Raw genomic sequence first — 56,554 nt, 5'->3', positions numbered from 1 at the left:
CCGTCGAGATGCCCCAGCCAGTCGATCGCCCGCTGGGTCGGGCCGGGGTCGTGGGAGCCGGGGGCCGCCACCGAGACGCCGAGTCCTTCGATCTTCGGGGCCTGGGACTCCCAGAAGTTCAGCTGGAGATCGCGCTCGTGCTGCAGTGCCGTGTGGAACATGCACTGCGTGGACATGACCCGGCCGGAGCGGATCTCGTCCGCCGTCCGGTTGGACATGAGGGTGACCTCGTACCCGTGCGACTGGAGTCCGAGGGCGAGCTGGAGTCCGGACTGACCGGCTCCGACGACGAGTATCTTCCGCATGCGGGTGGTGTCTCCTACGGGGATCGGGGACTACTCGGGGGTGACGTCCAGTGCGTGGCCCACCAGGGACAACAGGGTCTCGATGACCGAGATCCGGCGGCGCGCGTCCATGATCATGACAGGTATGTGTGCGGGAACGGTGAGGGCCTCGCGCACGTCCTCCGCCGCGAACAGCTCGCTGCCGTCGAAGTGGTTGACCGCGACGACGTACGGCAGCCCGGAACTCTCGAAGTAGTCCAGGACCGGGAAGCAGTCCTTCAGCCGCCGGGTGTCGGCCAGGACGACGGCACCGATCGCGCCCCGCACGATGTCGTCCCACATGAACCAGAACCGCTGCTGGCCCGGCGTGCCGAACAGGTACAGCACCAGGTCGTCGTCGAGCGTGATGCGGCCGAAGTCCATGGCCACGGTCGTGGTCAGCTTGCCCGGCGTCGAGGTGAGGTCGTCGGTGTCCTCGCTCGCCTCGGTCATCAGCGCCTCGGTCTGCAGGGGCGTGATCTCCGAGACGGCGGTGACCAGCGTGGTCTTGCCGACACCGAAGCCGCCGGCCACGACTATCTTCGTGGCGATCGGGGCGCGGGTGCGGTCCGTCTGCCAGGACTTCAGATCCTCATCGGTGGCTGCCCCGATATCAGTGACTGCACCGGTGTTCTCAGAGACGACGGAGTCCACTCAGCACCCTTTCGAGCAGAGCGCGGTCCGGACGTCCGGTGCCGTGACCGGTGCCGGTGCCGTACACACGGATCTTTCCCTGGTCCGCCAGGTCGCTGAGCAGCACGCGGACCACGCCGAGCGGCATCTTCAGCAGCGCGGCGATCTCGGCCACCGTGCGCATCCGGCGGCACAGTTCGACGATGGCCCGCATCTCCGGCATCACCCGGGTGCTGAGGGAACCATTCGTCAGCTCCTTGCGCTCCTCGGGAGCCTCCAGCGCGGCCGTGCTGCCGACGAAGGTCTCGACGAGCAGGACATGGCCGAAGCGGGTCCGGCCGCCGGTGAGCGAGTAGGGACGCACCCGGGCGGCCTTGCGGTCGCCGCCGCGGACGGGGAGCTGGGGCCTGCTGTTCGGGGCGTTGCTCATCGGGTACTCCCTGCCGCCGCGGTCTCCAGGGATTTCCGTAGCTCGCTGCGGAGTTCGGGGGTGAGGACATGGCCGGCGCGGCCGACGAAGAGCGCCATGTGGTAGGCCACCACGCTCATGTCGCAGTCCGCGGAGCCGTGCACACCGAGCAGGGAGCCGTCGCTGATCGACATGACGAACAGGCTGCCCTCGTCCATCGCGACCATCGTGTGCTTCACGCCGCCGAACTCGATCAGCTTCGCGGCGCCGATGGTGAGGCTGCCGATGCCGGAGACGATGGTGGCGAGGTCGGCGGCGGAGCCGCGGGGGCCGGTGGGCCTGTCGTTCCTGGCCTCGCGGGCCGCTTCGTTGCGGGCGTGGTCCGAGGAGAGCAGGAGCAGGCCGTCGGAGGAGACCACTGCGACCGACTGGATGCCCGGCACCTCCTCGACCAGATTCGTCAGCAACCAGTGCAGGTTGCGGGCTTCACTGCTCAGTCCGAAGGTACTGGGCGCGGTCAACTGCTTGCCTCCTCGACTGTGCCCCCCGTGGCTGCTTCGGATTCACTGCTGGGTGTTGCGTTCTGGCCGGTCTGTTCGGCGATCTCCGCCTGTACGTCGCGGTAGCCGGCCTCGGCTCCCCGGCGGAAGCCGCCGAGCCTTCTGCGGAGGGCTTCGGCATCGACGCCCCCGGTCCGCGGGCGCGGGGCCTGGGCGGGTGCGGTGATCTTCGGGGTGCGCTTCGGCAGGCCCTTGTCGGTCACCTGTTCCTCGGGCTCCTCCCCCTCGTCCCGAGCACGCTCATGCGTGTCCGGGCCGATCGCATAGGGGTCGGCCGCCCGCGCCTCCTCGGTCTCCGTCTCCTCGTCAGGGGCCGAGGCCTGCTCCGGGATCAGGAGTTCCATGGTGGTCTCGGCCGGAGTCTCCGGTTCCGGTACGTCCTTGTCGGCCACGTCCTGTTCGGCGCCGCCGGTCTCCCGTACGGCCCTCTCGGCCAGCGCCACCAGTGGGTCCCCACCCTTGGAGCGGCCGCGCAGAACGTTGGAGTTGGCCTCGGCGTCGGCGCCCGGCAGGGAGAAGGAGTGCGTGCCGCGGGCCGACACGTCGGACGGGACCGCGGCCGCGGGGGCCGCCGCCAGCAGCCCCCTGGGCAGGACCGCGACCGCCGCGATGCCGCCCTGCTTCTGCTCGCGGAGCTGGACGCGGATGCCGTGGCGATGGGCGAGGCGGGCGACGACGTACAGGCCGAGGCCCAGGCCGTCCTCGCCCTCCTGGTCGTAGGAGGCCTCGGGGTCGAAGTCGGCGAGGCGGGAGTTGAGGCGGGACAGGCGGTCGCCCGTCATCCCGATGCCCTCGTCCTGGACCGAGAGCATGACCTCGCCGTTCTCCAGCAGCCAGCCGGAGATCTCGACGGGCAGGTCGGGCGGGGAGAACGACGTCGCGTTCTCCATCAACTCGGCCAGGAGGTGGGAGAGGTCGTCGGCCGCGAAGCCCGCCACGTGCGCGTGCGGCGGGAGGGCGGCGATGCGGACGCGCTCGTACCGCTCGATCTCGCTCACCGCCGCACGGACCACGTCGATGAGCGGGACCGGTCCGGCGTGCTGCTGGACGTGCTCGGTGCCGGCCAGGACGAGGAGGTTCTCGCTGTGCCGGCGCATGACCGTGGCGAAGTGGTCGAGCTTGAAGAGCGTGGCGAGCCGGTCGGGGTCCTGCTCGCGCTCCTCCAGGCCCTCGATGACGGCGAGCTGACGCTCGACGAGGCCGAGGGTGCGCAGGGCGAGGTTCACGAAGGTGGAGCCGATGGTGTCCCGCAGGCGCTCCATCTGGGCGGCCGAGGCGGCGAGTTCGGCACGCAGTCCCTCGCGGGCGTCGGCCATCTTCTGGCGCTGGCCGACGAGGTGCTTGCGGTCGGACTCCAGGGTCGTGATGCGTTCCTGGAGGGCGACGGCGTGCGCGTGCAGGGCGTTGACGGAGTCGACGACCTGGGCGAACTCGTCCTTGCGGCCGGTGAACTTGACCGGTTCCTCCACCGCCGGGTCCTCGGCCCCGGCCAGGCGCGCGGAACCGAGCCGGAGGACGGCGAGGGGGCGGGTGAGGCTGCGGGCCATGCCCGTGGCGACGCCGACCGCGAGCAGCATGAGGGCACCGAGGATCGCGATGCGGATCTCCAGCGCGGTGACGTCGTCGTCGCGGAGCTGTTCGAGGTCCTTGGTACGGCGGTCGAAGAGGGCGGACTCGACGCCGCTCATGGCGTCGACGCGGGCGGAGAGGGCCGCTTCGGCGCGCCGGGTGTTGGTGGCGAGGTCACGGTCGGAGAGCGTGGCCTGGTCGGTGAGGGCCGTCAGATACCGCTCGGCGCTGTCCACCTCGGGGCCGGTGACCGTGGAGTCGTACGAGGCACGCGCGCTCTGCGGGGCCGTGTCGCGGAAGTCGGCGAGGGCGGCGTCGGAGCGCAGGCGGGCCTGCTGGGCGGCGGCGCTGAGGGCGGCGCGCTGCTTGGCGTCGGCGTCCGTGGAGGTCTTTTGAGTGGTCGCGACGCCGGTGAGCGGGTCGATGACGGTCTCGGTGGTGGTCGGCACGCTGAGGGCGGCGAGCAGCAGCCCACGGGCGGCGGCGGCCTGCTGTACGGCGGAGTCCAGCTCGGCCAGCGCATGGGCTCCGGCGCCCGCGCGGGGCGGCATCTGCTCGGCCAGCCGCTCGGCGAGGCGGTGGAGTTCGGTGATGGTGGCCGAGTAGGCGCCGTGCGCTTGCAGCGCGGTGCTCTGGCCGGTGAGCGCGGCCCGGCGCACGGCCGCGATGCCGTCGAGGTCGTCGCGCAGCGAGGCGGGGGTGTCGGCGTCCTCGGCGCGCAGCTCCTCGACCTGCCGGTCGACGCGGGCGCTGCGCTGCTCGCTGGGCGCCTTGGACTTGGGGCGCCCGGCGGCGATGTACGAGGTGACCTCGTCGCGCTCGTCGGCGAGGGAGTGGGCGAGGGTGAGCGCGTCCTCGGTCTGCTCGGCGAGGGTCACCAGCTTCTGGGAGTCGTGCAGTTGCCCGGAGGCGGCGACGACCGAGGGGACGCCGGCCCCGGCGATGGCGGCGGCCACGACGGCCACGGCGACGATCAGGCGGTTCCGTACGTGAGTCGGACGCCCCTTGCCGGCCGGTGTGACGTCGGTGGTGGTGCCGGGAGTGGGCTGGGCGCCCCCTGCGGAGGCCGTCTGCTTGCCTGAGCGACGAGGCCGCATCTTCTGCACCGGTGCTCGCATTCCTGACTCGTGATACCCATGGGTCCGGATGACGCTTCGTCAACTACCGCCGACCGTACGCACACCCCTCCCCCAAGCTCGCGACTTGGTTCGAGCAGGGGGTGCCCTCACCGGATCCCGACCCTCCCAGTGCCGGTGGGCAACGGCCGCGCATCACCTGACCCGCCACCCGAAGGAGTGAACCCCGGAGGAGAGTTGGCGGGCAAGTTCCTCTGGCGCACGCACATGCCTTGCGCGGCGGGCCGGTTGGACGTCGGCGGCAGGCGATGGCAGTATTCGCCGCCACGCCTTGCCGGAGCCAGCCATTCCACCCCAAATCAGACGCCTGACCTGCGGGGCTGTACCCATTTGGCAACCGATGAAGCCCCTTCGCGAACCTTGTGAAGGCCTCGTGCAGACTGGCCGGATGCGAACTGAGCTTGTTTCGGAGCCCGGCGACGAGGACCGCCCCAACGAGGACTTCGCGAGTGTCGGTCTTCCCGCCTCGGGACAGGGCGGCGTCCTGGTGGTCCTGGACGGCGTGACCCCGCCGAGGGGTGAGACGGGCTGTCTGCATTCCGTCCCCTGGTTCACCGCACGACTCGGCGGAGCCCTGACCGAACTGACCGTTTCACTCCCTGATGTTCCCCTCACCGACGCGTTGGCCCGCGCCATCGCACGTACCGCCGAGGCCCACGCCGAAACCTGTGACCTTTCTCACCCACGCACCCCACAGGCAACAGTGGCTCTGGCGCGGTGGTCGGCGAAGACCGTGGAGTACCTGGTCCTGTCGGACTCGGCGCTGCTGGTGGAGTCGGCGGACGGCACGATCACGCCGTACCTGGACGACCGCCTCGCACGCCTGCCGCGAGCATCTCTGGCCACGGACGCGCTGATCGACGCGCACCTCCGCAACAAGGAGGGCGGCTTCTTCACGGCCGCCGCGGATCCGTCGGTGGCGGGGCGGGCGGTGTCGGGGGTCCTGGCGCGGGGGGACGTGCGGCGGCTGGTCGGGCTGACGGACGGGGCGAGCCGGTGGGTGGAGAAGTTCCGGGAGGGCGGCTGGGAAGACTGCTTCACGTTCGTACGGAAGGAGGGGGCGCGGGCGCTGGTGGACCGGGTGCGGGCGCTGGAGCTGGCCGATGCCGCGGAGCGGACGTATCTGGGGCGGAGCAAGACGCACGATGACGCGACGGTCGTGTACGTGGAGTTGTGACGACGGCCCCTGCCTGACCGGCTGTTCACGTATTACCGTCGCAGGCAGTTGCGTTCGCGGGCACAGGGGGGCTGGGACATGGCTGGGACTTCGGGAGCCGTCAGGGCGCTGACGTGGGTGGCGGCCGCCCTGTGTGCGGCGGGCGCCGTCGCGCTCGTGCTGGTGGCCGTGCTGGTGGATCTGGACACCGCCGACCGTACGGCGAGTGTGGTCGGGGCGATCGCGAGCCTGGCAGGGCTGGTCGTGGCGGTGGTCGCGCTCGCGGGTAACGGCGGTGCGGGCGACCGCCGTATCGTCCGGGCCCGGGGACGGAACGCCACAGCGGTGCGCGGCAGTGTCGTCGGCAACACCTTCGGCGCCAACAGCAAGGTGTCCGGGGCGGTTTCCGGGGCGGTTTCCGGTCCGGCCCCGGGCGCGTCCGGGGCCGCCGGAGCTTCCACCGGCGAGGTCGCGGCGCGTGGCACAGGCGCCTTCGCCGCCGAAGGGGACGTCGTGGGCAATGCCTTCGGGGAGGGCAGCGAGGTCGAGGGGCAGTGACGTTGTTCTCGTGGCTGAAGCGGGGATCTCGTACGGCTGGAGCCCCCTCCCCCACCGGCAGCGGTGCGCAACCGGGGAGCGTCGACGTCAGTGGCGAGGGCGCCATGGGTGCGGGCCGCGATGTGGCCGGCAACGCGATCGGGCCGTACAGCACCGTGCTGCACATCCAGCAGCTGGTACAGCAGTTCGGCACGGTCGGCGCGGATCACAAGCCCCTGGAACCCGCCGACATCGAGACCGCGGTCGGCGACTACGCGACGCAGGTGCGGCACCGCTACGGACGGCTCGATCTGGAGGTGCTGATACCGACCGGTGAGGGTGACAGCCACCCGCCCGTGCAGCTGCGGGAGGTGTTCGTGCCACCGCTGCTGCGCGCCGACCCGCCTCAGCCGGATCTCCCGCCCGAACTCCACAAACGGCTGATCGCCAGCGGTGAGCTCCCACCCGAGGAGGAGCTCCCGCCGGGTATCAGGAAGGACTCGCTGGAGCGGCTCCGGCAGGCTTATCTGGACCGCCCGCCCGTACCGCTGCTGGACGTCGTCACGGACCCGCAGTCAAAGCGGCTGGTCCTGCTCGGCGACCCCGGGGCGGGCAAGTCCACGCTGGGGCGCTACCTGGCCCTCGGACTGACGTCGGTTACTCCCCCGGAACCCCTGGCCGCACTGACGGGCTGGCTGCCCCTGGTGGTGGAGCTGCGCAAGTACGCCGAGGCACAGTGGCGAGATCGGACCTTCGAGGACTTCCTGGACCACCTGCACCGCATGGAGCACATGTCGGTGCCCCGCGGTGTGCTGGACGCCTGCCTCCGCGGCGGCCGCGTGCTACTGATCTTCGACGGCTTGGACGAGCTCTTCGATCCGTCGGTGCGCGAGGAGGTGAGCCGCCGGATCGTCGGCTTCGCAAGCCACTACGAGAACGTCCGGGTCCTGGTGACATCGCGGGTCATCGGCTACAAGGGCGCTGTCCTGGACGGGGCCGGCTTCAAGCACTACATGATCCAGGACCTGACCGAGCAGCAGATCGGCGAGTTCGCCAAGCGGTGGTACGACACCGTGTGCCGGGAGGATCCCGCGCTGAGCGAACGTCTGTGCCACCGGATCACGGCGGCGGTGACCCACTCGCGTCCGGTACGGGAACTCGCCGGAAACCCGCTGCTGCTGACCATTCTCGCCGTCATCGGCCGACGGCAGGAACTCCCCCGTGACCGGCAGGGCGTCTACAAGCACGCGGTGAGCGTCCTGATCGCCCGCTGGGACCAGGAGACCAAGCACCTCAAGCCGAACCAGGACATCGAGGCGCTGAAGTACCTGGACGACAAGGACCGGTACGACCTGCTGCGGCTGCTGGCCCGGCGCATGCAGGACGGGGAGGGCGGCATCGCCGGTAACCACATCCACGGCCCGGAGCTCGAGACCACGTTCCAGGGCTACCTCCAGGACATCCTCGAACTGCCGCAGCCGGAGGCCCTGGCGGCGGCCCGGGAGATGAAGCGGCAGTTCCAGGAACGCAACTTCATCCTGAGCCGCTTCGGCGGCGAGGTGTACGGCTTCGTGCACCGTGCGTTCCTGGAGTACCTGGCGGCGACCGACATCGCCCGCCGCTACGCCGCCCGGGAATGGAACGAAGAGGAACTGGTCAGGCAGGTATTCGTCCGCCGGGCGCCCGACCCGAACTGGCACGAGGTTCTCCTGCTGCTCGTCGGTCTGATCGAGGAGGAGGTCAGGGTCCAGGACGCAGCCCGGGCGATCGACGCGCTACTGGAGTTGCACGATCAGTCCAGCCGACATGACCCGAAGATGCTTGTGCTCGCTGTACGGGCACTGGCGGAGATACGCAAGATCGGCCAACTCGGCCCGCAGAGCAGGGCCGTGGTGAACTCCTTGATCGACTACTTCGAAAGCCCGCGCTACCTGAGCCTGTCCGGCGCACTGCCTGCGCTGGCCACCTTCTCCGCGCACTGGACCGGACGTCGACGCCTCCTGCGCTGGTTCCACGTTCGAGGGCAGTTCCACTTCGGCGACAGGGCGTGCGTCGAAGCGGCTTGCACCCTGTACCACGAGCCGGAGGTCCCGGCTCTTCTGGCCCAGCACGCCTGGTCGGAGGAGCTTCGCAGCGCGACCCTGCGTCTGCTTGCCGACCGTTGGACCGCCCGTCCGGGCATCCGTTCCCTCATCCTCGACCGGGCCGTCGACGACCCCGACGCAAGTGTCAGGGGTACCGCACTGGGAGTACTGGCCCAGCACTGGGCCACCGATCCGGGCACCCGTTCTCTGATCCGTGCCCGCGCGGTCGAGGACACACACGACCAGGCCCGCAGCTCCGCCCTCAGGACACTGGCGAACAGCTGGGCCGACGACGCGGTGGTCCACCAGCTCATCCGCGACCGTGTCATGAGCGACACCAGCGATGCTGTCCGGCGCACGGCGCTGAGGATGCTGACCAAGCACTGGGCGGAGGACTCCGGCACCCACTCTCTGGTCCGCACCATCGCTGGGGGGAGTGACGACCCGGTCATGCGGAATGTGGCACTGGAACACCTCGGCGAGCGCTGGGCGGACCGATCTGCCGTCCATGCGCTGATGTCCGAGCGCATCACCCAGGACCCCGACGAACACGTGCGCAATACCGCCACGCGGTTTCTGGCCGAGTACGGTCGGGACAGATCGGACACGTACGAGCAGATCCGCGACCGGGCCGTCAACGACGAGGACTGGGTGACGCGCGATGACGCGTTGGAGTATCTCGTCGAGCACTGGGCCGACCGACCGGAAACACTCGCGTTGATACGCGAGCGCGCGGTCGAGGACGACTACTACTACCCACGTCGCACCGCTCTCACGTTCCTCGCCGAACGCTGGCGCCACGAACCGGGAGTCGAGGAACTCATCGAGTCCCGCGCCGTCAACGATGACGACAGCGCCGTCCGTTCCTCAGCGCTGGCCAGTCTGGCGCAGCACTGGCACGACGATCCCCGCACCCATGCCGTCGTGTACGACCGCGCCGTCAGCGATGACGAAACAGAAGTCCGCGTGGATGCGCTCAGCCTCCTCGCCACACACTGGCTCGACCGGACCGACACACTCGCGCTGATACGCGCGTATGTCATCGACGGGTCGGACGACTACCTGAGAGGCGCCGCCACGAGGATTCTCGCCGAGCGCTACCCGGACGAGCCCAGCACTCATGAGCTGATCCGCCACCGCGCGGTCGACGGGGATCCGACCGCACTCACCATGCTTGCGAACCACTGGGAGAACGAACCCGGTACGCATCAGCTGATCCGCGACCGTGCCACCGGCGACAGCACGAAGGCCCGAGAGACCGCGCTCGGACTGCTCGCCAAGAACTGGCGGCACGAACCCGGCACATACCCATTGATCCGCGAAAGGGCCGCTCAAGACCCGTACGAGGACATCCGGGGCACCGCGATTGACCTGCTTGCGGACCACTGGTCCACCGAACCCGGTTTCGCCGGGCTGATCCGCGACCGCGCCGTCCATGACCCCTCACCGCACATCCGGATCCATGCCCTCCAGTGGTGTGCTTGGGAAGAGCCCTCAGATGACACCCTCGACCTCGTACAAGACCGCCTGACAAGCGACGCCTCCCCCGAGGTCCGCATCGCCGCCGCCCGCATCCTCACCTTCGCCTGGCCCGGCCACACTGACACGGCCGCCCTGCTCGACGAACGGGCCCGGAACGACGAGGACGTGAACGTCCGCGAGGAGGCCGCCCGCGCTCTCCCCGCCGCAAGAGCGCTCGCCCCCGTCCAGGACAGGCTCCCCTGAGCCGGCCCCGGCGCCCCTACTTCTCCATCCCCCGGTTCAGCCGGTTCAGCAGCCGCGCCAGCTCCGCGACCTCGTGCCGGTCCCAGTGGGACAGCTGCTCGACGTAGCGGGCCCGCCGCGCCTCGCGCACCTTCTCGACCCGGCCCCGCCCCTCCTCCGTGAGGTGGACCAGCCAGGCCCGCCCGTCCGCGGGGTCCGGCTCCCTGGCGACCAGCCCCAGGTCCTCCAGGGCGCGCAGCTGACGGGACATCGTGGCCTTGCCGACGCCGATGTAGGCCGCGAGTTCCGTGGCCCGCTGGCGCCCGGACTCACCCAGCCGGACCAACAGGCCGTACGCCGCCGACTCCAGGTCCGGATGGACCGCGCGCGCCATCTCGCCCTGCTTGGCCCGGGCCCGCCGGAACAGGACCGTCAACTCGCGCTCCAGGTCGAGGAACTCGGGCCGGCCCATACCGCTACCGGAGGCTCCCCCGGTGGGGGCACCCCCGGACTCGACTCGCCGCCCGTCGCCGTTTCCGTCTTCGTGCACGTCAGCCTCTGCCTCGCGTTTCCCGTCCTGAAAGTTTCCGCCGACCGCCGTCATCGCCGCTGCTCTGCCAGTATTTCGCAGGCTCAGACCAAAGGCAGCCTCCGGACCCCCTTCCACCTGCGCTTCTCCATGCCTAGCTTCTCTACCAGAGGCTGACTGGCATGAACACGCCACAGCTGCCATCCCCCGGCGCCCCGCGTTTCCCCACCGAGCACCACCGAGCCTTCGGAGGCACGCTATGCCCGTGCACAGACCCGAACCGCTCCGCCCGCGGCGCCCGCACCTCGCCGGGCTCCTGCTCACCGCCGTCCTCGCCCTCACTCTCGCCACACAGCCCTCCCCCGCATCGGCCGACGACGACATCCCGGCCCGGGGCTCCGCCCACATGGGCATGGGCGTCGCCGCCCACGACGGCGCCCACGGCCTCCCCTCCGGCGCCCTGGCCACCCAGCCGGAAGGCGTGGACGTCTCCAGCCATCAGGGCAACGTCGCCTGGTCGACCCTCTGGAACAACGGGGTCAAGTGGGCCTACGTGAAGGCCACCGAGGGGACGTACTACACGAACACCTACTTCACCCAGCAGTACAACGGCTCCTACAACGTCGGCATGATCCGCGGCGCGTACCACTTCGCCACCCCGGACACCACCAATGGAGCAACCCAGGCCAACTATTTCGTCGACCACGGCGGCGGCTGGTCCCGCGACGGCAAGACCCTGCCCGGCGCCCTCGACATCGAGTGGAATCCGTACGGCGACGACTGCTACGGCAAGACCCCGAGCGGGATGGTCACCTGGATCCGCGACTTCCTGAACCAGTACAAGTCCCGCACCGGCCGCGACGCCGTCATCTACACCACCACCAGCTGGTGGACCCTGTGCACCGGCAACTACAGCGGCTTCGCCTCCGCCCACCCGCTGTGGGTCGCCAGGTACGCCTCGACGGTGGGGGAGCTGCCGGCGGGCTGGAGCTACTACACGATGTGGCAGTACACGTCCTCCGGACCGACGGTCGGGGACCACAACAAGTTCAACGGGGCGCTGGATCGACTGCAGGCGCTGGCGAACGGCTGACGTACGGCGAAGGCCCGGGCCTCCCTCACGAAAACCCGGGCCTTCCCTTTCCGGCCGCGTCCGTCACGCCGCGACCGGAACCTCCGGCGCCGCGCCGTTGGTGGCCGGCGACAGGGCCAGTTCCAGGACCTGGCGAACGTCGGTGACGGCGTGGACGTCGAGCTTGTCCAGCACCTCGGCGGGGACGTCGTCCAGGTCGGGCTCGTTGCGCTTGGGGATGATCACCGTGGTGACACCCGCGCGGTGCGCGGCCAGAAGCTTCTGCTTCACGCCGCCGATGGGCAGGACACGACCCGTCAGCGAGACCTCGCCCGTCATCGCCACGTCCGTGCGGACCAGGCGGCCCGACAGCAGTGACGCCAGTGCCGTCGTCATCGTGATGCCCGCGCTCGGGCCGTCCTTCGGCACCGCGCCCGCCGGGAAGTGGATGTGCACGCCCCGGTCCTTCAGGTCGGCCACCGGCAGTTCGAGTTCGGCGCCGTGGGAGCGGAGGAAGGACAGGGCGATCTGCGCCGACTCCTTCATGACGTCACCCAGCTGGCCCGTCAGCGTCAGGCCCGCCGCGCCCGTCTCCGGGTCGGCCAGGGACGCCTCCACGAACAGCACGTCACCGCCCGCGCCGGTCACCGCCAGGCCCGTCGCCACGCCCGGCACGGCCGTACGGCGCTCCGCCGGGTCCTGGGCGGACTCGGGCACGTGGTGCGGCCGGCCGATCAGGCCGCGCAGGTCGCCGTCCGTGATGGTGAACGGCAGCTTCTGCTCACCCAGTTCGTGCTTGGCCGCGACCTTGCGGAGCAGCCTGGCGATGGACCGCTCCAGGGTGCGCACGCCCGCCTCGCGCGTGTACTCACCGGCGAGCTTGCGCAGGGCGCCCTCGTCGATGGTGACCTCGTCCTTGTCCAGGCCTGCCCGCTCCAGCTGGCGCGGGAGCAGGTGGTCACGGGCGATGACGATCTTCTCGTCCTCGGTGTAGCCGTCGAGGCGGACCAGCTCCATACGGTCGAGCAGGGCCTCGGGAATGGCCTCCAGGACGTTGGCCGTGGCCAGGAAGACCACGTCCGACAGGTCCAGCTCCACCTCCAGGTAGTGGTCCCGGAAGGTGTGGTTCTGAGCCGGGTCCAGCACCTCGAGCAGCGCCGCCGCCGGGTCGCCGCGGAAGTCGGAGCCCACCTTGTCGATCTCGTCGAGGAGCACGACCGGGTTCATCGACCCGGCCTCCTTGATGGCCCGCACGATCCGGCCGGGCAGCGCGCCGACGTACGTACGGCGGTGGCCGCGGATCTCCGCCTCGTCCCGGACGCCGCCGAGGGCGACCCGGACGAACTTCCGGCCCATCGCGTGCGCGACGGACTCGCCGAGCGAGGTCTTGCCGACGCCGGGCGGGCCGACGAGGGCCAGCACGGCGCCGCCGCGCCGCCCGCCGACCACACCGAGCCCCCGGTCGTTACGGCGCTTGCGCACCGCCAGGTACTCGGTGATGCGCTCCTTCACGTCCTCCAGACCGGCGTGCTCGGCGTCCAGCACGCCCTTGGCGCCCTGGATGTCGTAGGCGTCCTCGGTCCGCTCGTTCCACGGCAGTTCGAGGACGGTGTCGAGCCAGGTGCGGATCCACGAGCCCTCGGGCGACTGGTCGCTCGACCGCTCCAGCTTGTCGACCTCCTTCAGGGCCGCTTCGCGGACCTTCTCCGGCAGGTCCGCGGCCTCGACGCGGGCGCGGTAGTCGTCGGACTCCTCACCCTCCTTCTCGCCGTTCAGCTCGCGCAGTTCCTTGCGGACGGCCTCCAGCTGACGGCGCAGCAGGAACTCGCGCTGCTGCTTGTCGACGCCCTCCTGGACGTCCTTGGCGATGGTCTCGGCCACGTCCTGCTCGGCGAGGTGGTCGCGCAGCTGCTGGGTGGCGAGCTTCAGACGGGCCACCGGGTCGGCGGTCTCCAGCAGCTCCACCTTCTGCTCCGTGGTCAGGAAGGGCGAGTAACCGGAGTTGTCGGCGAGGGCGGACACGTCGTCGATGGCCTGGACGCGGTCCACGACCTGCCAGGCGCCGCGCTTGCGCAGCCAGGCGGTGGCGAGGGCCTTGTATTCCTTGACCAGTTCGGTGACGTGGCCGGGCAGCGGCTCGGGGACCTTCTCGTCCAGCCGCGCGCCCTCGACCCACAGCGCCGCACCCGGCCCGGTCGTCCCGGCGCCGATCTTCACCCGGCCGCGACCGCGGATCAGGGCGCCCGGGTCGCCGTCGGCCAGCCGGCCGACCTGCTCGACGGTGCCGAGCACACCCGTGCTCGCGTACGTGCCGTCGATGCGTGGCACCAGGAGGACCCTCGGCTTGCCGGGCTCCGAGCGGGCGGCGGCCTGCGCGGCCTCCACCGCGGCACGTACATCGGCGTCGCTCAGATCCAGCGGGACCACCATTCCGGGCAGCACGACCTCGTCGTCGAGCGGCAGCACAGGCAGGGTGAGCGGTGTGGACGTCGAACCCATGATCTCCCCTTCGGCAGTCAAGTTGAGTTATGCCGACTCAATGCACGGGAGACCTTGAATGTTCCCCGACCACCGTTCGCTGTGAGCGATCACCTTCTCAACGCCCTGTGACCTGGGGGTTCACGGTCGGCGGCGGGCGGCCCGGACAGAAGCGAGACCTCCCGTACAACGGCTGGCGGAACGAGGACCTTCCCGCACCGCCTCTGCATGGCAGACCCACAGCCCTTCGCGGCCCATGACGACCCCATGCGTGGACGTCCCCCGCGGGCTCCGGGGGCCTCATCAGCAGCCCGCGCTCCCTCGTCGCGGCACCGTCGAACCTTCTCCCCATCACACGGCAGCGCGACCTCCTCGCGGCGCACGGAGAAGCGGTGGAGGGGAAGGACTGGTCGCACGACGACCCGTTCGACCTCCTGGCGTCTGCGCGCGGCGAGCGAGGTCGTCTCCGCAGCGTGGACGGTGTTCCGCGGCACCGAGTTCGCGAGCCCGCGGGGCGGTTCCAGGCCGGGCGAGTGGCGGGGCCGCGGGCTCAGCCGGGCCCTGGTGGCCATCCGCGCCGCGCCCCCGCTACCCGCGGCATCACCTATCTCCATATCGAATGCTCCGACGACAGCGCGCCCGTCCTGCGGCGGCCGGGCCCTTCAGGGGGGCCACGACCACGCCGTAGGTCTGGTCACCCGAGGCCGGCTGCCCCCGAGGCGACCCACCGCCGCACCACCGGCCACATCCCGACCCCGATGACCAGAGCGATCAGGTGCCCCCAATCGGTCAGCGGGTCGGCAAGGGTGAGCAGGTCCTGGAGCAGCAGCCCGCCGAAGAGCACCAGCACCGGCCACCGCAGCCACGGCCGCAGCAGCCCGGCCAGCGCGCCGATGCTCGTCGCGACGCCGAAGCTGATGCCGTAGTCGAGGCGGTGCAGCGAGCTGTCGGGGAGGTGGCCGACCAGCACCGCGAGCCCCACGGGGCCCTCGGTCGCGAGGGTGGCCAGGACGTGCCCGCACAGGAAGACGACGGCCGTGCGGGCGCCGCCGATCCGCCGCTCCAGCGCGGTGAGCACGAGCAGGAAGCAGAGCGTGTACGGCGCCACGATCCCGCCCGCGACCCACAGCGCGCTGGCGAGCAGCACCAGCACGGGCGTGCGCAGGAGGTGCGCCACGTCGGTGCTGGAACCCTGGTGCAGGGCGTGGAGGAGGGCGGGGTCGGCGTAGGTGGCGAACAGCGAGGTGACGGTCAGTGCGGCGGCGTAGGCGAAGGTGAACGGTGTGCCGGTGGGGGTGGGCAGCAGGCGCCAGGGGCGGAAGCGGAGGACGACACGGGGTCCGGGCGCGAGGGCGGACCCGATGACCGGCGCAGGGGCCGACGGCGCTGAGGCCTGCGGCGCGGCGACGGTCTGTGGTGCGCGCTGTCTCGGCAGTCCGTCCAGCAGTCCGGCCACATCGGGCAGGCCCGCGTCACCGAAAGGGGTGGTCGCGCCGGAAGAGGCGGCCCCTGAAGAGTCGGGCCCTGGGGTCGGGCCCGCCCCACCCGCAGCCACAGTCCGTTCCACGGCGAGGCACTCCTTCCGTTTCCCCCACCCTTGACCCGCCGCCCTCCCCTGTCTGTGACCGGCGCCACGCGAAAACCGATTCTCAGCAACCTCTCAAGAAGTTCACCCCCAGGGGTAATTCCCTCGGCCGCCCCGCCCGGAGCTGCCAGGATGACCGGATGCCCACCTCGTACGACATCCCCGAAGTGCTGGACCGTCGCGAAGGCCCCTACGGCGAGGTCGTGTTGCGGCGGCACGGCGGGTTACTCCAGATCATCGCGAACGGCTGCTTCCTGATGGACACCTCCGACGGGCGTTCGGAGCGGCTGCTCGTCGACGCGGCGCTCGGCGCGCTGGACCCGCGGCCCGAGCCGGAACTGCTGATCGGCGGGCTGGGCGTGGGGTTCTCGCTCGCACACGCCGCGGCCGATCCGCGCCCGGGACGGATCACCGTCGTCGAGCGCGAGCCGGCGATTATCGGCTGGCATCTCGACGGGCCGTTGTCCGACTTCTCCGCCCGTGCGCTCACCGACCCGCGCACCGAGATTCTGCAAACGGATCTCGTGACGTTCGTACATGAGACATCCGCCACGTATGACGCCCTGTGCCTCGACATCGACAACGGCCCCGACTGGACCGTCACCGAGGGCAACGACAGCCTGTACTCACCCGCCGGACTGGCAGGCTGCACAAGGGTGTTGAGGCCCGGCGGGGTGCTGGCCGTATGGTCCGCCCGGCCCTCTCCGGAATTCGAAGAAACCTTGCGTAATGCCGGATTCCAACAGGTGCGTACCGAAGAGATCCCCGTTGCCCGGGGCGTTCCGGACGTCGTGCACCTCGCCGTCCGACCTGGATAGCCCTGGCGCGGTGGCTCCCCGTACTCTGCTTCTCTGACGCGGATCATTCAAGCGTCAATCGCAAGCATGCGCAGGCAAGCCAGTCAGTAGGAATCACCCCACGGATTCCGGAAAGCAACTTGGGGCGGGCGATGGAGCAGACACACACCTCCCACAACGGCACGACGGCGACCCCTGGCGCTCAGCGCCGGGTCCTCGTGGTCGAGGACGATCCGACCATCGTGGACGCCATCGCGGCCCGCCTGCGCGCCGAGGGATTCCTCGTGCAGACCGCGGGTGACGGTCCGGCGGCCGTCGACACGGCCGAGGCCTGGCAGCCCGACCTGCTGATCCTCGACATCATGCTGCCGGGCTTCGACGGCCTGGAGGTCTGCCGCCGGGTGCAGGCCCAGCGCCCGGTGCCGGTGCTGATGCTGACCGCGCGCGACGACGAGACCGACATGCTCGTCGGGCTCGGCGTCGGCGCCGACGACTACATGACGAAGCCGTTCTCGATGCGGGAGCTGGCGGCACGCGTGCACGTGCTGCTGCGCCGCGTCGAGCGGGCCGCGCTGGCCGCCACGACACCGCGCTCGGGCATCCTGCGCCTCGGCGAGCTGGAGATCGACCACGCGCAGCGGCGCGTACGGGTGCGCAGTGAGGATGTTCACCTCACGCCGACCGAGTTCGACCTCCTGGTGTGCCTGGCGAACACCCCGCGCGCGGTGCTCTCGCGTGAGCAGCTGCTCGCCGAGGTGTGGGACTGGGCGGACGCCTCCGGCACCCGCACCGTCGACAGCCACATCAAGGCGCTGCGCCGGAAGATCGGCGCCGAGCGGATCCGTACCGTGCACGGCGTGGGCTACGCCCTGGAGACGCCGACGCCATGAGCGACGGACCGGCCGCGCGGAGAGGCCCCGGGGAGCCCTGGGGCGGCGTACGTCCGTTCTCGATCAAGACCAAGCTGGGCGCGCTGGTCGTCATCGCGGTCCTGATCACCACGGGGCTGTCGGTGATCGCGGTGCGCACCCAGACGGAGCTGCGCTTCATCACGGTCTTCTCGATGATCGCCACACTGCTCATTACGCAGTTCGTGGCGCATTCGCTCACCGCGCCGCTGGACGAGATGAACGCGGTGGCCCGGTCCATCTCGCACGGCGACTACACCCGCCGGGTCCGCGAGAACCGCCGGGACGAGCTGGGCGACCTGGCCGAGACGATCAACCGTATGGCCGACGAACTGGAGGCCCAGGACCAGCAGCGCAAGGAGCTGGTGGCGAACGTCTCGCACGAGCTGCGCACCCCGATCGCGGGCCTGCGGGCCGTCCTGGAGAACGTGGTCGACGGCATCGCCGAGGCCGACCCGGAGACCATGCGTACGGCCCTGAAGCAGACCGAGCGCCTGGGCCGGCTCGTGGAGACGCTGCTCGACCTGTCCCGCCTCGACAACGGCGTCGTACCGCTGCGCATGCGGCGCTTCGAGGTGTGGCCGTACCTGTCCGGCGTGCTGAAGGAGGCCAACATGGTCGCCTCGGCGCGCGGCGGCATGGCGTCGGGCTCCGGCAGCCACACCCGTACGGACGTCCATCTGCACCTCGACGTCTCCCCGCCGGAGCTGACCGCGCACGCCGACCCCGAGCGCATCCACCAGGTCGTCGCCAACCTCATCGACAACGCCATCAAGCACAGCCCGCCGCACGGCCGCGTGACGGTCAAGGCGCGGCGCGGGGCCCAGGCGGAGTCGCTGGTGCTGGAGGTCCTGGACGAGGGGCCGGGCATTCCGCGGTCGGACTGGCACCGGGTCTTCGAGCGGTTCAACCGGGGCGCCGTGCGCCGCCCGCACGGGCCGGGCAGTGACGGCGGTACGGGGCTGGGGCTGGCGATCGCGCGCTGGGCCGTCGATCTGCACGGCGGCCGGATCGGCGTGGCCGAATCCGAGCGAGGTTGCCGGATTCTTGTCACGCTTCCAGGGCAGCCATCCGTACCAAGTTGACGTAAAGTTCGAAGCGGAGTCTCAAGATCCACGTCTGTCCTGGCTGACGGACACGTGTGATCAGGCACAGGCCCGCGCCTTCGGCGTGCCGGGTCGCGGTCGCGTTTTCCCATCTGACGCCGGTTGAACCGGAACCACGCTTGTTTCCCGCCATTTCCAGGCACGAAACACGCTGTTTGATGTGACTTACACGACGATGACCTTGCCCGGCCTCACCTTCCCGGCCATGGAGGCGTAGCCTTTATTCCCGCTGTCCATCACCTTGTGAAGCGGAAGAGGGCGGTTGCCGCCGTGTCGCCACAGTCCCCCAGTAACGCATCGAGCATCTCGACCGACGCAGACCAAGCGGGCAAGAACCCCGCTGCCGCGTTCGGTCCGAACGAGTGGCTCGTCGACGAGATCTATCAGCAGTACCTCCAGGACCCGAATTCGGTAGACCGCGCCTGGTGGGACTTCTTCGCCGACTACAAGCCGGGGGCGGCTGCCGCCTCGGCTCCGGCGGGTACTGCGGCCGCGGGGGCCGCAGAGACCACCACGGCTCCGGCCCCGGCTGCGCCCGCCGCCCCGGCTGCTCCGGCGCCGGCCCCTGCGGCCCCGAAGCCCGCGGCCGCCGCACCCGCCGCTCCGGCCCCGGCCGCGGCCAAGCCCGCCGCCCCCGCCGCGAAGCCCGCTCAGCCGAAGAAGGCCGAGCCCGCCGCCGCGGCTCCCGGGGGTCCCGAGCTGATCACGCTGCGCGGCCCGGCCGCCGCGGTCGCGAAGAACATGAACGCCTCGCTGGAGCTGCCGACCGCCACCTCGGTCCGCGCGGTCCCGGTGAAGCTGCTGTTCGACAACCGCATCGTCATCAACAACCACCTGAAGCGCGCCCGGGGCGGGAAGATCTCCTTCACGCACCTGATCGGCTACGCGATGGTGCAGGCCATCAAGGCCATGCCGTCGATGAACTGGTCCTTCGGTGAGAAGGACGGCAAGCCGACGCTGATCAAGCCGCCGCACGTCAACCTCGGTCTGGCCATCGACCTGGTGAAGCCCAACGGCGACCGCCAGCTGGTCGTCGCGGCCATCAAGAAGGCCGAGACGCTGAACTTCTTCGAGTTCTGGCAGGCCTACGAGGACATCGTCCGCCGCGCCCGCGACGGCAAGCTGACGATGGACGACTTCACCGGTGTCACGGTCTCCCTGACCAACCCGGGCGGCCTCGGCACCGTGCACTCCGTGCCGCGTCTGATGCCCGGCCAGTCGGTCATCATGGGCGTCGGCTCCATGGACTACCCGGCGGAGTTCCAGGGCACCTCCCAGGACACCCTGAACAAGCTCGGCATCTCCAAGGTCATGACGCTCACGTCGACCTACGACCACCGGGTCATCCAGGGCGCCGCGTCCGGCGAGTTCCTGCGCCAGGTCGCGAACCTCCTCCTCGGCGAGAACAACTTCTACGACGAGATCTTCGAGGCCCTGCGCATCCCCTACGAGCCGGTCCGCTGGCTCAAGGACATCGACGCCTCGCACGACGACGACGTGACGAAGGCCGCCCGCGTCTTCGAGCTGATCCACTCCTACCGGGTCCGCGGCCACGTCATGGCCGACACCGACCCGCTGGAGTACCGCCAGCGCAAGCACCCCGACCTGGACATCACCGAGCACGGCCTCACCCTGTGGGACCTGGAGCGCGAGTTCGCCGTCGGCGGCTTCTCGGGCAAGTCCCTGATGAAGCTGCGCGACATCCTCGGCGTCCTGCGCGACTCGTACTGCCGCACCACCGGCATCGAGTTCATGCACATCCAGGACCCGAAGCAGCGCAAGTGGATCCAGGACCGCGTGGAGCGTGGCCACACCAAGCCGGAGCGCGAGGAGCAGCTGCGCATCCTGCGCCGGCTGAACGCGGCGGAGGCCTTCGAGACCTTCCTGCAGACGAAGTACGTCGGCCAGAAGCGCTTCTCCCTGGAGGGCGGCGAGTCCGTCATCCCGCTGCTCGACGCCGTGCTGGACTCGGCCGCCGAGTCCCGCCTGGACGAGGTCGTCATCGGCATGGCCCACCGCGGCCGCCTGAACGTCCTCGCCAACATCGTCGGCAAGTCGTACGCCCAGATCTTCCGCGAGTTCGAGGGCAACCTCGACCCGAAGTCGATGCACGGCTCCGGCGACGTGAAGTATCACCTGGGCGCCGAGGGCACCTTCACGGGCCTGGACGGCGAGCAGATCAAGGTCTCCCTGGTCGCGAACCCCTCCCACCTGGAGGCGGTCGACCCGGTCCTCGAAGGTGTGTCGCGCGCCAAGCAGGACGTCATCAACAAGGGCGGCACGGACTTCACCGTCCTGCCGGTGGCGATCCACGGCGACGCGGCCTTCGCGGGCCAGGGCGTGGTGGCCGAGACCCTGAACATGTCGCAGCTGCGCGGCTACCGCACCGGCGGCACGGTCCACATCGTCATCAACAACCAGGTCGGCTTCACGGCGGCGCCCGAGTCCTCGCGCTCGTCGATGTACGCCACCGACGTGGCCCGCATGATCGAGGCCCCGATCTTCCACGTGAACGGCGACGACCCGGAGGCGGTCGTGCGTGTCGCGCGTCTGGCCTTCGAGTTCCGCCAGGCGTTCAACAAGGACGTGGTGATCGACCTCATCTGCTACCGCCGCCGCGGTCACAACGAGTCGGACAACCCGGCCTTCACCCAGCCGCTGATGTACGACCTGATCGACAAGAAGCGCTCGGTGCGCAAGCTCTACACCGAGTCCCTCATCGGTCGCGGCGACATCACCCTGGAAGAGGCCGAGCAGGCGCTGCAGGACTACCAGGGCCAGCTGGAGAAGGTCTTCACGGAGGTCCGCGAGGCCACGTCCCAGCCGGCGACGGTGGAGCCCTCGGACCCGCAGGCGGAGTTCCCGGTCGCGGTCAGCACGGCCGTCACCACGGAGACCGTCAAGCGGATCGCCGAGTCCCAGGTCAACATCCCCGACCACATCACCGTCCACCCGCGTCTGCTGCCGCAGCTGCAGCGCCGGGCGTCGATGGTCGAGGACGGCACCATCGACTGGGGCATGGGCGAGACCCTCGCCATCGGTTCCCTGCTGCTGGAGGGCGTCCCGGTCCGTCTGGCGGGCCAGGACTCGCAGCGCGGTACGTTCGGCCAGCGCCACGCGGTCATCATCGACCGTGAGACGGGCGAGGAGTACACGCCGCTGCAGTACCTCTCCGAGGACCAGGCGCGGCTGAACGTCTACAACTCCCTGCTGTCCGAGTACGCCGCGATGGGCTTCGAGTACGGCTACTCGCTGGCCCGTCCCGACGCGCTCGTGATGTGGGAGGCGCAGTTCGGCGACTTCGTCAACGGCGCCCAGACGGTCGTGGACGAGTTCATCTCCTCCGCCGAGCAGAAGTGGGCCCAGACCTCCGGTGTGGTCCTGCTCCTCCCGCACGGCTACGAGGGCCAGGGCCCGGACCACTCGTCCGCCCGCCCGGAGCGGTTCCTGCAGCTCTGCGCGCAGAACAACATGACGGTCGCGATGCCGACGTCGCCGTCGAACTACTTCCACCTCCTGCGGTGGCAGGTGCACAACCCGCACCACAAGCCGCTGGTCGTCTTCACCCCGAAGTCGATGCTGCGTCTGAAGGCCGCGGCCTCGAAGGCGGAGGAGTTCACGACCGGGCAGTTCCAGCCGGTCATCGGCGACTCCTCGGTCGACCCGGCCGCCGTCAAGAAGGTCGTCTTCTGCGCCGGCAAGGTCTACTACGACCTCGAGGCCGAGCGGAAGAAGCGCGGCGTCACGGACACGGCGATCATCCGCATCGAGCGCCTGTACCCGCTGCCGGGTGCCGAGCTCCAGGCCGAGATCGCCAAGTACCCGAACGCCGAGAAGTACCTGTGGGCCCAGGAGGAGCCGGCGAACCAGGGTGCGTGGCCGTTCATCGCGCTCAACCTGATCGACCACCTGGACCTGGCGGTCGGCGCCGACGTCCCGCACGGCGAGCGTCTGCGCCGCATCTCGCGGCCGCACGGTTCGTCCCCGGCCGTCGGTTCCGCCAAGCGGCACCAGGCCGAGCAGGAGCAGCTGGTGCGTGAGGTGTTCGAGGCGTGAGCCTCTGACACCGGGTGACCGACTCAACCGGCCCCGACGCCTCGTCCGAGGCGTCGGGGCCGGTTCCGTTCTCAGCCGCCCTCAGAAGAGTGCGTGTCCGAGGGGCGGGTCGTAGAGGACCGCGAGGCCCCGGGCCCAGGCGTTGGCCGGGTCGTCCGGGGCGACGCGGAGCAGGCGGACCCGTTCGAGGAGGTCCGCGGCCGTAACGGCGGAGTCCACCAGCTCGGCGGCCCGGGCATGGAACTCCGCGCAGTCGTGGTGGTCGTCGCTCCGCCGCCACAGCATCAGTCCGTACCCGTTGCCCAGCGCTGCCTCCAGCACGCCGATTCCCCTGCCGGTGCTCAGCGTTCCGCAGTGGACCGGCACGGCCCCCAGGGGCGCGAACAGCAGCTCGCCGTGCGGGTCCCGTCCGGACTCGTGCGTCAAAGGCAGGGGCCGCAGCGGGCCGTTGCTGACGCCGGCCCAGCGGAATCTCCGTGATGCCTCGTCGTCCTGGTGGAACAGGTTCTCCCGCTCCAGCGCCGCACTGACACGGCACCGCTGCCCCAACCGCTCGTGTGCGGTCTCCCATTCCTCGAACGGCTCGTCGAGCAGCGGGCCGGGCGGCACGACGAAGACGACGTGCGCCCGCTCACCGTGCGCCTCACTGAACCTGACGGCCGCCTCGAACTCGCTGTGGCGGTACGCCGACAGGGGCGAGGGCCATCCGCCCGTGCTCTCCTGGACGGTCCGCAGGTCCTCCCCTGCCCGGCGGCACACTCGCCAGCCGTGGCCGTCGGGGGCCTGGACCAGTTCCACGAAGATGTCCCAACGGGCAAGTGACCGCCCCTTGTTCAGGACGTCGAGCACCTGCCGCCGCGCCTGCCTGTCAAGACGGGTGAGCGCCACGTCCTCCGTCCACGCCCGCAGTTCGACCAGCGCCCGGTGGTCCTCCCCGTGGCCCGCCCCGAGACGAAGGGCCCAGATGTGCGCCGCGCACAGGGCGATGATCCCCAGTCCTTGGCCGTAGGCGGCCAGCAGCCGCAGCCCGTCCCCCCAGTCGCGCGGCGCGTCGTTCACCTCGACGCCCGCCATCGCCAGCGGGACCCGCGCCTCCTCCCGGCCGGAGGGAGCGGTCAGGGACGCGACGACTCCGTACAGACGGGTGCGGAGCGCCGGGGTGAAGGCCTCTGCGCTCTCCCCCTGCGCAAGCCCCTGCTGGACCGCGGGCCAGCTCTCCGCGTGGTCGAGCCGGCCGAGGTGGTAGCGGTCGTGTGCGCGCATGATGTCCCGCCACAGGTACGCCGTCGGCTCGACCTCCTCGAACTGGGCGCGCAGCGCCGTCGTGGACACGAACATGTCGCCCTCCGGACGGCTGCTCCGGCGTGGCAGCGCCAGACCCACGACCGTGCCGAACTCCCGGTCGACGACGGGACGGCCCACGGCGGACACCCGCGCCTCAGGGCCTCCGACGACGTATTCGCGGCCGGACGTGGCAGAGACCGGCAGCACCGGCGCCGAGTCGGCGAGCCACGCGCACTCGTGATCGACTCCTTCGGGCAGCCGCACCAGAGCGGGCCGGGGTTCCCGGAGCGACGCGGGGACGTGCGCCAACTGCCCGGGGACCGTGCGCCCGTCGGCCAGAGCCACCGTGAAGGTGCCCTCCTCCCCCAACGCCTCCGCCAACGTGAGAACCCAACCCGGCGCCACCAGCACACCGCAGGCGATGTGCGTCGCGGCCGTACCGTCGGCGCTGAGGCCCACCACACAGCGCTGGGCCAGGTCGTCCAGCTGCCGCAGCGCAGGGACAGCGGCACGGGTCGGCACCGGGGCCCGGTCCACCACTCGCACCAGTGCCGCCGGATGGTCGGCGCAGGCCAGGGCCCGCGACTCGGCCTCCGCGCGGGAGACGCGCAGCATCCGCATGAGGTACGCGACCGACTCCTGCCGGGTGAGGGCCCCGACCGGCACGACTCGGCACCGAAGGGAGTCGGGCACCGCCCGCGCCGTGACCAACACCTGGGCCTGCGTGGCCAGTTCGGCCAGCACATCGACGTCCTGGCCGTCCCAGTGGTCGACGACCAACAGGCGGCGGTTCGGCGACAAGCGCCGGCTCAGGGGTACGGCCTCCCCCGACGCCGTCCACCGCACCTCGTCGTAGTCGCCGCCGAACCGATGCACGTACTCGACCGCCATCGCGGTCTTCCCGACGCCCGCCGCCCCGCTCAGGACGAGGACGGCTCCGGCCCGCCGGGCCTGCCTCAAACGTTCGGGCAGGGCATGGAGCAGGTCGTCTCGTCCGGTGAAGTGGAGGTCGCGCGAGGGCACCTGCGCCTCGTCGAGCCTCATCGCTCGGGGGAAGCGTGTCGTCAGGGTCGGGCCGCGGCTGGTCGAGATCCCGATGTCGAGGCCGAGCGCCGCCAGCAACACCTCTTCGGCCTGCGCCTCATCGCCTTCGTCCAGACGCGGGGGGAATTCCGGCCAGCTCTCCTCCGGGATCCGCGCTCCCAGGGCGGTCAGGGCGAAGAGCCCGGGCCTTCCCCGGCCGACCAGGGAGAGTGCCTCCCGCCACTCCTCGAGCCGACGGACACCGGGCTGGAGCAGCGCCTCGCTCAGCATCACCAGGACACGGTCGGCCCGCGCACGTACGTGCTCCAGATCCCGCAGCGTCGCCAGGGCGTCTTCCAGGTCGCGGTCCGGGCCCGGATCCCACCGGGTCAGCACGACCTCCACGCCGTACGAGGTCAGCGCCCGCTCCGCCCAGACGGCCCAAGGCCGGTCGTAGCCCGCGTGGAGAATCGTGCAGCGTACGGAAACCCCGTGCGCCTTCGGCGGCGCCGTCCCGCCTCGCCGGCCCTCCGGCTTCGCCGTCTCACCTCCGTACCGCCGCACCACCATCCGCGACACTTCCGCGAACGCCCCTGGTACGCCTGCCTCGACGCCCCCCGGCGGCTCGCCGCCGGTGAGCAGGGCGTGGGCCAGGGCGGGGAAGTTGCGGGCCCGGCGGCCGAAGTGCCGGTCGACGTAGTCGCCGCAGTGCTTCAGCACGAGCAGGGCGTCGCCGAGAGGCAGCAGGTGCAGGAGCTGTTCGCGCACCCCCGGCAGGAACTCGTACCAGTCGTCGCGGCCGCTCCCGCGCAGCAGCCCGCTGAGCATCACCTCCGCGAGCGCGGCCGGGCCGGTCGCGGGCAGCATGGCGCGCTGGACGAGCTGCATCACCGGGATGGTGAGGGGTACGGCGGACAGCAGTACGGCGAGTTCCACGGCGTGGTGGGAGGCGGTCACGCGGAAGACGGTCAGCGGTTCCTCGGCCAGCTCGCCGGGCCCGGCCCCGTCGCGCTCCGATGCGGTGTGGTCCGGGCGGACCCAGGCCGCGGCGGACGGCAGGGTCACTCCCGTGCTGCCGGACAGCAGCCTCGCCCAGGTGCCGAACGCCGCGCCGGTCAGGCCGAGCACCGGCACGGGCAGTGCGGTGACCAGCGGGTCGGCGGGGGTGAACTGCATGCGGGCGCCGAGCCCTTCACGGCGGCGCAGGGTGCCGGGGAGCGCCGGCAGGTGGGTGCGCTGCCACATCCTCTGGGGCAGCGGCTGGACGACGGCGACCGGTGCCGCCTGCGCCCAGTCGTGAAGGAGTCTCTGCATCCGGCCGTCGCGCCACAGCGGTCCGGCGCAGTCGCTGAGGACGAGGGTCAGCTGGTGGCCGGTCGGATCGCGCAGTTGCTCGGCGGGGCGCGGCGCACGGTCGCGGCGGCGCGAGGGTGCGACGAGGAGCGACCCGTCGGGGCCTTCGTGGACGTAGTGGACGAGCACCTCCCGGAAGGCGCCGGTGCCCGCGCAGATCTGGCTGAGCTCTCCGAGGGCCTTGTCCCAGACGGGTGTCGACGTCGAGGCGTCCATCAGCAGCCGCAGCCGGGCCTGACGGCGGACGACGGGTGTGAGGACGGGCAGCAGCAGGCCGGTCTCCGCGGCGCGTTCCGCGGTGGCCTGTTCGTCCAGCCGGTGGGCGACGGCGCGGACCGGCGGGTGGTAGCGCTGGAGCGGCCGAAGGGCCCGCTGGAGCCGCAAGGAGCGGGGCAGAGCCGTTGCCGCGGGGACGCGCACGCGGACGAAGGAGTCGTCGGGTGTGGCCGTCGCGGCGGGCGGGCCGGAGGGCGTGGGGTCCGGGTACAGGCGGGCCCGGTCGGCCTCGGGGCCGGACGGGTCCTGCTGTCGCGGAGTCGGCTGCCGGGCCGGCGGGGGCTTCGCGTCCGCTGCGGCCGGGCGTGGCCGCGGGGGCTCCTCGGGTGGCGCCGACGGCTCGACCGGGCTCAGGTGGCGGGCCAGCCACAGGGCCTCCGCGAGCTCCCGGGCGGAGGGTTCGGCACCCAGTGCGCGCAGCCGTTCGACCAGCCTGCCGATCGCGCCCCCGTCCGTCATCAGCGCGCTCCGTGGTCGCCGTGGTCGAGCGGGCGCATCAGCAGTTCGGCCAGCCGCTGCCGGTCGGGGTGGGCGGCGCGCAGTGACTGCTGGGTCAGATAGACGGCGTTGAGGAGCTGGTCGGCGGCGCGCAGGGATCCCGGGCTGCTCTGCAGGAAGTGCTGGATCAGTGTCTCGTACTCCATGGCGTCCCCGTCGCCGAAGTGAGCGCTGACCATGGCGGCCAGGCGGTCGGCGCCCGCGCGGTCGTTCGTCGGCGAGGGCAGGTCGAGATGGACGCAGCGGCGCAGCAGCGGGGCAGGGAAGTCGCGTTCGCGATTGCTCGTCATCACGACCACCGGGAAGGCGCGGCAGCGCACCTTGCCGTCGGTCACCGGGGCCCGGCCGCCGTCGTCGGTGAGCACCTCGGTGGTCGGTTCCACCCGGGCGATCCGCTGCAGTTCGGGCACGGTGAACTCGCCCTCCTCCAGCGCGTTCAGCAAGTCGTTCGGCAGGTCGATGTCGCTCTTGTCGAGTTCGTCCACGAGCAGCACGCGCGGCCGCTCGTAAGGGAGCAGGGCGGTGCCCAGGGGCCCGAGGCGCACGTACTCTCCGATGTCCGTGCCGGCCCGCTCGCCGAGTTCCCTGGCCATCTGGATGTCCTGGAGCCGGGCGATGGCGTCATAGCTGTACAGGCCGTCGCGCAGGGTGGTCCGGCTGACGATGGGCCAGTGGAGTACGCGGCCGAGGCCGAGTTCATGGGCGAGGGCGTGCGCGAGAGTGGACTTGCCGGAGCCTGGGTCACCGGTGACGAGCAGTGGCCTGCGCAGGTGCAGGGCGGCGTTGACCAGGTCCAGTTCCTCGGGGCGCCAGGCCGTCGCACGGCTGCCGTGGCCGCCGAGGCGGCGGGTGGACTCGGTGCCCAGGGGCGGCGGGTCGGTCAGCGGCGGGCCGCCGTCGAAGTCGCGCCAGGGTGGTGGGGCGGGCAGTCGGGTGATGCCCGGGTGGGGCTCGCCCGAGCCTGTGAAGACGTACCAGTCGGGGGTTGTCACGGGCCCTCCTCGGGCTGTGGGCATCGGTTCAGGGCGAGTTCAGGGGCTCGTTGCACCGTGGGACGGGGCGCTGCGGATCGTCGAAGAGGAGGGCCAGCGGCTCGGCCCACTCCGCTTCCTCGTCGCACTCACCTATGCGTTCACGCAGCCGGCGCAGCGCCTCGGGGAGCGCCATGGCGCGGCCGGTGCGGCGCAGCAGCTTGGCCGTGTGTTCGTGCAGGTCCACGCACTGCTGCCCGCAGCCGTACGTGTGCTGGACGCCGCGAGCCCACAGGGCGAGTCCGTAGCCCGCGCCGATCGCCTCCTCAAGGGCCTGCGTGCTTTCGGCCGCTGTCCGGCACAGCACGGGCACGGCGGGGCCGGGTGCCGACTCCAACGTGGTGCGCGTGTACGCGGGCGGGCTCAGCGGAAGGGCCTCCAGGCCGCCTTCGTCGAGGGCCCGCCAGCGCTCCCGCCAGGCTGTCGCGGTGCGGCCGCGGCTGTCGCCGAGGCACCGGAGCACGACCTGCCGGTGCACACCGAGGGGACGCTCGGCGGGGTGCAGGCGGTAGCTGCGGACGGCGGCCTGGGGCCGCCAGAAGTCGACGTCCATGTCGAAGTGCTCGACGGGCAGGGCGATTTCCAGCCGGGCTCGCCGGTGGTGGGAGTCGAGCAGCTGGAACGCCTTGCCCAAGGGCGCTCGCAGCTCGTCCTGCAGCGCGGTCAGCGGTACGCCTTCCAGGCCGTCCGACTCGGCCCAGGAGCGGGCCGTCGCGGATCCGCCGGGCCAGATCCAGACCCGCCAGTGGAACCGGTCGGCGGGGTGGAAGGCGTCGGGCTCCAGGACGACGGTCACCACGGGGTTGCGCCCGTCGTCGCTCTTGGGCTGTGGCGCGGGCGGCGCCGCACGCGCCGACGTCCGGCCGGCCGACAGCTTGTCCTTGAGCAGCCCCCGCTCGCCGTCCGGGAGTGCCTCCACGCGTTCGCGCAGCCACTCCTCCAGGTCGGTGACGGACCCCGCACAGTCCCGGGCGCACCACTGGGCGACGAGGGTCAGATAGTGCAGAAAGGCGATGTCGGCCCGCTCACTGCGGTCGTACAGCCAGCCGTGGCCGTCGCGCCAGTCCCGCGGCGGTGGCGCGCCCCGCCAGTGCGGCTCCATGTCGAGGACGACCTTGATGAGCCGTCGCAGGGTGTCCGTTCCGTCGGGCAGCGGCAGGTCGGCCAGGAGAGCGCAGGCGGTGGCGCCGTCGGACGGCCTCCACACGCGCGCGTGCGGCGCGGCCAGCCGCTCCTGTGCGGCGATCCAGCAGGTGCGGCGGGTCACCCGGTCCCGGTGGCGGCGGTGGTGCCACTGGTCGTGTGCGCGGATGAGGGCGTGGTACGGGTCGGGGCCCAGGTCGCCCTCGCCGTCCAGGGCGATCGCTTCGCGGAAGCCGCGCAGGGCGGTGGCGGCGACGGCGAGCCCGCCGTCCTGGCCCCGGCGGCGCGCCTTGACGACTCCGGCCACCACCCCGTGCAGCCGGTCCAGGACGGGGCCGCCGGAGGTGCCGTGCGGTATCTCGCTCTGCGGGCCCAGGGTGACGCCGTACTCACCGTCGGTGCCGTTCACCAGGCAGCGGCCGCTCCATGTCTCGGGGCCGCCCGAGCGCAGGCGCCAGCCGAACGCGGTGATCTCGTGCGGCCGGTCGTAGCGATCGCTGAGCCGTACGCACTCGTGTGGCACGTCGTCCAGCAGCCGGAGCAGGACGAGGTCCTGCTCGGGGTCCGTGCGGGAGCCCAGCCAGTAGGCGGGCCGGGCGCGGGCCGCTCCATGCTCGCCCGAGACCCGTAACGGTCCCGTCCGCTCGCCGTCCTCGCCGAGGAGCAGGACGTGGGCGCAGCTGAGCACCCAGCCGGGCGCGACGAAGAACCCACTGCCCCACAGCACGTCGGGGTCGCCGGCCGGTCCCAGGCGCACGGTGGCCTCACGCGTCAGGTCTTCCAGTTCGGACACGGTCAGGCTCCGCCGGCGCCGCCGCCTTCTCCACTCCCTGTGCCGTCCCCGGCCCGCTGTGTGGCACGTCCGTTCGCGTGCCAGGTCAGCGTCACCGAGATCGCCGCCTTTGCCTCGCCGTCCGTGAGGAGGGCCACGACCTTGCCGGGCTTGGCCGCGAGTTCGATGCCGAACGTGGCACTGATCTCGTCCGGTCCGGCGGCCCGGCCCGCCGCGAGGACCGCGCTGCCGACGCCCGTGACGAGCTCGTTCAGTCGCTGAACCCGGGCGGAGAGCTGATCGAGGGCACCGACGTCGTCGTAAGCGAATCCGTCCTGCTCGCCGGGAATCTCGTCGGCCTCGAGGATCCCGACCCTGGCGAGCACCGTCTCCCCGCCGGGCAGCTCGATCTCCTGGATCCTCCGCTCCATGGCTCCCCCGCACTCCGGGGCAACTCCCCTGCGCCCCTGATCGGTTGGCGCTTTCGTCGCGCCCGCGGACATTGTGCCCCGGCACGCGTGCGTGGCGTGCGGAAACAGAGCGGTACGCCCCAGGTCCCGGGCCCACATAACCTGAAGGAGTACGACCCATGGCCCCAGGCCCAGCCCCAGGAGAGCATCCGTGTACTTCACCGACCGAGGCATCGAAGAACTGGAGAAGCGGCGCGGCGAGGAGGAGATCACCTTCGAGTGGCTGGCCGAGCAGCTGCGCACGTTCGTCGACCTGAACCCGGACTTCGAGGTACCGGTGGAGCGGCTGGCGACGTGGCTGGCCCGCCTGGACGACGAGGACGACGACGTATAGCGAACCGGTCGGCCCCTGTCCGGCGTGAGGGGGGCCGCTCTCGGGACGTCCTTGGCGGACGCTTCCTGTCCGGGCGCCCTGCTGCGGGCGCCCTTCACGTCGGACGGCCCTCCCACCGCTCCGGGCTCCAGCGCGGGCGGCGCACACCGTCAGACACCGGATGCGGGGCACGCCATGCGGTGTCGCACGCGGGGCGCACCATCCGATGCCGCACGCGGGGCACACCATCCGATGTCGCACAGCGAGCCGCGAACCTCGCACCACTGTCGCGCCGCTGGCCGCGAGCCTCGCCCGCCCGTCGGACTCCGGGTCTGTCGAGCGGCGCGCCGCAGCACCTTGTACGGCTGACGACGGACGGCCCCTCCGGACGACGCACACGCCATGGCACCGCCGGTCCAGCGGACGAAGCGCGCGTCGGTGCAACTGGTCCAGCGGACGAAGCATGCGTCATGGCAGCCGATCCAACGGCCGGACGACCTTTCGTGGCACTGTCCGTCCCTCGACCGCAGCACGGTCATCGCACCGCCCGCCCAACAGCCGGCGCAGACGCTCCCACACCACCCGTCCAGCGCCCGGAGCGCGCGTCGTTGCAGCCGGTCCAGATGACGGACGACACTCCGCAGGACCCCTCGTCCATCGGCCACAGCGCACGTCACAACACCGCCCGCCCAACAGCCGACGCAAACCCCACCACACCACCCGTCCAGCAGCCACAGCACACGCCACACCACCCCCCACCCAACAGCCGACGCAGACGTCACCCCGCCGTCGGTCCAGCGGCCGCACCGCCTCGTACGCCAGCCCCAACGCGCCGTGCGCCAGCAGGACGGCGCCCGCGACGATCCAGCCTCCGCTGCGGCGCCGCAGTCCCCAGGCCGCGAGGGGCAGGCCGGCCGCCACCTGGGCGAGGGCCAGCGCGTGGGCCTTGGGGCCGCCTGCCCAGGGGAGCCAGGGGCCGAGGCGGCCGCCCTCGACGGCGTCGAGTTCCGCGCGGAAGGCGTCGCGCCAGCCCGACCACTCGATGCGGGCGTGCGGCTGGAGACGGGCGGCCTCGTGGAGGCGGTCGGCGCTGGCGCCGGGAGTGAGGCCGTCGGGCAGGGAGACGCCCGCGCGTGTGAGGACGGCGATGAGGCCACGCATGCGTGCCCGTGCGTCGGCCACCGAATCGGGGCGCGTCAGCTCGTCGAGGGCCTGCACGTCCAGGACCGGATCGAGGCCGAGCCGGCCGGCGAAGGTGCGCATGGCCTCGTCCTCGCCGACCGGGGTTCCGTTGGCGAGCCAGATGTAGCCGACGGGGCGGCGGAAGCCGGAGGCGAGGGTGTATCCGGCGCGGTCGGCGTCCCACCAGAGGGCGAGGACCGGCCAGGAGGTGCCGACGGCGAGGGCGGTGGCCCAGCCGGTGAGGACGCGGTCGACCGGTTCGCCGCCCTCCTGCCAGGGCCGGCCCTCGGGGACGAGCACGCTCCACTCCCCGCCGGCCGGCGCGAGCAGCATGGGCTCGCGCAGCAGCTGGGCGGCGGAGGCGACGGACTCGGGCTCCGCGCGGCAGAGCAGCAGGGCGCCCGGGGTGGGGCGGACCCGGCGGGCGGTCCTGGGCTCTTCCGTCGACATGGCACCACGCTAGGCCGGTTTGTCCACCTCACGTGATTTGTGATCACCAGAACGAGTGCCTTGACTTTCCGCGTCCGCGATATATCGTGAATTACGTAAGACGCGATATGGCGTGTCGCGTTCAGGTCCGGCCCGTGCGGCCGCGTCCGGTCGCCCAGGAGGTCCGCACATGTCCGAGTGGTCCGTAGCAGAGCCCAGGAAGCTCACCTTCGAGGAGCCGGTGAGCGAGCTCCAGGTGCGCATCGTCAATGGAACGGTGAACGTCGTGGGGACGGACGAAGGTTCCGCCCGCCTGGAGGTCTCCGAGATCGAGGGCCCACCCCTGGTGGTCACCCAACAGGGCGGCACACTGACGGTGGCGTACGAGGACCTGCCCTGGAAGGGCTTCCTCAAGTGGCTCGACCGCAAGGGCTGGCGGCGCAGCGCGGTGGTCTCCCTGGCGGTGCCGGCCGACACGCGCGTCGAAGTGGGCGTCGTCGGCGCCGGGGCGGTGGTCTCCGGGATCCAGGGCCCGTCGGTCGTCAAGGGCGTCACCGGCGACACGACCCTCGTCGGCCTGTCCGGCCCGGTCCGCGCCGACACCGTCTCGGGGAACCTGGAGGCGCAGGCCGTCACCGGCGACCTCCGCTTCAACTCCGTCTCCGGCGACCTCACGGTCGTCGAGGGCTCCGGCTCCGCCGTGAAGGCCGACTCGGTGAGCGGCTCCATGATCGTCGACCTCGACCCGGACGGCCCGACCGACGTGCGGCTGACCAGCGTCTCCGGCGAGATCGCGATCCGCCTGCCGGCCCCGGCGGACGCGGATGTCGAGGCCAACACCGCGAGCGGCACCATCTCCAACGCCTTCGAGGACCTCCGGGTCCACGGCCAATGGGGCGCCCACAAGGTCACCGGCCGCCTGGGCGCCGGCACCGGCAAGCTCCGGGCGACGACGGTCTCCGGCTCGATCGCCCTGCTACGCCGCCCGCCCAAGGAGGACGAGCCGTGGGAGGCGGAGGCCTGGGAGGACCCGGAGCCCCCTGCGGACCCGACGGCCGCCCCGGTGAGCGGCACGCAGAACAACTCGGGGGACAATTCCGTCTCCGGCCAGGGCGATCAGCCGACCGACGCCCCGCCCCACGCCCCGGCCGACGGCACGACCGACAAGAAGGTGCTCTGACATGCCCCCCGTCTTCGCCCATGGCCGCCTCCGCCTCTACCTGCTGAAGCTGCTGGACGAGGCCCCGCGCCACGGCTACGAGGTGATCCGCCTCCTCGAAGAGCGCTTCCAGGGTCTTTACGCACCGTCGGCCGGCACCGTCTACCCCCGCCTGGCCAAGCTGGAGGCCGAGGGCCTGGTCACGCACACCACCGAGGGCGGCCGCAAGGTGTACGCCATCACGGACGCCGGCCGCGCGGAACTGGCCGACCGCAGCGGCGAGCTGGCCGACCTGGAGCTGGAGATCAGGGAGTCGGTCGCCGAACTCGCCGCCGAGATCCGGGCCGATGTGCGCGGCGCGGCGGGCGACCTGCGGCGCGAGATGCGCGCAGCGGCGTCGGAGGCCCGCCAGGGGAACGGAGCCAAGGCGGACTCCCCCTTCGGCGACTTCTCGGACTACACCGACAAGGAGGCGTGGCGCGCCGCCAAGGAGGAGATGCGCCGCGCCAAGCAGGAGTGGAAGGAACAGGCCCGCCGCGCCAAGGACGAGAGCCGCCGCGCCCGTGAGGAGGCCCAGCGCGCCCGGCGCCAGGCCAAGGAGGCACAGGACCGCGCCCGGGCCCAGGCCCAGGAGGAGGTCCAGCGCATCGCCCGCCGGGTCCAGGAACACGTGCAGGACCACTTCGTGCGCGGCGACTGGCCGACGGGCGTCCGGGAGGGCCTGACGGAACTGGCCAAGGAGTTCGGCGACTTCGGCAAGGACTACGGGAAGGAGTTCGGCCGGGACTTCGGCTTCGGCCGCCAGGGCACCGGGGCCGCCAGGCCGGCGCGGCAGCACCCCGAGTACTCCGAGACGCCGGAGGACTTCCCCGCCGACTATGAACCCGCCTGGGCCCACGAGGCCCCCACCGGCGACCCGGCCCGCGACCTGGACCGCCTGCTCGACCGCTTCCGCGACGACATCCGCGACGCGGCGAGGGACCATGGCGTGACAGCGGACCAACTCCGCGACGCCCGCCGCCACTTGTCGACGGCGGCGGCGCACATCGGAGCACTTCTGCGCACACCGAAGCCCTGACACCGGCCCCTGGGCAGCACGGCAACCACCCCGGCCGACGGCCCAGGGCCCTCACCGGCACCCCGGCGACACCCGACACCCGGCACCCGCCACCCGCCACCCGCCACCCGCCACCCGCCACCCGCCCCACGGGCGCACCCCCGCCCCCATCCGTCAACCTGCCTTGGCCTCACCGGCTCCTCCCCCGCCGTACAGCACCCGCGTCACGGACTCGTAGGTCACTCCGTGATCGGCGAGAACCTCGGCGGCCACGCCGGGACGGCTGGTGAGGGCGAGGAGGATGTGTTCATCACCGATGTGCCGGTCCCGGCGGGCGACGGCGACACGCAGCGATCGCTCCAGCACGTCCTTGGCACCCCGGCTGAACGACCGTCGCCCGGACCACCACCCCTTGTCCTGGACGTCACCGGACAACGCCCCGGCCCCGTGCACTTCCTCCACCCGGGCGACGATCTCCCCCAGATCGATCCCCAGCCCGGCCAGCGCCTCGGCCTCGGCCTGCGACAACCCGCCCCGCCGCCGAGCCTCACCCAACGCCCCCCGCACCGACTCCACCCACTCACCGCCACCGAGCGCGGCAAGCGCGAACGAGGCCCGACTCCCCTCTCGCTCCAGCAGGGCAAGCAGCAGGTGCTCGGCGTCGACGGTCTGCGCCCCGCCCCTCTCGGCCTGCTCGACCGCCCCCGTCACCACGGCCCGGGCATCCTTCGTGAACCGCTCGAACATCAACGCCTCCCGTACTTCTTGTGCACGGCCTGCCTGCTGACCCCGAGTTCCGCGGCGATCTCCTGCCACGACCACCCCTGATTACGCGCGCTGCGCACCTGCACGGCTTCCAACTGCTCCAGCAGCCGGCGCAGCGCCGCGACGGCCCGCAGTCCGATCCGTGGATCGCGATCCCCCGCCCGCTCGGCGAGATCTGTTGCTTCGGTCATGATGTCAACGTAAGTTGACATACCGGCCCCCGTCAACCCCAGTTGACAAACGGAACGGCGGGCCCAGGGCAAAGCCCCGAACCCGCCGCAGGTAGCGCCGGCAGAACCGTCAGTTGGTGAGCACGATCTTCCCGAACTGCTCCCCCGACTCCATCCGCTCGAAGCCCTCCCGGGCCCGGTCCAGGGGAAGCACCTCGTCGATCACGGGCCGCACCCCGGTGGCGGCACAGAAGGAGAGCAGATCCTCCAGCTCGTCCTTGGTCCCCATGGTGGACCCCACCACCTTCAGCTCCAGGAAGAAGATCCGCGTGAGCTCGGCGTGCGAGGGCCGGTCACCACTGGTGGCACCGGAAATGACCAGCGTGCCGCCCGGCTTGAGCGACTTGACGGAGTGCGACCAGGTGGCGGCACCGACGGTCTCGATCACGGCATCGACCCGCTGCGGCAGCCGAGCCCCCGACTCCACGGCCTCCACCGCCCCCAGCTCCAGGGCACGCTTGCGCTTGGCCTCGTCCCGGCTGGTGGCGAAGACGCGCAGCCCCGCGGCCTTCCCCAGCACGATGGCAGCGGTGGCGACACCGCCCCCGGCCCCCTGTACGAGCACGGAGTCGCCGGGCCGCACGCCCGCGTTCGTGAACAGCATCCGATAGGCCGTCAGCCATGCGGTCGGCAGACAGGCGGCCTCCTCGAAGGAGAGCTCCTTGGGCTTGGGCAGGATGTTCCAGGTCGGTACGGCGACCTGCTCCGCGAACGTGCCCTGATACCGCTCGGTGAGGATGGAACGAGGCTCTTTCGGCCCCACCCCGTGCCCACTCTGTCCGATCACGGAATGCAGGACGACCTCGTTGCCGTCCTCGTCGACGCCGGCGGCGTCGCACCCGAGGATCATCGGCAACTTGTCCTCTGCGAGACCCACGCCCCGCAGTGACCAGAGGTCGTGATGGTTGAGGGAGGCGGCCTTGACCTTGACGGCGCTCCAGCCGGGACGGACCTCAGGAGCCGGCCGCTCCCCCAACTCCAGTCCGGAAAGCGGCTGGTCGCGGTCGATTCGGGCGGCATAGACAGCGAACATGACCTTGACGATAGGCGCCCCCACCGACCGACGGAACCGCAGCGCTCTGTGAGACACGCCCTCTTGCCAAGGCGCCCAGCGGCACGACTGCCCGCAGCCTGGTGGGCACGCGGGCCGTGCGCCACGCGCCCCCACCGGAGCCGAACCCACCCAAACAGCCCAACCGGCCCAAAGAAAATGACCCCGCCCAACCACCGGACGGGGTCACTCGACCGACACTCATCTCAGCGCCGGGCAACACCCTCGGCCCGTGCCGCGGCCGCAACCGCCGCCGTGACCGCCGGAGCCACCCGCTCGTCGAAGGGCGACGGGATGACATAGTCCGCGGCGAGGTCGTCGCCCACCACGCCCGCCAGCGCCTCCGCCGCCGCGATCTTCATCCCCTCGGTGATCCGGGAGGCCCGCACCTGCAGCGCACCGGCGAAGATGCCCGGGAACGCCAGCACGTTGTTGATCTGGTTCGGGAAGTCGGACCGCCCGGTCGCCACGACCGCCGCGTACTTGTGCGCGACATCGGGGTGCACCTCGGGGTTCGGGTTGGCCATGGCGAAGACGAACGCGCCCTTGGCCATGGAAGCCACCGCCGACTCCGCGACCGTACCGCCGGAAACGCCGATGAACACGTCCGCACCCTCCAGAGCCGCCTCCAGCGACCCGGTGATGCCGGCCTTGTTGGTGAACCCGGCGAGCTCGCGCTTGACCGGCGTCAGATCGTCCCGGTCGGCCGAGACGACGCCCTTGCGGTCCGCGACGGCCACGTCACCGATGCCGGCCTCGACCAGCATCTTGGCGATGGCGACACCGGCGGCGCCCGCGCCGGAGATGACGGCCCGCAGGTCCCCGATGGCCCGCCCGCTCAGCCGCGCGGCGTTCCGCAGGGCCGCCAGCGTCACGACCGCCGTGCCGTGCTGGTCGTCATGGAAGACCGGGATGTCGACCCGCTCCTGGAGCTTGCGCTCGATCTCGAAGCACCGCGGCGCCGAGATGTCCTCCAGGTTGACACCACCGAAGGACGGGGCGAGGCGCGCCACCGTCTCCACGATCTCGTCGACGTCCGTGCAGTCGAGCGCGATCGGAACCGCGTCCACGCCGCCGAACTGCTTGAACAGAATCGCCTTGCCTTCCATCACCGGAAGGGAGGCCTCGGGGCCGATGTCCCCGAGGCCGAGCACGGCCGTGCCGTCGGTGACCACGGCCACGACGGACGACTTCCACGTGTAGTCGTGGACGAGTGCCGGCTGCTCGGCGATCGCGGTGCACACCCGCGCGACGCCGGGCGTGTATGCGAGGGACAGGTCGTCCTTGTCGCGGACCGGCACGGTGGCCTGCACGGCCATCTTGCCGCCGCGGTGCAGCGCGAACGCCGGATCGAAGGAATCCAGGGGCTCGGCCCCGCCATCCTGATCCGTATTGCTGTCGCTGCGAGGATTGACGATCTCCGCTGCCACTTTGTTTTACCCCTTAAATCTTCATTGGTTGAGGGTGGCCACTCCTGGTGAGGGGTGGGCGGGACCGCGCATGCCCCGATCTGTTGATGCGTACGGGTCATGCGCGATGGGCGCGCCGCACACGCGCCCTGAGCCCCGGATGAGGGGTGTAAAGAACCTTCTTACCGGACGGACGGTACCGACGACGAGTCCAATATCTGCAAGATCACATGACGAGAAGGGAAACACGCACACGGACAACACGAATCGGACACGACCCGGCGACGGAAGCGCTGTGATTCGTGACGAAATAAGCGGACAATCGACGCCAGATACCATGAAAAGCCACTGACGGCAGCGAAACCGGCGCCCGACTGATCCAGATCCTGAGATATGCCGAAGATCTTCCGGCCGGAAGGGCGGATTCCCGGAGATGGTCCGGCCGTGATGTACCGACCTGAGGCGGTTCGGGGGTCACCCGTTATCCGATTTTGACATGACGGTCGCCCTGAATGGCTGAGTCCGAATGGCAAGATGCCGTAATCACACGAGGTCGCGACACTCGAAGGCGTGTGCTCTCGTCGACCTAGGAAACCAAGGCACCCACCGACCCCATCGGCGAGTGTCCGCCCCATCGGCAACTCCACCCATCCGCCGGAGGAACCCACCATGACCGCACGCTCCACCCGTCGTACGACCGCCGCACGCTCCCGGCTGGCAGCGGTCGGCTCGATCGCGGTCGCAGGCGCACTGATTCTCACCGGCTGCGGTGACCAGACGAACGACGGCGGCAGCGAGGGCACGAAGGAGACGGGCAAGTCCAGCACGGCCCCCCTCTTCGACAAGCTGCCCAAGAAGATCCAGGACGCGGGCGTCATCAAGGCCGGTACGAACGCCGAGTACGCCCCGATGGAGTTCCAGGAGGGCGGCAAGATCGTCGGCGTCGACCCCGACATCGCCGCCGCGCTCGGCAAGCAGCTGGGCGTGGAGTTCCAGTTCACCTCCGGCTCCTTCGACGGCCTCATCACCGCCCTGAACTCCGGCCGCTACGACGTCGCCATGTCCTCCATCACGGACACCAAGGCGCGCCAGGAGGGCCTGGACGACAAGGGCAAGAAGCTCGGTCCGGGTGTCGACTTCGTCGACTACTTCGTCGCGGGCACCGCCGTGTACGTCCAGAAGGGCAACCCGAAGAAGATCAACTCGATCGAGGACCTCTGCGGCCAGACGGCGGCCGTGCAGCGCGGCACGACGTACGAGAAGGCGCTGCAGACCCAGTCCAAGGCCTGCACGGACGGCGGCAAGAAGAAGATCAACATCGAGTCGTTCGAGAACGACACCGAGGCCCAGACCCGCGTGAAGTCGGGCGGCGCGGTCGCCGGCGTCAACGACTACCCGGTGGCCGTGGACCTGGCCCGCAAGGCCGGCGGCGGCAACGACTTCGAGGTCGTCGGCGAGCAGGTCGCCGCCGAGCCGTTCGGCATCGCGGTGAACAAGGACAACAAGGAGCTCACCGCGGCTCTCGAAGAGGCCGTCAACGCGATCATCGAGGACGGCACGTACAAGAAGATCCTCGAGAAGTGGGGCGCCGAGACGGGCGCCATCGACAAGGCCGCGATCAACGGCGGCAAGTGACCGTCCCGGGCAAGTACTGAAGGGCAGTCACAGTGACTGACAAGTTCGACAAGGAGCCGGCCGACGCCAACCCGTCGGCCGCCGTCTCCAAGGACGGTGGGGCCCTCCCGCCCGAGGCGATCAAGGCCATTCCGGTACGGCACTACGGCCGCTGGGTCAGCGGTGTCGTCGTGCTGGCCCTGGTGGCCCTGCTCGTCAACGCGTTCGCCACCGCCGAGAAGATCCAGTGGCACGCGGTCGGCGACTACGTGTTCGACGACACGGTTCTCAAGGGCGCCGGTCGCACCCTGCTGATCAGCGTCCTGGCGATGGTCATGGGCGTGGTCCTCGGCGTGATCCTGGCCGTGATGCGCCTGTCCAAGAACCCGGTGACGAGCTGGGTGGCCTGGGTCTACATCTGGTTCTTCCGCGGCACGCCGGTCTACGTCCAGCTGCTGCTGTGGTTCAACCTGGCGCTGATCTTCCCCATGCTGAATCTCGGCCCGATCTACAAGGACGAGATGGTCGACGTCATGACGCCGTTCATGGCCGCCCTGCTGGGCCTGGGCCTGAACGAGGCGGCGTACATGGCGGAGATCTGCCGCGCCGGTCTGATGGCTGTGGACGAGGGCCAGACCGAGGCCGCGCACGCGCTCGGCATGAGCCACGGCAAGACGCTGCGCCGCATCGTCATCCCGCAGGCCATGCGGGTGATCGTGCCGCCGACCGGCAACGAGTTCATCAACATGCTGAAGACCTCGTCGCTGGTGTACGCGGTGACGTACAACGAACTGCTGCGCGCCACCTCGACGATCGGCTCCACGTCGTACGCCGTGATGGAGATGCTGTTCGTGGCGTGCATCTGGTACCTGGTCATGACCAGCGTGTTCAGCGTGTTCCAGTACTACCTGGAGCGCCGTTACGCCCGTGGCTCGACCCGGAACCTGCCGCCGACGCCGTGGCAGAAGGTCAAGGCGAACATGCTCGGTCTGGGTCGTGAAAGGGGTGCTGGGGCATGACCGCCATGGTGAAGGCCGAGGGCGTCCACAAGTCCTTCGGCGCCGTGCAGGTCCTCAAGGGCATCGACCTGGAGGTGCAGACCGGCGAGGTGTTCTGCCTCATCGGCCCCTCCGGCTCCGGCAAGTCGACGTTCCTCAGGTGCATCAACCACCTGGAGAAGATCAACGCGGGTCGGCTCTACGTCGACGGCGACCTGGTCGGCTACCGCCAGAAGGGCGACAAGCTGTACGAGCTCAAGGACAGCGAGGTCGCACAGCAGCGGCGGGACATCGGCATGGTGTTCCAGCGGTTCAACCTGTTCCCGCACATGACGGCGCTGGAGAACGTCATGGAGGCGCCGATCCAGGTCAAGGGCACGAGCAAGACCCAGGCCAGGGAGCGCGCACGGGAGCTGCTCGACCGCGTCGGCCTGGCCGACAAGGCCGGGAACTACCCCTCGCAGCTGTCCGGCGGCCAGCAGCAGCGTGTGGCCATCGCCCGGGCGCTGGCGATGGACCCGAAGCTGATGCTCTTCGACGAGCCGACCTCGGCCCTCGACCCGGAGCTGGTCGGCGACGTCCTCGACGTCATGCGCGACCTCGCCGAGTCCGGCATGACGATGGTCGTCGTCACGCACGAGATGGGCTTCGCCCGTGAGGTCGGCGACAGCCTGGTCTTCATGGACGGCGGCGTGGTCGTCGAGTCCGGCGACCCGCGCGAGGTCCTGACCAACCCGCAGCACGAGCGGACGCAGGCGTTCCTGTCCAAGGTGCTCTGACGGTACGACGCTGAAGGGGCGGTACGAGATTCTCGTACCGCCCCTTCGCCTTGCTCCCGCTGGGCCGTGTCCGCAAAGTCCCGTCGTCCGCCCGGAGGGCGGGCCCCGCGGCGTCTGGTGCGTGCTCTCGGCGTGCCGGGCGGAAGCCCTCGTACTGGGCTGGGCGTCGAGCCGTGGTCCCGGGGACAGGTTGCCCTCGAAACCGCTGCCGGCCGTGATCATGACTCGGCGCGCCGACAGGGGACACCTCTCGGGACGCAGCGGAGGCGGTACGAATTTCTCGTACCGCCTCCTCGTCACCGTATGCCCGTCGGCCTACTTCAACGCGAGCAACAGCGTGTCCGAGGGCGAGCACCACACCGGTCGCGCCTCCCCGAACCCCTTCTCGCGCAGCACGCGCGCGTGCCACGCGGCGGACGGCATGTCGCCGTCGGCGTGCTCGCCGTAGATCTCGAAGCGGCGGGCCGTCGGCCCGGCGAGGACCGGGTCCTTGGCGGCGAGCTGCCACCACTCGGACCAGTCGAGGACACCGTGCGCCTTGGCCTGATCCATGCGGGCGTGGCGCCGATCGCGCTCGGCCGCGTTGATCCGGGGCGTCGACTCGTCGATCATGTGGTCCGCGTTCATGAACACACCGCCGTCGCGGACGAGCTCCGCGACCTGACCGTAGAGGGCCGCGAGGGGTTCACGGTGCAGCCAGTGCAGGGCCGTGGCGGTCAGGACGGCGTCGTACGAGTCGTACGGCAGCCGGGCCGGCCAGTCCGGGTCCTTGAGGTCGGCGGTGACGAAGGCGACCCGCTCGTCGCCCGCGAAGGTGCCCTCGGCGATGGCCAGGAGCGCGGGGTCGAGGTCGACGCCGGTGCTGGTGGCCTCGGGGAACCGCGCGAGCAGCCGGGCCGTGATACTTGCCGTGCCGCACGCGAGATCGAGCACGCGCGGGGCGGGGCCGACGAGGGCCTCCACCATGTCGAGCATGATCCGGAAGCGTTCCTCGCGGTCGGGCATGTACCACTCCTGCTGCCGGTCCCAGCTCTCCTGCCAGGCAGGCCAGTCGGCCGTCGTCGTGGTGGTGGTCGTGTCCGTCATCGAGCCCCTCCATCGCGCACGTCACGTAATACCCTGGAAGCACAATCGGCTGTTACCCGACCGCACGACGACGATAGAACGCCTCTGTAAGGACTACAAGTGGAACTGGCCTATTACTCGGATTACGCCGTACGACTCGTCAACAGCGAGGACCCGGCCCGGGGCAAGGACGCGCTGACCTCCGTCGAGGCCGTTCGCGACCTGTTCGGCGTCAGCCAGGAGGCGGCCCGCCGCGCCACCGACGCCGACGTCACCCGCTTCCGCTCGGTCCGGGCGCGGCTGAGGTCGGTCTTCGATGCGGCGGACAAGGGCGACGAGACACTCGCCGTGAACCTGCTGAACTCCCTGCTCCTGGAGTTCCCGGTGAGCCCGCAGATCTCCGGCCACGACTTCCGGGACGACGACGGCCGCCCCCTGTGGCACATGCACCTGGCGGACCACCCGTCGAACGCGACCGCGGGCTACGCGGCGATCGCGGCGATGGGCCTGGCCTTCCACCTGACGGAGTACGGCGTGGACCGGCTGGGCCTGTGCGAGGCGGCCCCGTGCCGCAACGCCTACCTGGACACGTCCACCAACCGCTCCCGGCGCTACTGCTCGGACCGCTGTGCCACCCGCGCCAACGTCGCCGCCTACCGCGCCCGCAAACGCCTGGAGGCCGACCGGTCCGCGAAGACGGGCCGTACCGCCGACAGCGCCCAGCGCGCCAGCGCGAACGGCGAGCGCTGATCCGGCTTGCGGGGCCGGTAGCGCAGCCGGACCTTGCCCAGGATCAGCTCATCGGGCACGACCCCGTAGTCGGTGCTGTCGCCCCCGGCGTAGGCGTTGTCCCCGAGCACCCACCAGCCGCCCTCGCGCCGCTCCGCGGCACGCTTGACGACGAGCAGGTCCTGCTGGAAGGGATGACGCAGGATGACGACGTCGCCGGCCCTGATGCGGCCGCGGTGCAGCACCACGAGCAGATCGCCGTGGTACAGCGTGGGCACCATCGACGGCCCGGTCACCTCGGCCCACCCGAAGGGCCGGTCCGCCCGCCCGCGCTCGGTCTCCTGCGACAACTCCGGCATCCCCGGCACCTCCCCGGTACGGTCCTCCACCAGTCTCAGTCTGACCCTGGACTTTTGTCCTAAGCCCATGGGGGCACTCGCGAAAACCCGTCTTGCAGGGAGTAATGTCCCACCTGAGAAGACGATCACGAGGAAGGAATGCTCCATGCTTTCCCGCCTGTTTGCCCCCAAGGTCAAGGTCAGCGCGCACTGCGACCTGCCCTGCGGTGTGTACGACCCGGCCCAGGCCCGCATCGAGGCGGAGTCGGTGAAGGCCGTCCAGGAGAAGATGGCCGCCAACGACGACCCGCACTTCCAGGCGCGTGCCACCGTCATCAAGGAGCAGCGTGCCGAGCTCGCGAAGCACCACGTCTCGGTGCTCTGGAGCGACTACTTCAAGCCCCCGCACTTCGAGAAGTACCCCGAGCTGCACCAGCTGGTCAACGACGCCCTGAAGGCCCTCTCGGCCGCCAAGGCGTCCACCGACCCGGCCACCGGTCAGAAGGCTCTGGACTACATCGCCCAGATCGACAAGATCTTCTGGGAGACCAAGAAGGCCTGATCTCTGGATCGCGCCCTCTGACCTGCAATCTCCTTGCTTGCAGCGTCTCCCTGTCCGCACCCGGCCCGCAGGCCGCCGAACACGGCGTCTTGACGGCCGGGTGCGGTTTTTCTTCGCCCTTCCTCGATCGGTGAACTGGCCCGCCGTACCGGGCTGTCGGTGAAGACGGTCCGCTTCCCCTCGACGGCCATCTGCACATACGGCAGCGCCGAGATACTGCCCGGCGCCGAGTACCGACGTCACCTCCTGCTGCGCTACAGCATCATCTGACGCAAGCCGCAGAAGCGATGAAGGGGATGAAGCGGAGGAATCCGACGGCTCGACGGACTCAAGGTTCCCCGCATCCCCGGTGATTGTGTTCACGCGGCGAAAAGTGGCTGCACATCGGCCCGTTCCCGTAGGTTCTGGCATGTCCACCCCTTCGCCTGACGTGCGGGGCGGGTGCCTCTCGGGGGAAGTTGAGCACGCTCTGATCCCGTCTCGGCCGCTCGGGCCGAGGCGCTCTTCGGCATGCTCCGCGGCAGCGGGCAGGTGGCGGACCACTTCGGGGCCACATCGCCCGGCGGCATCTCCCCCGCCGTACTGGATGCCGATTCCCGGGAGAATCCCCTGCGCCGCCGTCTGCCCCTGTGGCCGATCCCCATGCTCTGGACCCTGGCCCTCGGCCTGTGGGGGCTGTCCCGGCAGGACAGCGTGTGGCGGGACGAGGCCGCGACCTGGCAGGTGGCCCGGCGGCCCGTCGCCGACATCTGGCACATGCTGGGGCACGTCGACGCCGTGCACGGGCTCTATTACCTGCTGATGCACGGGCTGTTCGAGTGGTTCGGGGCCTGTACCACCACCCTGCGGCTGCCCTCCGTGCTGGCCATGGCCGTCGCGGCGGCCTGTGTGACGGTCATCGGCCGGCGGCTGGCCGGAGGTTGGGCGGGCCTGGCGGGAGGGCTGGCGTTCGGGCTGCTTCCGGCCGTGCAGTTCCATCTGCAGGAGGGGCGCCCGTACGCGCTGGTCGCGGCAGGCGCCGGGGTGTCCACCCTGTTGCTGGTCACCGTCCTTCAGGGCCGCGGCCGGGCGGCGCACTGGGCCGCGTACGGGGGCACGGTCGCGGTGTGCGGGCTGCTGAACTGGCTGTCGCTGCTGATCCTGCCCGCGCATCTGACGACCCTCCTCTGGACGCGGGCCGGACGCGGGACATGGACACGCTGGGCGGCGGCCGCGACGGGCGCCGTCGCCGCTGTGCTGCCGTTGGTCCTGTTCAGCCGTAGCCAGGCCGACCAGGTCTCCTGGATCCCGCCGCTGACCTGGCACATGCTGATCGGCCCGGCGGTCCTGCTCACGATCGGCTCTCTCGCGGCCCTGCTGGACCGGCCGCGGGCGGGACGGCTGTCGGTCGCGGCCGTCGGGCTGCCGCTGCTGGCGGTGCCTCAGATCGGCCTGCTCGGCCTCTGTCTGGTCCGGCCCCTGTTCCTGGACCGCTACGTCCTGTTCGGCATGCTCGGGCTGGCGCTGCTGATCGGCACGGCGCTGGGCACGGCCGTACGCACGACCGGGCAGCGGTTCCCGAGAGCGGCGCCCTGGCTGGTGCCGGTCGTGGTCGCCGTGGCGATGCTGGCGCTGTTGCCGCAGTCGCTGGCCAAGCGGTCTCCGGCCAGCCGGGTGGACGACGTCCTGGCGGTGGCGTCGGACGTACGGCGGTTGAAGGAGACCGGGGACGCGGTGGTCTTCGTGCCGGCCGCCCGGCGCGACACCGCGCTGGTCTCCCCCGGTCACTTCGCCGGCCTGCGGGACATCGCGCTGGCCGAGAGCCCGGTGGCGTCGGGGACGTTGAAGGGCGAGGAGGCGGATCCGGCCCGGATACGGTCCGCGATGCTGGCACAGCGGCGGATACTGCTGGTCACCGACGCGCCCGACGTGGCCCGGCCGCCGTCGAACGAGCGGGACCGGGTGAAGACCGCCGTACTGAAGGAGCACTTCACGGTGGTGGCGGACGAACAGGTGCGCGGGCGGCGGGTGACGGTGTACGAGCGGCTCTGAGCGAACGGCTCCGAGCGCTACGTGAAGAGCCGGGCTCGGCGCTCGCCGGGCCAGGCCCCTCAGCCGTCCGTACGCAACCCCCGTCAGTGGAACTGCGGCACGATCAGGTAGATCCCGTACGCCACCACCGCCGCGCAGGCGAGGAAGCACAGCCCGGCCTGGGCGACGCCGAGGGCGGACGTGCCGCCGCCCTCCTCGCGTGCCCCTTCGTAGCGGGCCAGGCCCAGCACGCCGAAGGCGAAGACGGTGACCACGGCCACCGTGACCGCCAGGCTCACCGCGGTGACCTGGCCGAGTGCGGTCCAGTCGAGATGCATGCGAACTCCCCTTCTCAGGCGGCCGTGCCGACCCGGGCCGGCTCCGCGCCGCGGACCGTGACCTCGTGGGTGTCGTTGACGTTGTGCGCGGACACCGGGTTGCGGCGGGAGACGAGCACGATGCCGGCGGCCACGGCGCCGCCGACCAGGGCGACCACGGCCGTTCCGATGTCGCCGCCGTGCTTGACCACGCCCGCCGACACGCCGCCCACCAGCGCCGCGGCGGGCAGGGTGACCAGCCAGGCCACGACCATGCGCCCGGCCACGCCCCACCGGACCTCCGCCAGCCGGCGGCCCAGGCCCGCGCCGAGGATGCTGCCGGAGGCGACCTGGGTGGTGGACAGGGCGAAGCCCAGGTGGGCCGAGGTGAGGATCACCGTCGTGGACGCCGTCTCGGCGGCGAAGCCCTGCGGGGACTGGATCTCCGTCAGGCCCTTGCCCATCGTGCGGATGATCCGCCAGCCGCCGAGGTAGGTGCCGAGACCGATGGCCAGACCGGCCGAGGCGATCACCCACAAGGGCGGGCCCGCGTCATGGCCCAGCGCGCCCGCCGAGATCAGGGTGAGCGTGATGACGCCCATCGTCTTCTGCGCGTCGTTGGTGCCGTGGGCCAGGGAGACGAGCGAGGCCGAGGCGATCTGGCCGAGGCGGAAGCCCTTGGTGACGGACTGTTTGCGGGCGCGCGAAGTGAGCTTGTACGCCAGATACGTGGCCAGCAGCGCCGCGACCCCCGCCACGACCGGCGAGGCCACCGCCGGGATCAGCACCTTCTCGACAACCTTGTCGAAGTGCACGCCGTGCGATCCCGCACCGACCCAGACGGCCCCGATCAGCCCGCCGAACAGCGCGTGCGACGAACTGGACGGCAGCCCGACCAGCCAGGTGAGCAGATTCCACAGGATCGCCCCGACCAGGCCCGCGAAGATCATGCCCGGGGTGACGAGGGTGTCGTCCACGATGCCGCCGGAGATCGTCTGGGCGACCTCGGTGGACAGGAAGGCGCCGATGATGTTCAGGACGCCACTGATGAGCACGGCCGTCCTCGGTCTGAGGGCCCCCGTGGCGATGGAGGTGGCCATCGCGTTCGCCGTGTCGTGGAATCCGTTGGTGAAGTCGAAGGCGAGGGCCGTCACGATGACGACCGCCACCAGGAACGTGATGTGGTCCATTCCCCAATGCAAACAAGCGCAGGCCAATATCCGGGGAACTGACGGCAAAGCGCGTCCCAGGACGTGGCGCACGGTCGGTAAGGGCAGTGCGGAGCGGGTGTGGACCTACGATCACACCATGAGCATCCGCTGGACGTACGCCTTCGTCGACCGTCCCACCGGCCTGTTCGGCCGGGCCTGTGCGTTCTGGACGGCCGTCACGGACACCCGCCTGTCCGAATTCCGCGGCGGCCAGGACGAGTTCGTGACGCTGCTGCCGGGCGACAGCGCCGATGCCTGCGTCAAGGCCCAGGGCGTCGACTCGGGTGCCGGTGGCGCGCACCTCGACTTCGCCGTGGACGACGTACCGGACCTCGTGCGGTCGGCGCTCCGGCTGGGCGCGGCCATCGCCGCCGAGCACGACGGGTGGGCCGTACTGCGGTCACCCGCCGGGCAGTTGTTCTGTGCCGTGCCGTGGCACGGGGAGTCGGTACGCCCGCCCGTGGTACGCGGCAGCCGCCTCGACCAGGTCTGCGTCGACGTACCGCCAACGCTGTACGACACCGAAGTCGCCTTCTGGAGTGCCCTGTTGGACGGCTGGCAGTCGGCGCCCGGCTCCCGCCCGGAGTTCCATGTGCTCAAGCCGCCGCCCGGGCTGCCGATCCGCATCCTGCTGCAGCGGCTCGACGAGGAGCGGCCCGCCTCGGCCCACCTGGACCTCGCCTGCGCGGACATCGACGCGACCCGCGCCCGGCACGAGGAGCTGGGCGCGGTCTTCGTCGCCCGGGGTGCCCGTTGGACGGTGATGCGCGATCCGGCGGGCGGTGTGTACTGCCTGACGGGGCGTGATCCGGAGACGGGCGGGCTGCCTAGGGCCGGTTCCTGACGAAGCAGAGGACGGAGCCGTCCTCCGCGGGCGTGGCACTCGGGCACAGGTTCCGCACCGAGACCGAGGCCGACAACGAGGGTGCCGGGCTGGTCTCCTCCCAGCCGTACCGCCGCGGCTCGGCCGAGTCCTGCAACCACAGCGTCACCCCGCCCGCGACGGCCACGACGATCACCCACACCGCCACGACCCACCGCCATAACCGGCGCCGCCCCGTCACCGCCAGGGCTCCACGTCCACCACGGCGTCCACCGGAATCGGCCCGTACACATGCGGGAACTCCTCACCCCCGGGCTTCGGCGCCTCGTACTCGACCGGCACGTCCAGCCGCGCCGGATCGACCACCAGCACCACCAGCTCGTCGGGGCCGTCGTAGGAGCCGTACAGGAAAGCGGCCACGGCGGGGAGCTGGGCGCGGGTCGAGCAGTGGATGAAGCCCTCCTCCTGGAGGGTGCGACCGCGCGTCGACATCTCGTACGCGCCGCGCTCGCGGGCCGCCTCCCACAGGGAGCGCTCGGTGATGTGGAGGATGTACGTGTGTTCGGGCATGGGCCAACGCTACGGCAGCCCGGGCTACTGCCTCAGCGGTGCGCTGCCTCAGCCACGCGGCTACTGCCTCAGCCGTGCCGCCCGCGCGTGCAGATAGCGCTGTTCCGGCAGGCTCAGGGTCTTGGCGGCCGCGGACTCGTAGGCGGCGCGGGCCTCGTCGCGCGCGCCCGCCCGCTCCAGGAGGTGGCCGCGGACCGCGTCCAGCCGGTGCCCGGCACCCAACTCGTCCTCCAGCCCGGCCAGTTCGGCCAGCCCCGCCCGCGGGCCGCGGACCATGGCGACGGCGACCGCGCGGTTGAGGCGCTCGACGGGACCGGGGACGAGACGGACGAGGACGTCGTAGAGGCCGAGGATCTCCGGCCAGTCGGTCGCCGCCGCGGAGGGCGCCTCGTCGTGGACGGCGGCGATGGCGGCACGCAGCTGGTACGGCCCCGCGGGGCCCTTCGCGAGCGCCCGGGTGACCAGGGCGACGCCCTCCTCGATCGCGGCCTTGTCCCAGCGGTCGCGGTCCTGCTCGTCGAGGGGCACGAGGTCCCCGTGCGGGCCGGTGCGCGCGTCGCGGCGGGCGTCGGTGAGCAGCATCAGGGCGAGGAGGCCGGCCACCTCGCCGGTGTCGGGGAGGAGGCGGTGGACCTCCCGGGCCAGCCGGATCGCCTCGCGCGCGAGGTCCCGTCGCATCAGGCTCGCGCCGGAGGTCGCCGTGTAGCCCTCGTTGAAGATCAGGTACAGGGTCTGGAGGACCGCGGGCAGGCGCTCCTCCCAGGCGTCGGGGCGCCCGAAGCCCACACCGCGGACCTTCTGCTTGGCCCGGCTGATGCGCTGGGCCATCGTCGCCTCGGGGACCAGATGGGCGCGGGCGATCTCCGCCGTCGTCAGGCCGCCGACGGCGCGCAGGGTGAGGGCGATCTGGGCGGGCTGGGTCAGGTTCGGGTGGCAGCAGAGGAAGAGGAGCGTGAGGGTGTCGTCCTCGCGGGGAGCGCGGTCCGCTCCCGGTGGCGGGGCGGTGAAGGCGTCCCGTGGCGTCAGCGCCGCGACCTTGTCCTCCCGGGCCCGGCGCGCCTCCTCCGCGCGCAGGGCATCGGTCAGCCGGCGTGCGCCGACCTTGATCAGCCAGCCGCGCGGATTGTCCGGGACGCCGGTCCGCGGCCACTGCTCGGCCGCGGCGAACAGGGCCTCCTGTACCGCCTCCTCGGCGGTGTCGAAGTGGCCGTACCGGCGCACCAGCGCGCCGAGGACCTGCGGCGCGTGGCGGCGCAGCAGGTCCTCGGTGTCGGCTGTGGCGCTCATGGACGGCTCAGCTTCTGCCCGCGGACGGCTCAGATGTCACCGGCGCCGTCCTGGATGGGCCGGATCGCCACCGGGTGCACCGGGGCCCCGGCGGGCTGGGGGCAGCGGGCGACGCGCTCGGCGATCTCGGTGACCCGCTCCAGGCTCGCGCAGTCCAGCACCCAGTAGCCGGCCAGCAGCTCCTTGGTCTCGCTGTACGGCCCGTCCGTGATCACCGCCTTGCCGTCCTCGCCCACCGTGACGTGCCGGACCTTCGCGGGCTCGGCCAGTCCCTGCCCGTCGATCAGCTCGCCGGTCTCGGCGAGGTCGTCGTTGATCGCGCCCATGTACGCGTACATGGCCTGCACGTCCTGCTGACTCCAGGCGGGCGAGTGCGCGGAGGCCTTGCCCTGCATCGCCTCGTAGTCCGCCTGCGTGCCCTGCACCATGACCAGGTACTTCATCAGTCCGCTCCTTCGGTTTCCGTCGGCTCGGGCCACCCGCCGCTTTTCGGTCGGTGGGCCGCTCTCACAGGGGACGTCGGAGCCGGGCCGGGATTCTCGACACGGGTTCAGGAATTTTTCGTGGTCGGTACGTCGTGCTCCTCGCGCTTGTCCTCGTGCTCGGCGCCTTCCTCGACGTACGCCTCGCACTTCGGATTGCGGCAGGGGCCGGCCACCCACACCGGGACCCACGCGCCGAGCGTCTTGTGACGCTTGACGACCGTCTCCACGGGCTGTCCGCACTCGGGACAGGCGTGCTCTTCGCTGGCCATGTCCTCAGAGTAGGGCGGGTGGGGCGTCAGCGCTTCCTGCTGTACGTACGGACGAAGGCGCCGTTGCCGAAGCTGTGCAGCGACTCCAAGGTGAAGTCCGTGGCCGCGAAGCCGGAGCCGAACATCGGCATGCCCGTGCCGTACACGGTCGGGTATGTCTTGATGACGAGTTCGTCGATCTCGTCGAGCAGTTCCCCCGCGATCTGCGAGCCTCCGCACAGGTAGATGCCGAACCCGCAGTCCTCCGCCTTGAGTTCGCGGACCTTGGCAACCAGGTCGTCGCCGATGATCTCGACGTTCGGGTCGGGCGACTCCTTCAGCGTGCGTGAGGCGACGTACTCGCGCAGATGGGCGTACGGGCTGGTGATGCCCACCTTCAGCGCCTCGTCGTAGCTGCCCCGGCCCTGGATGATCGTGTCGAACCTCTTGTTGCCCAGATCGTCGATGCCCAGCGCCTGGCGGACGTGGGTCGGCAGGGTCTCCGGGTACTCGCTCTTCACGAACTCGACGAACTCCTCGTCGGCGAAGCGCACCATGTCCGATCCGTCGCCGCCCGGGTCTCCGATGAAGCCGTCGATCGAACAGGCGATGTAGTACGTGAGCTTTCGCAAGCCGGTCTCTTTTCGTGGACTACGTGAACCACTCCAGTTGTAGTACTCCATGTGTAGTGGCCGCAAGCGTATTGAGTGCCCTGAATGAAGTGAGAGGAGAGGTTCCGCATGGCCGGAAACCCGAGGTCGCTCTCGTGCGCTGTCTCGCCATGCTCGGACGACTGGTCGAGCGGATCGCGGACGATCGTGCGGGAGGAGCGACCGAGGGGTGCCCGAGACGGCTCAACCGCGCGGTTCGCGCCACATCGGCCACATCCGGGGGCCGTCCGGGAGGGCGAGGGGGCGTTCCTTGAGCTCGAAGCCGAGGCGCTCGTACAGCTGCCGGCTGCGGGCGTTGCTCGCCTCCAGATAGGCGGGCAGACCGTCCTGGTCGCAGCGGTCGAGGACCGAGGTGATGAGCGCGGTGCCGAGGCCCAGGCCCTGGTGCCCGGGGGCGACCCCGATCATCCACAGGTACTCGTGAGCCCGGCCGGAGGGATGGATGGCTGCGGTCAGCCGAGCGATCTGCTCGATGCGCTCGTTGTCCGGGTCGATCTCGGCGCGCAGCCGGGCGGGGCCTTCGTCGTCGGCGTGTTCGGGGTCCAGCCCGTGGTCCTGTGCGGGGACGGACAGCCACAGGGCACAGGCCGTGCCGTCCTCGGTGAGGTCGATACGGCCGTCGGCGAGCACGATGTCCGTGAAGGCGGCCATGAGGGCGGGGTGCTTGGCACGGCGGTACTCCTCACCGGGGAACACCCAGCCGCTGACCGGGTCGTCCTGGAACGCCGCGTCCAGCAGCCCGATCACCAGCTCCCGGTCGCCCTCGCCCGCCGTCCGGATCGCCACACCCATGTGTACTCGCCCCTTCGTCTCAACCGGCCTTGATGGTAAGGGGATTGATGAGTGCGCGCCTTCCTCGGAAACCAGTTTGTCGAGATCCGACCGGCCCGCCCGGTACACATGGACGGGCCCCGCACACCGTGGGGATGTGCGGGACCCGCCGGTCCGGAGCCCTCACCGGCCGTACGGGGTCAGGAACCGTACGGCCCCGTGGCTCCGGGGTCTGGACGACCGTCGGCCGCTGGGGGGCCCGGGTCGTGTGGCGTCGACTGCCGCGGTCTTGAGTGGTACGGCCGTCGACTGCCGCGGTCTTGAGTTGTACGGCTGCCGGCTGTGACGGCCCTCAAGCCGTCGAAGCCGTCGGCCGCTTGGCACTGCGCCGTGCCGCCATCGGCTGCCGTGGTCCTCAGGTGGTGCGTCGTGTCACGAACTCCGCCAGGGCCAGCAGTCCGCCCGCCTCCTCCGGGTCGGGCACCGCGCGGGCCAGCTCCTGCATGGCGCGGGCCATCCGGTCGGCGGCCTGAGCCTGCGCCCAGTCGCGTCCTCCCGCCCGCTCCACGGCGAGCGCGATCCGCGCGACGCTCTCCTCGTCCTCCTTGTCGTACGGCACTTCGTACAGCGCGGCCAGTTCCGCCGCCGCCGGACCACCGGAGGCCAGCGCGGCGACGACCGGCAGGGACTTCTTGCGGGCGGCGAGGTCCGCACCGGCCGGTTTGCCGGTGTGGCTCGGGTCGCCCCATATGCCGATCACGTCATCGATGAGCTGGAAGGCGAGCCCGGCCTCACGGCCGAACGCGTCCAGCGCCGCCACGTCCTCGTCCGCCGCGCCCGCGTACAGCGCGCCGAGGGCGCAGGCGCACCCCAGCAGCGCCCCCGTCTTGGCCTCGGCCATCGCGACCACCTCGTCGAGCCCGACGTCACCGGGCCCCCGCTTCTCCATCGCCGTGTCGGCATGCTGCCCGGCGCACAGTTCGACGACACAGGCCGCGAGCCGGGCGGCGGCCGGCGCGGAAGCGGGGTGCGTGTCCTCGGCGAGCAGTTGCAGGGCCAGCGCCTGGAGGGCGTCCCCGGCGAGGATCGCGTCGGCGTCGCCGAACACGGTCCATGCGGTGGGCCGGTGCCGGCGCGTGGTGTCCCGGTCCATCACGTCGTCGTGCAACAGCGTGAAGTTGTGGACCAGTTCCACCGCCAAGGCCGCCGGTACGGCCGCCGCCCGCGCGCCCGGCCCGCCGAGCGCGGCGGCCGCGGTGAGGACGAGGGCCGGCCGGATCGCCTTGCCCGCGTTGCCCGCCGCCGGGGTGCCGTCCGCGTGCTCCCAACCGAAGTGGTAGCGCGCTATCCGGCGCATGGAACGCGGCAACGACTCGACGGCGGCGCGCAGTTCGGGGTCGACCGAGGCCCGGGCGCGCTCCAGGATCACCACCGCTTCGGGGCCGTCGAGCGGGCAGGTCACGGTGGAGCGCCGCGTCGTCCCCGTCGTCAACTCGGCCATGGCATCCCCCTCGGAGGGTCCGCGGACGGTGGCGCTTCCGCTGCGGCTGGGCGCATACGACCGGGATGTACCCGCCCCGACGCCCGCAGACACGGCACCCAGGTGCGGAAACGTCACCCCCAGCGCCCGATTTCGACGTTCTCCAGCACACCGAGGGCGTCCGGCACCAGGACCGCGGCCGAGTAGTAGGCCGTCACCAGGTACTTGATGACGGCCTGTTCGTTGATGCCCATGAAACGGCAGGACAGGCTCGGCTCGATCTCGTCCGGGATGCCGGTGGCCCGCAGGCCGATGACGCCCTGGTCCTCCTCGCCGGTACGCATGGCGATGATCGAGGACGTACGCGCCTCGGTGACCGGGATCTTGTTGCACGGGAAGATCGGCACACCGCGCCAGGTGGGGATCCGGTTGCCGCCGATGTCGATGGTCTCGGGGACGAGTCCGCGCTGGTTGAGCTCACGGCCGAACGCGGCGATCGCGCGCGGGTGGGCGAGGAAGAGCTTGGTGCCGCGGCGCCGGCAGAGCAGTTCGTCCATGTCGTCGGGGCTCGGCACGCCCGCGTGCGGCTGGATCCGCTGGTCGTACTCGCAGTTGTGGAGCAGACCGAAGTCCCGGTTGTTGATGAGCTCGTGCTCCTGGCGCTCCTTCAGCGCCTCGACCGTCAGCCTGAGCTGCTGCTCGGTCTGGTTCATCGGCTGGTTGTAGAGGTCGGCCACACGCGTGTGGATGCGCAGGACGGTCTGGGCGACGCTCAGTTCGTACTCACGGGGCCTGGCCTCGTAGTCGACGAAGGTGTGCGGGATGTCCGGCTCGCCGGTGTGGCCGGCGGCCAGGTCGATCTCCTTCTCGCCGTACTTGTTGGTGCGCTGATCGGGGATCGAGCGGCGCTGCTGGAGGTGCTCGCGCAGTCCGTCGGAGCGCTCGGCGACCTGGTCGACGTGCTGGCGTGACAGGACGAGCACGGTGCAGGCGGTGAGCGCACGGGCGGTGTACTCCCAGATCGGCTCGCCGTCGAGCAGCGCGTGGTCGCCGAAGTAGGCGCCGTCGGCCAGGACTCCGAGCACCGCGTCGTCGCCGTACGGGCCCGTGCCGATCTTCTCGACCTTGCCGTGCGCGAGCAGATAGACCGTGTCGGTAGGGCTGCCGAACGAGGCGATCACCTCACCGGCGGCCACCTCTCGCTGCTCGCAGCGCCGGGCGAGTTCCGAGAGCACCTCCTCGTCCTCGTACGACCGCAGGGCCGGCAGTTCGGCCAGTTCGGCGGGGACGACCTCGACACTGTCGCCGGTCTTCACGAACGTCATGCGGCCGTCGCCGACGGCGTACGTCAGCCGTCGGTTCACCCGGTAGGTGCCGCCCTGGATGTCCACCCATGGCAGCATGCGCAGCAGCCAGCGGGAGCTGATCTCCTGCATCTGGGGTACGGACTTGGTCGTGGTGGCCAGGTTCCGCGCGGCCGCAGTGCCGAGACTCTGCTGCGGCTTGACCTGCTCCGTGCGGACCTCTTCGCCTACCGACATAAGGAATTGCCCTCCCGGTCATGCCCCGGCGCCGATCTGGCACCGCGCATCGCAATCTGCACGACAGAGCCTTCCATCACGGAGTGTGTCTGTGCTATTACCCGAAAGAGCGGGAATGGATCACGGACTGCTGGGCAATTGGTGGACCCTTGTCCACTCGCACGGATCGCTGCGCGGATTCCCGCACGGATCACTGCACGGATTGCTGCACGCTTTGTCGCACCGTTTGTCGCACCGTCCTGTCCGACCTGTCTGACGAAGGAGGCGGTCATGGCCTTACCCATGTCCGCGAGCAGGTTTCTGGAGAGACTGCGGGCGGAGGGCGCCACAGTCGTCGAGGTCGGCGACTGGGAGCACCACAACCGCAACCACGTGGGCCCCTGGGGCCCCGTCCATGGCGTGATGATCCACCACACCGTGACCGAGGGCAGCGAGCACACGGTCGAGCTCTGCCGCGACGGCTACGCCGGGCTGCCGGGTCCGCTGTGCCACGGCGTCATCACGAAGGACGGCAGGGTCCATCTCGTCGGCTACGGCCGCGCCAACCATGCCGGGCTGGGCGACGACGACGTCCTGCGCGCCGTCATCGCCGAGACGGCCCTGCCGCCCGACAACGAGGCCAACACCGACGGCAACCGCCACTTCTACGGGTTCGAGTGCGAGAACCTCGGCGACGGCCGGGACCCCTGGCCGGAGCCCCAGCTGGCGGCAATCGAACGGGTCTCGGCGGCGATCTGCCGCCATCACGGCTGGACGGAGCGGTCGGTGATCGGCCATCTGGAGTGGCAGCCGGGGAAGGTGGATCCGCGGGGGTTCACGATGACGTGGATGCGGAGCCGGATACGGGAGCGGCTGCAGTAGCGTCCGGCACCCCGTCACGCCGGGCTGGGCGCCCACCCCCGCCCAGCCCCCACGCCGGGCACGCCGGGCAATCCGCAAGCAGGCGGACGCCTATGGGCACATCCGGC

General features: G+C 70.9%; 48 protein-coding genes and 1 pseudogene (1 of these 49 running past the window's edge). 19 read left to right on the top strand and 30 right to left on the bottom strand.

Features of this window, described 5'->3' with window-relative positions:
• The 5 genes in view from ACIBU0_RS11215 to ACIBU0_RS11195 are tightly spaced (at most 30 nt apart) and all read right to left on the bottom strand, a layout consistent with a single transcriptional unit that may run on beyond the window.
• On the bottom strand, window positions 1–305 hold the 5' portion of the coding sequence (locus tag ACIBU0_RS11215) for a styrene monooxygenase/indole monooxygenase family protein (protein WP_398815090.1). It extends 949 nt beyond the left edge of the window; the window shows 305 of its 1,254 coding nt (coding positions 1–305); it begins with the start codon at window positions 303–305; its stop codon lies beyond the left edge, outside the window.
• A 30-nt stretch (window positions 306–335) separates the two neighbouring features.
• On the bottom strand, window positions 336–977 hold the full coding sequence (locus ACIBU0_RS11210; RefSeq protein ID WP_398815087.1) for a GTP-binding protein: 642 nt from the start codon (window positions 975–977) through the stop codon (window positions 336–338).
• Window positions 958–1,386: a DUF742 domain-containing protein gene (locus tag ACIBU0_RS11205; RefSeq protein ID WP_398815085.1), complete on the bottom strand. Its 429-nt coding sequence runs from the start codon at window positions 1,384–1,386 to the stop codon at window positions 958–960. The genes ACIBU0_RS11210 and ACIBU0_RS11205 overlap by 20 nt, the downstream gene beginning before the upstream one ends.
• Entirely contained in the window at window positions 1,383–1,886 is a 504-nt protein-coding gene (locus tag ACIBU0_RS11200; RefSeq protein ID WP_398815082.1) for a roadblock/LC7 domain-containing protein, read from the bottom strand. The genes ACIBU0_RS11205 and ACIBU0_RS11200 overlap by 4 nt, the downstream gene beginning before the upstream one ends.
• A complete protein-coding gene (locus tag ACIBU0_RS11195; protein ID WP_398815079.1) occupies window positions 1,883–4,612 on the bottom strand; it encodes a nitrate- and nitrite sensing domain-containing protein in 2,730 nt (909 codons plus the stop codon). The genes ACIBU0_RS11200 and ACIBU0_RS11195 overlap by 4 nt, the downstream gene beginning before the upstream one ends.
• Before the next feature lie 406 nt (window positions 4,613–5,018).
• Here ACIBU0_RS11195 and ACIBU0_RS11190 point away from each other — a divergent pair, with 406 nt between their 5' ends.
• The 3 genes from ACIBU0_RS11190 (at window position 5,019) to ACIBU0_RS11180 (ending at window position 10,132) form a co-directional block, all read left to right on the top strand.
• Window positions 5,019–5,807: a protein phosphatase 2C domain-containing protein gene (locus tag ACIBU0_RS11190; protein ID WP_398815076.1), complete on the top strand. Its 789-nt coding sequence runs from the start codon at window positions 5,019–5,021 to the stop codon at window positions 5,805–5,807.
• A gap of 78 nt (window positions 5,808–5,885) precedes the next feature.
• Window positions 5,886–6,344, top strand: a complete 459-nt coding sequence (locus ACIBU0_RS11185) for a hypothetical protein (RefSeq protein WP_398815073.1) — start codon at window positions 5,886–5,888, stop codon at window positions 6,342–6,344.
• Window positions 6,341–10,132, top strand: coding sequence for a HEAT repeat domain-containing protein (locus tag ACIBU0_RS11180; RefSeq protein ID WP_398815070.1), 3,792 nt, complete (start codon window positions 6,341–6,343; stop codon window positions 10,130–10,132). Before ACIBU0_RS11185 ends, ACIBU0_RS11180 begins: the two co-directional genes overlap by 4 nt.
• 16 nt (window positions 10,133–10,148) lie before the next feature.
• On the opposite strand, the gene ACIBU0_RS11175 is transcribed toward ACIBU0_RS11180, so the two are convergent.
• Window positions 10,149–10,661 (bottom strand): MarR family winged helix-turn-helix transcriptional regulator, encoded by a 513-nt coding sequence (locus tag ACIBU0_RS11175; RefSeq protein WP_398815068.1) that lies wholly within the window; start codon window positions 10,659–10,661, stop codon window positions 10,149–10,151.
• 238 nt (window positions 10,662–10,899) lie between these two features.
• On the opposite strand from ACIBU0_RS11175, the gene ACIBU0_RS11170 reads away from it, so the two are divergent.
• Window positions 10,900–11,733 carry a lysozyme gene (locus ACIBU0_RS11170; RefSeq protein WP_398815065.1) on the top strand — a complete coding sequence of 278 codons (834 nt, stop codon included), beginning with the start codon at window positions 10,900–10,902 and terminating at the stop codon, window positions 11,731–11,733.
• Between the two features lie 63 nt (window positions 11,734–11,796).
• On the opposite strand, the gene lon is transcribed toward ACIBU0_RS11170, so the two are convergent.
• On the bottom strand, window positions 11,797–14,211 hold the full coding sequence (lon, locus tag ACIBU0_RS11165; RefSeq protein WP_398815062.1) for an endopeptidase La: 2,415 nt from the start codon (window positions 14,209–14,211) through the stop codon (window positions 11,797–11,799).
• A gap of 673 nt (window positions 14,212–14,884) precedes the next feature.
• A complete protein-coding gene (locus ACIBU0_RS11160) occupies window positions 14,885–15,757 on the bottom strand; it encodes a rhomboid-like protein (RefSeq protein WP_398815059.1) in 873 nt (290 codons plus the stop codon).
• A gap of 158 nt (window positions 15,758–15,915) precedes the next feature.
• Between ACIBU0_RS11160 and ACIBU0_RS11155 the strand changes: the two genes are divergently transcribed.
• The 4 genes from ACIBU0_RS11155 to ACIBU0_RS11140 all read left to right on the top strand — a co-directional run bounded on the left by ACIBU0_RS11155 (window position 15,916) and on the right by ACIBU0_RS11140 (window position 22,642).
• Window positions 15,916–16,593, top strand: coding sequence for a spermidine synthase (locus ACIBU0_RS11155; protein WP_398815056.1), 678 nt, complete (start codon window positions 15,916–15,918; stop codon window positions 16,591–16,593).
• A 131-nt stretch (window positions 16,594–16,724) separates the two neighbouring features.
• On the top strand, window positions 16,725–17,462 hold the full coding sequence (locus ACIBU0_RS11150; RefSeq protein WP_062706191.1) for a response regulator transcription factor: 738 nt from the start codon (window positions 16,725–16,727) through the stop codon (window positions 17,460–17,462).
• Window positions 17,459–18,565: a sensor histidine kinase gene (locus ACIBU0_RS11145; protein WP_398815053.1), complete on the top strand. Its 1,107-nt coding sequence runs from the start codon at window positions 17,459–17,461 to the stop codon at window positions 18,563–18,565. Before ACIBU0_RS11150 ends, ACIBU0_RS11145 begins: the two co-directional genes overlap by 4 nt.
• A gap of 291 nt (window positions 18,566–18,856) precedes the next feature.
• Entirely contained in the window at window positions 18,857–22,642 is a 3,786-nt protein-coding gene (locus ACIBU0_RS11140; RefSeq protein ID WP_398815051.1) for a multifunctional oxoglutarate decarboxylase/oxoglutarate dehydrogenase thiamine pyrophosphate-binding subunit/dihydrolipoyllysine-residue succinyltransferase subunit, read from the top strand.
• 81 nt (window positions 22,643–22,723) lie between these two features.
• Here the strand turns inward: ACIBU0_RS11140 and ACIBU0_RS11135 are convergent, their stop codons facing one another.
• From ACIBU0_RS11135 to ACIBU0_RS11120, 4 genes are read right to left on the bottom strand one after another with little or no spacing between them, the layout of a single operon-like run.
• On the bottom strand, window positions 22,724–27,037 hold the full coding sequence (locus tag ACIBU0_RS11135) for an SAV_2336 N-terminal domain-related protein (protein WP_398815048.1): 4,314 nt from the start codon (window positions 27,035–27,037) through the stop codon (window positions 22,724–22,726).
• Window positions 27,037–28,092, bottom strand: coding sequence for an AAA family ATPase (locus ACIBU0_RS11130; protein ID WP_398815045.1), 1,056 nt, complete (start codon window positions 28,090–28,092; stop codon window positions 27,037–27,039). Before ACIBU0_RS11130 ends, ACIBU0_RS11135 begins: the two co-directional genes overlap by 1 nt.
• Window positions 28,093–28,096: 4 nt before the next feature.
• On the bottom strand, window positions 28,097–30,043 hold the full coding sequence (locus tag ACIBU0_RS11125; RefSeq protein ID WP_398815041.1) for a trypsin-like peptidase domain-containing protein: 1,947 nt from the start codon (window positions 30,041–30,043) through the stop codon (window positions 28,097–28,099).
• Between the two features lie 2 nt (window positions 30,044–30,045).
• Complete coding sequence (locus ACIBU0_RS11120; protein WP_398815038.1) at window positions 30,046–30,453, bottom strand: CU044_2847 family protein; 408 nt, start codon at window positions 30,451–30,453, stop codon at window positions 30,046–30,048.
• A 190-nt stretch (window positions 30,454–30,643) separates the two neighbouring features.
• Here ACIBU0_RS11120 and ACIBU0_RS11115 point away from each other — a divergent pair, with 190 nt between their 5' ends.
• On the top strand, window positions 30,644–30,826 hold the full coding sequence (locus tag ACIBU0_RS11115; protein WP_003997970.1) for a DUF6104 family protein: 183 nt from the start codon (window positions 30,644–30,646) through the stop codon (window positions 30,824–30,826).
• Between the two features lie 771 nt (window positions 30,827–31,597).
• On the opposite strand, the pseudogene ACIBU0_RS11110 reads toward ACIBU0_RS11115, so the two are convergent.
• A pseudogene (locus ACIBU0_RS11110) lies at window positions 31,598–32,437 on the bottom strand (hypothetical protein); the annotation flags it as partial.
• Between the two features lie 169 nt (window positions 32,438–32,606).
• Between ACIBU0_RS11110 and ACIBU0_RS11105 the strand changes: the two are divergent.
• Window positions 32,607–33,596 carry a DUF4097 family beta strand repeat-containing protein gene (locus ACIBU0_RS11105; protein WP_398815036.1) on the top strand — a complete coding sequence of 330 codons (990 nt, stop codon included), beginning with the start codon at window positions 32,607–32,609 and terminating at the stop codon, window positions 33,594–33,596.
• Between the two features lies 1 nt (window position 33,597).
• Window positions 33,598–34,653: a helix-turn-helix transcriptional regulator gene (locus tag ACIBU0_RS11100; RefSeq protein ID WP_398815033.1), complete on the top strand. Its 1,056-nt coding sequence runs from the start codon at window positions 33,598–33,600 to the stop codon at window positions 34,651–34,653.
• Window positions 34,654–34,806: 153 nt separating this feature from the next.
• Here ACIBU0_RS11100 and ACIBU0_RS11095 read toward each other — a convergent pair whose 3' ends face one another.
• The 4 genes from ACIBU0_RS11095 to ACIBU0_RS11080 form a co-directional block, all read right to left on the bottom strand.
• The gene (locus ACIBU0_RS11095) at window positions 34,807–35,379 is read right to left on the bottom strand and encodes a Clp protease N-terminal domain-containing protein (protein WP_398815030.1); all 573 of its coding nucleotides are present in this window, start codon (window positions 35,377–35,379) and stop codon (window positions 34,807–34,809) included.
• Entirely contained in the window at window positions 35,379–35,588 is a 210-nt protein-coding gene (locus ACIBU0_RS11090; RefSeq protein WP_030952466.1) for a helix-turn-helix domain-containing protein, read from the bottom strand. Before ACIBU0_RS11090 ends, ACIBU0_RS11095 begins: the two co-directional genes overlap by 1 nt.
• 109 nt (window positions 35,589–35,697) lie before the next feature.
• The gene (locus ACIBU0_RS11085) at window positions 35,698–36,660 is read right to left on the bottom strand and encodes a zinc-binding dehydrogenase (protein WP_398815026.1); all 963 of its coding nucleotides are present in this window, start codon (window positions 36,658–36,660) and stop codon (window positions 35,698–35,700) included.
• Window positions 36,661–36,884: 224 nt separating this feature from the next.
• Window positions 36,885–38,108: an NADP-dependent malic enzyme gene (locus ACIBU0_RS11080; protein ID WP_398815023.1), complete on the bottom strand. Its 1,224-nt coding sequence runs from the start codon at window positions 38,106–38,108 to the stop codon at window positions 36,885–36,887.
• A 648-nt stretch (window positions 38,109–38,756) separates the two neighbouring features.
• Here ACIBU0_RS11080 and ACIBU0_RS11075 point away from each other — a divergent pair.
• Genes ACIBU0_RS11075 through ACIBU0_RS11065 form a run of 3 tightly spaced genes read left to right on the top strand, consistent with a single transcriptional unit; the run spans window position 38,757 to window position 41,478 of the window.
• Window positions 38,757–39,722, top strand: coding sequence for an ABC transporter substrate-binding protein (locus ACIBU0_RS11075; protein WP_398815021.1), 966 nt, complete (start codon window positions 38,757–38,759; stop codon window positions 39,720–39,722).
• Between the two features lie 32 nt (window positions 39,723–39,754).
• Complete coding sequence (locus tag ACIBU0_RS11070) at window positions 39,755–40,720, top strand: amino acid ABC transporter permease (protein WP_398815019.1); 966 nt, start codon at window positions 39,755–39,757, stop codon at window positions 40,718–40,720.
• A complete protein-coding gene (locus ACIBU0_RS11065; RefSeq protein WP_398815016.1) occupies window positions 40,717–41,478 on the top strand; it encodes an amino acid ABC transporter ATP-binding protein in 762 nt (253 codons plus the stop codon). Before ACIBU0_RS11070 ends, ACIBU0_RS11065 begins: the two co-directional genes overlap by 4 nt.
• A 315-nt stretch (window positions 41,479–41,793) precedes the next feature.
• Here ACIBU0_RS11065 and ACIBU0_RS11060 read toward each other — a convergent pair whose 3' ends face one another.
• A complete protein-coding gene (locus ACIBU0_RS11060; RefSeq protein WP_398815014.1) occupies window positions 41,794–42,564 on the bottom strand; it encodes a class I SAM-dependent methyltransferase in 771 nt (256 codons plus the stop codon).
• A gap of 99 nt (window positions 42,565–42,663) precedes the next feature.
• Between ACIBU0_RS11060 and ACIBU0_RS11055 the strand changes: the two genes are divergently transcribed.
• On the top strand, window positions 42,664–43,293 hold the full coding sequence (locus tag ACIBU0_RS11055; protein WP_398815011.1) for a CGNR zinc finger domain-containing protein: 630 nt from the start codon (window positions 42,664–42,666) through the stop codon (window positions 43,291–43,293).
• Here ACIBU0_RS11055 and sodX read toward each other — a convergent pair.
• A complete protein-coding gene (gene sodX, locus ACIBU0_RS11050; RefSeq protein ID WP_398815561.1) occupies window positions 43,197–43,631 on the bottom strand; it encodes a nickel-type superoxide dismutase maturation protease in 435 nt (144 codons plus the stop codon). The genes ACIBU0_RS11055 and sodX overlap by 97 nt on opposite strands.
• A 145-nt stretch (window positions 43,632–43,776) precedes the next feature.
• On the opposite strand from sodX, the gene sodN reads away from it, so the two are divergent.
• Both sodN and ACIBU0_RS11040 read left to right on the top strand, forming a co-directional pair.
• Complete coding sequence (gene sodN / locus ACIBU0_RS11045; RefSeq protein ID WP_020123534.1) at window positions 43,777–44,172, top strand: superoxide dismutase, Ni; 396 nt, start codon at window positions 43,777–43,779, stop codon at window positions 44,170–44,172.
• A gap of 642 nt (window positions 44,173–44,814) precedes the next feature.
• Window positions 44,815–46,203 (top strand): hypothetical protein, encoded by a 1,389-nt coding sequence (locus tag ACIBU0_RS11040; protein WP_398815558.1) that lies wholly within the window; start codon window positions 44,815–44,817, stop codon window positions 46,201–46,203.
• Between the two features lie 83 nt (window positions 46,204–46,286).
• Here ACIBU0_RS11040 and ACIBU0_RS11035 read toward each other — a convergent pair whose 3' ends face one another.
• Both ACIBU0_RS11035 and ACIBU0_RS11030 read right to left on the bottom strand, forming a co-directional pair.
• Window positions 46,287–46,520, bottom strand: a complete 234-nt coding sequence (locus ACIBU0_RS11035; RefSeq protein ID WP_398815008.1) for a hypothetical protein — start codon at window positions 46,518–46,520, stop codon at window positions 46,287–46,289.
• A gap of 14 nt (window positions 46,521–46,534) precedes the next feature.
• Entirely contained in the window at window positions 46,535–47,689 is a 1,155-nt protein-coding gene (locus tag ACIBU0_RS11030) for an anion permease (protein WP_398815006.1), read from the bottom strand.
• A 118-nt stretch (window positions 47,690–47,807) separates the two neighbouring features.
• Between ACIBU0_RS11030 and ACIBU0_RS11025 the strand changes: the two genes are divergently transcribed.
• Entirely contained in the window at window positions 47,808–48,554 is a 747-nt protein-coding gene (locus ACIBU0_RS11025; protein WP_398815003.1) for a VOC family protein, read from the top strand.
• Here ACIBU0_RS11025 and ACIBU0_RS11020 read toward each other — a convergent pair.
• From ACIBU0_RS11020 to ACIBU0_RS10980, 9 genes are all read right to left on the bottom strand, one after another.
• Complete coding sequence (locus tag ACIBU0_RS11020; protein WP_398815000.1) at window positions 48,538–48,774, bottom strand: hypothetical protein; 237 nt, start codon at window positions 48,772–48,774, stop codon at window positions 48,538–48,540. The two genes, ACIBU0_RS11025 and ACIBU0_RS11020, sit on opposite strands and share 17 nt — an antisense overlap.
• Window positions 48,771–49,103: a DUF952 domain-containing protein gene (locus tag ACIBU0_RS11015; RefSeq protein WP_398814997.1), complete on the bottom strand. Its 333-nt coding sequence runs from the start codon at window positions 49,101–49,103 to the stop codon at window positions 48,771–48,773. The genes ACIBU0_RS11020 and ACIBU0_RS11015 overlap by 4 nt, the downstream gene beginning before the upstream one ends.
• A 60-nt stretch (window positions 49,104–49,163) precedes the next feature.
• Window positions 49,164–50,390: an RNA polymerase sigma factor gene (locus tag ACIBU0_RS11010; RefSeq protein ID WP_398814994.1), complete on the bottom strand. Its 1,227-nt coding sequence runs from the start codon at window positions 50,388–50,390 to the stop codon at window positions 49,164–49,166.
• Window positions 50,391–50,419: 29 nt separating this feature from the next.
• A complete protein-coding gene (locus tag ACIBU0_RS11005; protein WP_398814991.1) occupies window positions 50,420–50,833 on the bottom strand; it encodes a YciI family protein in 414 nt (137 codons plus the stop codon).
• 107 nt (window positions 50,834–50,940) lie between these two features.
• Window positions 50,941–51,144: a hypothetical protein gene (locus ACIBU0_RS11000; RefSeq protein WP_398814988.1), complete on the bottom strand. Its 204-nt coding sequence runs from the start codon at window positions 51,142–51,144 to the stop codon at window positions 50,941–50,943.
• A 26-nt stretch (window positions 51,145–51,170) separates the two neighbouring features.
• On the bottom strand, window positions 51,171–51,755 hold the full coding sequence (locus tag ACIBU0_RS10995) for a dihydrofolate reductase family protein (RefSeq protein WP_398814985.1): 585 nt from the start codon (window positions 51,753–51,755) through the stop codon (window positions 51,171–51,173).
• A 222-nt stretch (window positions 51,756–51,977) separates the two neighbouring features.
• Window positions 51,978–52,586, bottom strand: coding sequence for a GNAT family N-acetyltransferase (locus tag ACIBU0_RS10990; RefSeq protein ID WP_398814982.1), 609 nt, complete (start codon window positions 52,584–52,586; stop codon window positions 51,978–51,980).
• Window positions 52,587–52,980: 394 nt separating this feature from the next.
• The gene (locus ACIBU0_RS10985) at window positions 52,981–54,066 is read right to left on the bottom strand and encodes a family 2 encapsulin nanocompartment cargo protein polyprenyl transferase (protein WP_398814979.1); all 1,086 of its coding nucleotides are present in this window, start codon (window positions 54,064–54,066) and stop codon (window positions 52,981–52,983) included.
• A gap of 113 nt (window positions 54,067–54,179) precedes the next feature.
• Window positions 54,180–55,586, bottom strand: coding sequence for a family 2B encapsulin nanocompartment shell protein (locus tag ACIBU0_RS10980; protein ID WP_398814976.1), 1,407 nt, complete (start codon window positions 55,584–55,586; stop codon window positions 54,180–54,182).
• A gap of 270 nt (window positions 55,587–55,856) precedes the next feature.
• Between ACIBU0_RS10980 and ACIBU0_RS10975 the strand changes: the two genes are divergently transcribed.
• Window positions 55,857–56,447: an N-acetylmuramoyl-L-alanine amidase gene (locus tag ACIBU0_RS10975; protein ID WP_398814973.1), complete on the top strand. Its 591-nt coding sequence runs from the start codon at window positions 55,857–55,859 to the stop codon at window positions 56,445–56,447.
• The last annotated feature ends 107 nt before the right edge of the window (window positions 56,448–56,554 follow it).

The organism is Streptomyces sp. NPDC049627 (assembly GCF_044465645.1).
Classification (GTDB): Bacteria; Actinomycetota; Actinomycetes; order Streptomycetales; family Streptomycetaceae; genus Streptomyces.
This window is presented reverse-complemented; position numbering and strand designations above follow the sequence as displayed.

What these genes read in the sequence shown, in the direction of transcription:
- ACIBU0_RS11205 (WP_398815085.1), bottom strand. Translation starts at nt 1,386, where the DNA reads ATGAGCAACGCCCCGAACAGCAGGCCCCAGCTCCCCGTCCGCGGCGGC.
- ACIBU0_RS11195 (WP_398815079.1), bottom strand. Translation starts at nt 4,612, where the DNA reads ATGCGAGCACCGGTGCAGAAGATGCGGCCTCGTCGCTCAGGCAAGCAG.
- ACIBU0_RS11190 (WP_398815076.1), top strand. Translation starts at nt 5,019, where the DNA reads ATGCGAACTGAGCTTGTTTCGGAGCCCGGCGACGAGGACCGCCCCAAC.
- ACIBU0_RS11185 (WP_398815073.1), top strand. Translation starts at nt 5,886, where the DNA reads ATGGCTGGGACTTCGGGAGCCGTCAGGGCGCTGACGTGGGTGGCGGCC.
- ACIBU0_RS11170 (WP_398815065.1), top strand. Translation starts at nt 10,900, where the DNA reads ATGCCCGTGCACAGACCCGAACCGCTCCGCCCGCGGCGCCCGCACCTC.
- lon (WP_398815062.1), bottom strand. Translation starts at nt 14,211, where the DNA reads ATGGGTTCGACGTCCACACCGCTCACCCTGCCTGTGCTGCCGCTCGAC.
- ACIBU0_RS11155 (WP_398815056.1), top strand. Translation starts at nt 15,916, where the DNA reads ATGCCCACCTCGTACGACATCCCCGAAGTGCTGGACCGTCGCGAAGGC.
- ACIBU0_RS11150 (WP_062706191.1), top strand. Translation starts at nt 16,725, where the DNA reads ATGGAGCAGACACACACCTCCCACAACGGCACGACGGCGACCCCTGGC.
- ACIBU0_RS11145 (WP_398815053.1), top strand. Translation starts at nt 17,459, where the DNA reads ATGAGCGACGGACCGGCCGCGCGGAGAGGCCCCGGGGAGCCCTGGGGC.
- ACIBU0_RS11135 (WP_398815048.1), bottom strand. Translation starts at nt 27,037, where the DNA reads ATGACGGACGGGGGCGCGATCGGCAGGCTGGTCGAACGGCTGCGCGCA.
- ACIBU0_RS11130 (WP_398815045.1), bottom strand. Translation starts at nt 28,092, where the DNA reads ATGCCCACAGCCCGAGGAGGGCCCGTGACAACCCCCGACTGGTACGTC.
- ACIBU0_RS11120 (WP_398815038.1), bottom strand. Translation starts at nt 30,453, where the DNA reads ATGGAGCGGAGGATCCAGGAGATCGAGCTGCCCGGCGGGGAGACGGTG.
- ACIBU0_RS11105 (WP_398815036.1), top strand. Translation starts at nt 32,607, where the DNA reads ATGTCCGAGTGGTCCGTAGCAGAGCCCAGGAAGCTCACCTTCGAGGAG.
- ACIBU0_RS11100 (WP_398815033.1), top strand. Translation starts at nt 33,598, where the DNA reads ATGCCCCCCGTCTTCGCCCATGGCCGCCTCCGCCTCTACCTGCTGAAG.
- ACIBU0_RS11095 (WP_398815030.1), bottom strand. Translation starts at nt 35,379, where the DNA reads ATGTTCGAGCGGTTCACGAAGGATGCCCGGGCCGTGGTGACGGGGGCG.
- ACIBU0_RS11090 (WP_030952466.1), bottom strand. Translation starts at nt 35,588, where the DNA reads ATGACCGAAGCAACAGATCTCGCCGAGCGGGCGGGGGATCGCGATCCA.
- ACIBU0_RS11085 (WP_398815026.1), bottom strand. Translation starts at nt 36,660, where the DNA reads ATGTTCGCTGTCTATGCCGCCCGAATCGACCGCGACCAGCCGCTTTCC.
- ACIBU0_RS11075 (WP_398815021.1), top strand. Translation starts at nt 38,757, where the DNA reads ATGACCGCACGCTCCACCCGTCGTACGACCGCCGCACGCTCCCGGCTG.
- ACIBU0_RS11065 (WP_398815016.1), top strand. Translation starts at nt 40,717, where the DNA reads ATGACCGCCATGGTGAAGGCCGAGGGCGTCCACAAGTCCTTCGGCGCC.
- ACIBU0_RS11060 (WP_398815014.1), bottom strand. Translation starts at nt 42,564, where the DNA reads ATGACGGACACGACCACCACCACGACGACGGCCGACTGGCCTGCCTGG.
- sodX (WP_398815561.1), bottom strand. Translation starts at nt 43,631, where the DNA reads ATGCCGGAGTTGTCGCAGGAGACCGAGCGCGGGCGGGCGGACCGGCCC.
- sodN (WP_020123534.1), top strand. Translation starts at nt 43,777, where the DNA reads ATGCTTTCCCGCCTGTTTGCCCCCAAGGTCAAGGTCAGCGCGCACTGC.
- ACIBU0_RS11040 (WP_398815558.1), top strand. Translation starts at nt 44,815, where the DNA reads ATGCTCTGGACCCTGGCCCTCGGCCTGTGGGGGCTGTCCCGGCAGGAC.
- ACIBU0_RS11035 (WP_398815008.1), bottom strand. Translation starts at nt 46,520, where the DNA reads ATGCATCTCGACTGGACCGCACTCGGCCAGGTCACCGCGGTGAGCCTG.
- ACIBU0_RS11030 (WP_398815006.1), bottom strand. Translation starts at nt 47,689, where the DNA reads ATGGACCACATCACGTTCCTGGTGGCGGTCGTCATCGTGACGGCCCTC.
- ACIBU0_RS11025 (WP_398815003.1), top strand. Translation starts at nt 47,808, where the DNA reads ATGAGCATCCGCTGGACGTACGCCTTCGTCGACCGTCCCACCGGCCTG.
- ACIBU0_RS11015 (WP_398814997.1), bottom strand. Translation starts at nt 49,103, where the DNA reads ATGCCCGAACACACGTACATCCTCCACATCACCGAGCGCTCCCTGTGG.
- ACIBU0_RS11010 (WP_398814994.1), bottom strand. Translation starts at nt 50,390, where the DNA reads ATGAGCGCCACAGCCGACACCGAGGACCTGCTGCGCCGCCACGCGCCG.
- ACIBU0_RS11005 (WP_398814991.1), bottom strand. Translation starts at nt 50,833, where the DNA reads ATGAAGTACCTGGTCATGGTGCAGGGCACGCAGGCGGACTACGAGGCG.
- ACIBU0_RS11000 (WP_398814988.1), bottom strand. Translation starts at nt 51,144, where the DNA reads ATGGCCAGCGAAGAGCACGCCTGTCCCGAGTGCGGACAGCCCGTGGAG.
- ACIBU0_RS10990 (WP_398814982.1), bottom strand. Translation starts at nt 52,586, where the DNA reads ATGGGTGTGGCGATCCGGACGGCGGGCGAGGGCGACCGGGAGCTGGTG.
- ACIBU0_RS10985 (WP_398814979.1), bottom strand. Translation starts at nt 54,066, where the DNA reads ATGGCCGAGTTGACGACGGGGACGACGCGGCGCTCCACCGTGACCTGC.
- ACIBU0_RS10980 (WP_398814976.1), bottom strand. Translation starts at nt 55,586, where the DNA reads ATGTCGGTAGGCGAAGAGGTCCGCACGGAGCAGGTCAAGCCGCAGCAG.
- ACIBU0_RS10975 (WP_398814973.1), top strand. Translation starts at nt 55,857, where the DNA reads ATGGCCTTACCCATGTCCGCGAGCAGGTTTCTGGAGAGACTGCGGGCG.